Origin of the sequence: Mesorhizobium sp. B1-1-8 (genome assembly GCF_006442795.2) — a bacterium.
Taxonomy (GTDB): domain Bacteria; phylum Pseudomonadota; class Alphaproteobacteria; order Rhizobiales; family Rhizobiaceae; genus Mesorhizobium.
Window position 1 is genome coordinate 1809270 of record NZ_CP083956.1, and the last position, 56202, is coordinate 1865471.

Annotated in this window: 53 protein-coding genes and 1 tRNA gene (2 of these 54 running past the window's edge); 24 read left to right on the plus strand and 30 right to left on the minus strand. The window is 63.7% G+C overall.

The annotated features are described in order from the left end of the window. From FJ974_RS08860 to FJ974_RS08870, 3 genes are all read right to left on the minus strand, one after another. Positions 1–1756 carry the 5' portion of an EAL domain-containing protein gene (locus tag FJ974_RS08860; protein WP_181177007.1) on the minus strand. 887 nt of this gene lie to the left of the window's left edge, so only the first 1756 of its 2643 coding nucleotides appear in the window; it begins with the start codon at positions 1754–1756; its stop codon lies off the left edge, out of view. Between the two features lie 219 nt (positions 1757–1975). Next, on the minus strand, positions 1976–3196 hold the full coding sequence (locus FJ974_RS08865; protein WP_140529818.1) for a DUF459 domain-containing protein: 1221 nt from the start codon (positions 3194–3196) through the stop codon (positions 1976–1978). A 113-nt stretch (positions 3197–3309) separates the two neighbouring features. Continuing rightward, positions 3310–4533 carry a lytic murein transglycosylase gene (locus tag FJ974_RS08870; RefSeq protein WP_140529820.1) on the minus strand — a complete coding sequence of 408 codons (1224 nt, stop codon included), beginning with the start codon at positions 4531–4533 and terminating at the stop codon, positions 3310–3312. A 225-nt stretch (positions 4534–4758) separates the two neighbouring features. Here FJ974_RS08870 and galU point away from each other — a divergent pair, with 225 nt between their 5' ends. Continuing rightward, positions 4759–5664 (plus strand): UTP--glucose-1-phosphate uridylyltransferase GalU, encoded by a 906-nt coding sequence (galU, locus tag FJ974_RS08875; RefSeq protein WP_140529822.1) that lies wholly within the window; start codon positions 4759–4761, stop codon positions 5662–5664. 47 nt (positions 5665–5711) lie between these two features. Here the strand turns inward: galU and FJ974_RS08880 are convergent, their stop codons facing one another. Next, entirely contained in the window at positions 5712–7493 is a 1782-nt protein-coding gene (locus FJ974_RS08880) for an outer membrane beta-barrel protein (RefSeq protein ID WP_140529824.1), read from the minus strand. Positions 7494–7653: 160 nt separating this feature from the next. On the opposite strand from FJ974_RS08880, the gene FJ974_RS08885 reads away from it, so the two are divergent. Continuing rightward, the gene (locus FJ974_RS08885) at positions 7654–8655 is read left to right on the plus strand and encodes a KpsF/GutQ family sugar-phosphate isomerase (protein ID WP_140529826.1); all 1002 of its coding nucleotides are present in this window, start codon (positions 7654–7656) and stop codon (positions 8653–8655) included. A gap of 218 nt (positions 8656–8873) precedes the next feature. Here FJ974_RS08885 and FJ974_RS08890 read toward each other — a convergent pair whose 3' ends face one another. The 11 genes from FJ974_RS08890 to FJ974_RS08940 all read right to left on the minus strand — a co-directional run bounded on the left by FJ974_RS08890 (position 8874) and on the right by FJ974_RS08940 (position 22085). Then, positions 8874–9338, minus strand: coding sequence for an NfeD family protein (locus tag FJ974_RS08890; protein WP_140529827.1), 465 nt, complete (start codon positions 9336–9338; stop codon positions 8874–8876). Between the two features lie 20 nt (positions 9339–9358). Continuing rightward, the gene (locus FJ974_RS08895) at positions 9359–10309 is read right to left on the minus strand and encodes an SPFH domain-containing protein (RefSeq protein WP_140529829.1); all 951 of its coding nucleotides are present in this window, start codon (positions 10307–10309) and stop codon (positions 9359–9361) included. A gap of 128 nt (positions 10310–10437) precedes the next feature. Further along, on the minus strand, positions 10438–11499 hold the full coding sequence (gene hemH / locus FJ974_RS08900) for a ferrochelatase (RefSeq protein ID WP_140529831.1): 1062 nt from the start codon (positions 11497–11499) through the stop codon (positions 10438–10440). Between the two features lie 159 nt (positions 11500–11658). Beyond that, positions 11659–13770, minus strand: coding sequence for a bifunctional metallophosphatase/5'-nucleotidase (locus FJ974_RS08905; RefSeq protein WP_140529833.1), 2112 nt, complete (start codon positions 13768–13770; stop codon positions 11659–11661). Positions 13771–13962: 192 nt separating this feature from the next. Further along, positions 13963–14340: a hypothetical protein gene (locus FJ974_RS08910; protein ID WP_140529834.1), complete on the minus strand. Its 378-nt coding sequence runs from the start codon at positions 14338–14340 to the stop codon at positions 13963–13965. Between the two features lie 85 nt (positions 14341–14425). Continuing rightward, on the minus strand, positions 14426–15871 hold the full coding sequence (locus FJ974_RS08915; RefSeq protein WP_140529836.1) for a homospermidine synthase: 1446 nt from the start codon (positions 15869–15871) through the stop codon (positions 14426–14428). Between the two features lie 132 nt (positions 15872–16003). Then, positions 16004–16939: a heme-dependent oxidative N-demethylase family protein gene (locus FJ974_RS08920; protein WP_140529837.1), complete on the minus strand. Its 936-nt coding sequence runs from the start codon at positions 16937–16939 to the stop codon at positions 16004–16006. Between the two features lie 56 nt (positions 16940–16995). After that, the gene (locus tag FJ974_RS08925) at positions 16996–17658 is read right to left on the minus strand and encodes an aminotransferase class IV family protein (protein ID WP_140529839.1); all 663 of its coding nucleotides are present in this window, start codon (positions 17656–17658) and stop codon (positions 16996–16998) included. Further along, a complete protein-coding gene (locus FJ974_RS08930) occupies positions 17607–18752 on the minus strand; it encodes an aminodeoxychorismate synthase component I (RefSeq protein ID WP_140529841.1) in 1146 nt (381 codons plus the stop codon). Before FJ974_RS08930 ends, FJ974_RS08925 begins: the two co-directional genes overlap by 52 nt. Before the next feature lie 403 nt (positions 18753–19155). Further along, the gene (locus FJ974_RS08935) at positions 19156–19887 is read right to left on the minus strand and encodes a proton-conducting membrane transporter (protein WP_140529844.1); all 732 of its coding nucleotides are present in this window, start codon (positions 19885–19887) and stop codon (positions 19156–19158) included. Positions 19888–20246: 359 nt separating this feature from the next. After that, positions 20247–22085, minus strand: a complete 1839-nt coding sequence (locus FJ974_RS08940) for a M3 family oligoendopeptidase (protein WP_181177008.1) — start codon at positions 22083–22085, stop codon at positions 20247–20249. 158 nt (positions 22086–22243) lie between these two features. On the opposite strand from FJ974_RS08940, the gene FJ974_RS08945 reads away from it, so the two are divergent. From FJ974_RS08945 to FJ974_RS08955, 3 genes are all read left to right on the plus strand, one after another. Continuing rightward, entirely contained in the window at positions 22244–23788 is a 1545-nt protein-coding gene (locus tag FJ974_RS08945; RefSeq protein WP_140529846.1) for a sigma-54-dependent transcriptional regulator, read from the plus strand. A gap of 378 nt (positions 23789–24166) precedes the next feature. Then, positions 24167–26029 carry a DUF882 domain-containing protein gene (locus FJ974_RS08950; RefSeq protein WP_140529847.1) on the plus strand — a complete coding sequence of 621 codons (1863 nt, stop codon included), beginning with the start codon at positions 24167–24169 and terminating at the stop codon, positions 26027–26029. 89 nt (positions 26030–26118) lie between these two features. After that, positions 26119–26192: transfer RNA gene (locus FJ974_RS08955), tRNA-Gln, on the plus strand. 63 nt (positions 26193–26255) lie between these two features. Here FJ974_RS08955 and FJ974_RS08960 read toward each other — a convergent pair. Next, positions 26256–26894 carry a 2-dehydro-3-deoxy-phosphogluconate aldolase gene (locus FJ974_RS08960; RefSeq protein WP_140529849.1) on the minus strand — a complete coding sequence of 213 codons (639 nt, stop codon included), beginning with the start codon at positions 26892–26894 and terminating at the stop codon, positions 26256–26258. A gap of 246 nt (positions 26895–27140) precedes the next feature. Between FJ974_RS08960 and FJ974_RS08965 the strand changes: the two genes are divergently transcribed. Then, entirely contained in the window at positions 27141–28067 is a 927-nt protein-coding gene (locus FJ974_RS08965) for a rhodanese-related sulfurtransferase (RefSeq protein WP_140530154.1), read from the plus strand. Positions 28068–28092: 25 nt separating this feature from the next. Here the strand turns inward: FJ974_RS08965 and FJ974_RS08970 are convergent, their stop codons facing one another. Continuing rightward, positions 28093–28452, minus strand: a complete 360-nt coding sequence (locus tag FJ974_RS08970; RefSeq protein ID WP_140529851.1) for a YybH family protein — start codon at positions 28450–28452, stop codon at positions 28093–28095. A 200-nt stretch (positions 28453–28652) separates the two neighbouring features. On the opposite strand from FJ974_RS08970, the gene FJ974_RS08975 reads away from it, so the two are divergent. Beyond that, positions 28653–29366, plus strand: a complete 714-nt coding sequence (locus FJ974_RS08975; RefSeq protein ID WP_140529852.1) for a tellurite resistance TerB family protein — start codon at positions 28653–28655, stop codon at positions 29364–29366. Positions 29367–29615: 249 nt separating this feature from the next. Further along, complete coding sequence (locus FJ974_RS08980) at positions 29616–30377, plus strand: SDR family oxidoreductase (protein WP_140529854.1); 762 nt, start codon at positions 29616–29618, stop codon at positions 30375–30377. 332 nt (positions 30378–30709) lie between these two features. Here FJ974_RS08980 and FJ974_RS08985 read toward each other — a convergent pair whose 3' ends face one another. Continuing rightward, positions 30710–31894 carry a pyridoxal phosphate-dependent aminotransferase gene (locus FJ974_RS08985; protein ID WP_140529855.1) on the minus strand — a complete coding sequence of 395 codons (1185 nt, stop codon included), beginning with the start codon at positions 31892–31894 and terminating at the stop codon, positions 30710–30712. Positions 31895–31978: 84 nt separating this feature from the next. On the opposite strand from FJ974_RS08985, the gene FJ974_RS08990 reads away from it, so the two are divergent. From FJ974_RS08990 to denD, 4 genes are read left to right on the plus strand one after another with little or no spacing between them, the layout of a single operon-like run. Then, positions 31979–32665, plus strand: a complete 687-nt coding sequence (locus FJ974_RS08990) for a GNAT family N-acetyltransferase (protein WP_140529857.1) — start codon at positions 31979–31981, stop codon at positions 32663–32665. A 13-nt stretch (positions 32666–32678) separates the two neighbouring features. Beyond that, entirely contained in the window at positions 32679–33674 is a 996-nt protein-coding gene (locus FJ974_RS08995) for a cation diffusion facilitator family transporter (protein ID WP_140529858.1), read from the plus strand. 49 nt (positions 33675–33723) lie between these two features. Beyond that, the gene (locus FJ974_RS09000; RefSeq protein ID WP_140530156.1) at positions 33724–33930 is read left to right on the plus strand and encodes a hypothetical protein; all 207 of its coding nucleotides are present in this window, start codon (positions 33724–33726) and stop codon (positions 33928–33930) included. Between the two features lie 2 nt (positions 33931–33932). Further along, positions 33933–34907: a D-erythronate dehydrogenase gene (gene denD / locus FJ974_RS09005; RefSeq protein WP_226891533.1), complete on the plus strand. Its 975-nt coding sequence runs from the start codon at positions 33933–33935 to the stop codon at positions 34905–34907. A gap of 17 nt (positions 34908–34924) precedes the next feature. Here denD and FJ974_RS09010 read toward each other — a convergent pair whose 3' ends face one another. The 4 genes from FJ974_RS09010 to FJ974_RS09025 all read right to left on the minus strand — a co-directional run bounded on the left by FJ974_RS09010 (position 34925) and on the right by FJ974_RS09025 (position 38969). Further along, complete coding sequence (locus tag FJ974_RS09010) at positions 34925–36106, minus strand: nickel/cobalt transporter (RefSeq protein ID WP_140529862.1); 1182 nt, start codon at positions 36104–36106, stop codon at positions 34925–34927. 7 nt (positions 36107–36113) lie between these two features. Next, complete coding sequence (locus FJ974_RS09015) at positions 36114–36782, minus strand: DUF1007 family protein (RefSeq protein WP_140529863.1); 669 nt, start codon at positions 36780–36782, stop codon at positions 36114–36116. An 88-nt stretch (positions 36783–36870) separates the two neighbouring features. Then, positions 36871–37770 (minus strand): LysR family transcriptional regulator, encoded by a 900-nt coding sequence (locus FJ974_RS09020; RefSeq protein WP_140529865.1) that lies wholly within the window; start codon positions 37768–37770, stop codon positions 36871–36873. A 2-nt stretch (positions 37771–37772) separates the two neighbouring features. Beyond that, entirely contained in the window at positions 37773–38969 is a 1197-nt protein-coding gene (locus FJ974_RS09025) for an amidase (RefSeq protein ID WP_140529867.1), read from the minus strand. Positions 38970–39513: 544 nt separating this feature from the next. Between FJ974_RS09025 and odc2 the strand changes: the two genes are divergently transcribed. Together odc2 and FJ974_RS09035 are read left to right on the plus strand one after the other, a co-directional pair. Beyond that, complete coding sequence (gene odc2 / locus FJ974_RS09030; protein WP_140529868.1) at positions 39514–40647, plus strand: ornithine/lysine decarboxylase; 1134 nt, start codon at positions 39514–39516, stop codon at positions 40645–40647. Between the two features lie 215 nt (positions 40648–40862). Further along, the gene (locus FJ974_RS09035) at positions 40863–41471 is read left to right on the plus strand and encodes a GNAT family N-acetyltransferase (RefSeq protein WP_140530158.1); all 609 of its coding nucleotides are present in this window, start codon (positions 40863–40865) and stop codon (positions 41469–41471) included. 82 nt (positions 41472–41553) lie between these two features. Here the strand turns inward: FJ974_RS09035 and FJ974_RS09040 are convergent, their stop codons facing one another. The 4 genes from FJ974_RS09040 to FJ974_RS09055 all read right to left on the minus strand — a co-directional run bounded on the left by FJ974_RS09040 (position 41554) and on the right by FJ974_RS09055 (position 43584). Then, complete coding sequence (locus FJ974_RS09040; protein WP_140529870.1) at positions 41554–41838, minus strand: SCP2 sterol-binding domain-containing protein; 285 nt, start codon at positions 41836–41838, stop codon at positions 41554–41556. Positions 41839–42030: 192 nt separating this feature from the next. Then, positions 42031–42552 carry a hypothetical protein gene (locus FJ974_RS09045; RefSeq protein WP_140529871.1) on the minus strand — a complete coding sequence of 174 codons (522 nt, stop codon included), beginning with the start codon at positions 42550–42552 and terminating at the stop codon, positions 42031–42033. A gap of 31 nt (positions 42553–42583) precedes the next feature. Continuing rightward, positions 42584–43006, minus strand: coding sequence for a hypothetical protein (locus FJ974_RS09050; RefSeq protein WP_140529873.1), 423 nt, complete (start codon positions 43004–43006; stop codon positions 42584–42586). Between the two features lie 8 nt (positions 43007–43014). Next, entirely contained in the window at positions 43015–43584 is a 570-nt protein-coding gene (locus FJ974_RS09055; protein WP_226891534.1) for a rod-binding protein, read from the minus strand. A 679-nt stretch (positions 43585–44263) separates the two neighbouring features. Here FJ974_RS09055 and FJ974_RS09060 point away from each other — a divergent pair. Next, positions 44264–44935: an N-acetylmuramoyl-L-alanine amidase gene (locus FJ974_RS09060; protein ID WP_140529874.1), complete on the plus strand. Its 672-nt coding sequence runs from the start codon at positions 44264–44266 to the stop codon at positions 44933–44935. 265 nt (positions 44936–45200) lie between these two features. Here the strand turns inward: FJ974_RS09060 and FJ974_RS09065 are convergent, their stop codons facing one another. From FJ974_RS09065 to flhA, 3 genes are read right to left on the minus strand one after another with little or no spacing between them, the layout of a single operon-like run. Further along, entirely contained in the window at positions 45201–45584 is a 384-nt protein-coding gene (locus FJ974_RS09065) for a hypothetical protein (RefSeq protein ID WP_140529876.1), read from the minus strand. Between the two features lies 1 nt (position 45585). Beyond that, a complete protein-coding gene (gene fliR, locus FJ974_RS09070; protein WP_140529878.1) occupies positions 45586–46338 on the minus strand; it encodes a flagellar biosynthetic protein FliR in 753 nt (250 codons plus the stop codon). Then, positions 46335–48422 carry a flagellar biosynthesis protein FlhA gene (gene flhA / locus FJ974_RS09075; protein WP_140529880.1) on the minus strand — a complete coding sequence of 696 codons (2088 nt, stop codon included), beginning with the start codon at positions 48420–48422 and terminating at the stop codon, positions 46335–46337. The genes fliR and flhA overlap by 4 nt, the downstream gene beginning before the upstream one ends. Positions 48423–48574: 152 nt before the next feature. On the opposite strand from flhA, the gene FJ974_RS09080 reads away from it, so the two are divergent. Continuing rightward, on the plus strand, positions 48575–48874 hold the full coding sequence (locus tag FJ974_RS09080; protein ID WP_140529881.1) for a putative quinol monooxygenase: 300 nt from the start codon (positions 48575–48577) through the stop codon (positions 48872–48874). Between the two features lie 13 nt (positions 48875–48887). Here the strand turns inward: FJ974_RS09080 and FJ974_RS09085 are convergent, their stop codons facing one another. After that, positions 48888–49361: a MarR family winged helix-turn-helix transcriptional regulator gene (locus tag FJ974_RS09085; RefSeq protein WP_140529883.1), complete on the minus strand. Its 474-nt coding sequence runs from the start codon at positions 49359–49361 to the stop codon at positions 48888–48890. A gap of 62 nt (positions 49362–49423) precedes the next feature. On the opposite strand from FJ974_RS09085, the gene FJ974_RS09090 reads away from it, so the two are divergent. From FJ974_RS09090 to FJ974_RS09125, 8 genes are all read left to right on the plus strand, one after another. Beyond that, the gene (locus tag FJ974_RS09090) at positions 49424–50152 is read left to right on the plus strand and encodes an NAD-dependent epimerase/dehydratase family protein (RefSeq protein ID WP_140529884.1); all 729 of its coding nucleotides are present in this window, start codon (positions 49424–49426) and stop codon (positions 50150–50152) included. Positions 50153–50169: 17 nt separating this feature from the next. After that, positions 50170–50580, plus strand: coding sequence for a hypothetical protein (locus FJ974_RS09095; RefSeq protein WP_140529886.1), 411 nt, complete (start codon positions 50170–50172; stop codon positions 50578–50580). Positions 50581–50797: 217 nt separating this feature from the next. Next, entirely contained in the window at positions 50798–52579 is a 1782-nt protein-coding gene (locus tag FJ974_RS09100; protein ID WP_140529887.1) for a chloride channel protein, read from the plus strand. A 148-nt stretch (positions 52580–52727) separates the two neighbouring features. Then, positions 52728–53393: a helix-turn-helix domain-containing protein gene (locus FJ974_RS09105; protein ID WP_140529889.1), complete on the plus strand. Its 666-nt coding sequence runs from the start codon at positions 52728–52730 to the stop codon at positions 53391–53393. Between the two features lie 39 nt (positions 53394–53432). Continuing rightward, on the plus strand, positions 53433–54506 hold the full coding sequence (locus FJ974_RS09110; RefSeq protein ID WP_140529891.1) for an extracellular solute-binding protein: 1074 nt from the start codon (positions 53433–53435) through the stop codon (positions 54504–54506). 22 nt (positions 54507–54528) lie between these two features. Next, positions 54529–55398: an ABC transporter permease gene (locus FJ974_RS09115; protein WP_140529893.1), complete on the plus strand. Its 870-nt coding sequence runs from the start codon at positions 54529–54531 to the stop codon at positions 55396–55398. Then, positions 55398–56195 (plus strand): ABC transporter permease, encoded by a 798-nt coding sequence (locus FJ974_RS09120; protein ID WP_140529894.1) that lies wholly within the window; start codon positions 55398–55400, stop codon positions 56193–56195. Before FJ974_RS09115 ends, FJ974_RS09120 begins: the two co-directional genes overlap by 1 nt. Further along, a protein-coding gene (locus tag FJ974_RS09125; protein WP_140529896.1) for an ABC transporter ATP-binding protein crosses the window boundary here: on the plus strand, positions 56192–56202 show its 5' portion. 1105 nt of this gene lie beyond the right edge of the window; the window shows 11 of its 1116 coding nt (coding positions 1–11); it begins with the start codon at positions 56192–56194; its stop codon lies beyond the right edge, outside the window. Before FJ974_RS09120 ends, FJ974_RS09125 begins: the two co-directional genes overlap by 4 nt.

Genomic DNA, 56202 nt, shown 5'->3' on the forward strand with positions numbered 1-56202 from the left:
CTTCGCGCAGATCGAGTTCGAGAAACCGTCGCGCCTGCATGCGGGCATCCATTTCCGGCTCGAAGAACCTGTATGTTCTGCGTCCCTCCGCCTTTGCCCGGTAGAGCGCCATGTCGCCGTTCTTGAGCAGCTGGTCGGCGTTCCTGCTATCGTCCGGCGCAATCGAGATGCCGACGCTGGCGCTGATCACAACCCCATGACCATCGACGACATAAGGCGCGCTCAGCGCATCGATGACCCGTTGTGCGAGGGCGGTGGCCTCGACCGGCTGACCAGCTTCGCTTTGAATGATCACGAACTCGTCGCCGCCAAGCCTGGCCACTGTGTCGTCTTCACGGACGACCTGCCTCAGCCTGGAGGCAACCTCCTTCAGCAAGGCGTCACCAACCGGGTGCCCCAGCGTGTCGTTGACCATCTTGAAATGATCGAGATCGAGACAAAGGAAGGCGACCTTGCCATCCTTCTTTCCCATCTCGACCAAAGCTTCCTCGGCGCGTTCACGAAACAATATGCGGTTTGGCAGATCGGTAAGCCCGTCGTGGCGCGCCATGTGCGAGATGCGCGCCTCGCTGCGCCGCAAGTCGGTCACGTCGTGATGCGTGGCAAGCCAGCCGCCGCCTGGCAGCGGCTGATGGATGAGGTTGATTGTGCGCCCGTCCCTGAGCTCCACCAAACTCACGACGCGCTCGGCGCGGTCGATGATCGCCGAGAGCTCTTGCAGATACCTGTCCGGGTCGAGGCCGACATAGAGTCCCGCAGCGATCCGGAACCGCATCAAATCGGCCCACTGCGAGCCTGGACGGGTCAGGGCCTCCGGCAGGTGGTAGAGGTCAGCGTAGGTCTGGTTGCAAAAAACCAGCCGCCGGTCGGCATCGAACATGCATAGGCCCACAGGCATGTTTGCGGCGGCCGCGGCCAGATGTTGCCGTTCCAGCTCCGCCTCACGGGCCAAGGCGTCACTGCGCTCCAGGCTGGCACGGTAGCCGGCAAAGGCCGAGAACAACATTCCGATTTCGTCCCGGCGCTCCCTTTTCGGTGCAACGAGGGTTGAGCGGCGATCTCCCAACGTCAGGCGATGCATCGCCTCGCTCACCGTGAGGATCGGCTTGCTGACATTGTGTCGAATCCAGGCGACAAGCCCGCCGAGGAATGCGGCGGCAAAGAGGATCGCGGCCCAGGTCAGCCGCTGCGCGATGATGTAGGTGCGATCCGCCATAGCTGCGACCGACGCGCTGCGCTGATTGGTGAGGGCCAGCAAGCCGTCCAGCCGCTGCGCTGCCTCGGCAGCGGTTGGCAGCGATACCGTCTCGAATTCTTTAAGCGCCTTCGTTCGTCCCTCTGTTTCCAAGAGCGGGAAAATCGATGTCAGGGAGTCTTGATAGGCCGTCCACAGATAAACGAACTGATCGAACAGTTCCTGCTCGGCTCGCGACCCGGCGCTCCTGCGATAGGCACGCCGACCTCGGAGTATCTCGTCGCTCTCGCTCGCCATCTCGTCATCGATGCCCGGCAGCTGTCGGGCGTCGTCGGTGCGCATGCGCAATGTCGCATAGAGCTGGTGTTCCGCGAGGTTGCGTTTCATCTCCTCCACGACCTGGACCTGCGGCAGCCAAACGCCGGTGATCTCACGTGTGACTTCATTGAGAGATCGCAGCTGAGCCACTCCAAACAGCCCTACTGCCACGATGCACAGCAACGCCAGCCCAAAGCCCAGCGAGAGCTTGGTCCTGACGCTCACGTCCTTCAACGGCTTCATGCAAAACATTGGTGCAGTAAGACCAATCCCGCCCGCCTATCTGATTCCGCGGGAAATAAGGAAGAATTTCCTCAATTTCGCACCCGACGTATTAAGGCTGACTTAAGATTGCACTTAGCGCTATTATCCGCTCACATCCGACCCGACCCCACCGAGTACCGGGACTAAACATCTAGCAGGAGCGAGTTTCGAACGGATTTTGGAGAAGCTTGGCCGGCATCAACGGCTGATCGCCGTCGTCGTGTCGGTGGCCGCGGCTGTTGCCGGCGGCGTCTTGCGCTGGCCTGAAAAATCGTCGGCGCGGCCGGGCGAGGCATTCGGCGCCTTGCCCTCGAGGATGAGCTTTTCGCCGGGCAGGTTCGGATTGGCCTTGGCTGGCGGCGCCGCGCCAAGCAGCTCCGAGCCGCCGTCGAGCGCCGGGTCGCCGAGCAGCATCGGCGCGGTGCGGTCGACGATGACGGGGGCAGGGGCCGGCGCCGGCGCCTCGACCGGGGCGCCGGCCGGCGCCGAGACGGTGGTGATGCTTCCCGGCGCCGCCAGACCGAGGATCTTGGCCAACGGCTTTTCGGTGTAGAAGGCGAGCTTGCGCTTGCCGGCCTTGGTCACGTTGATGCCGTCGTCGGAGCGCAGGCGCACAGCCTGGCCGTTGATGTCGGGGCCGGAGGTGACGAAGGCGCCGTTCTCGTCGACGAAGCCGTCCCAGACATCGACGAATTCGCCGCCATGTTTTTGCGCGGCCGAGTGGTAGATGTCGTTGAAGGCAAGCATGTCCGAGTTCATCTTTGACACCCCGAACGCCGGCATGCCGACCCACAGGAACGGCACCTTTGCGTCCTGCATAGCCTTGCCGAACGCATCGGTGCGGCGCTCGTATTCCTTGGTCCAGTTCTCGGAGCGCGGCTGTTCGCGCACGTCGCCTACCTTCATCTGCTGGCGGTCGTTGGAGCCAAGCATGACGACCACGACAGACGGCTTCTCGGTCTCAATCAGCGACTTGATCTCGACCGGCCAGTTGTAGAAATCGTCGCGGACGAAGCCGGACGAACCATTGCTGCGCACGACGATCCTAACCGCCGGATTGTCGGCAAAGGCGGTATCGAGACCCTCGGCCAGCCCGCCCGCCAGGAAATCGCCGACCACCAGCACGACGCGCGAATCCGGCGCCTTTTCGACGATCGGCGTTTCCGGCTCTGCCGGCGGGCGCGGCTTGGGTTTCTTCTTGGGCTTCGGCCTTGCCGTCTGGACATCGGCCGGCGGTTCGATGCGCTCGCTGCGGCGCGGAAACAGGAGGTCGCGCAGCGACCAGCCGCGATGTTCCTCCTCCTGTGCGAAGGCCGGTGTATGGAAGGCGCCGGCGGCGGCGACAGCAAGCATAGCGATGGCCACAACGAGAATTGGCATGCGGCAAGCAATCATCAAGATACGCGCAACCGAGGCCAATCACCTACTCCATCCCTGGCGCACGGCCCGCAAACTCAAAAAGGCTGTGCGCAAGCCGAAGCGCTACCGCATCCCTTCTGCCTGCAACAGGATGCCCGGCGCCACGGATGGCCCTATTTCTTCCTGAGCCATTTCAGCACTTCCATGCTCGGATAGCCATCCTGGGTCAAGCCGACCTTGGCCTGGTAAGCCATGATGGCGCTTTTCGATCCGTCGCCGATCTTGCCGTCGAACTTGCCGTCATAATAGCCGTGCTCGGAAAGCCGCTTTTGCAATTCCTGCCGCTCTTCGAAGGTGAGCTTGGTGAACGGCCGCTGCCAGTCCTGCACCAGGCCGCTGCCGCCGGCGATCTCGTCGGCGAGAAGGCCGACGGCAAGCGCGTATTTGTCGGCGTTGTTGTAGGCCTTGATGACCGAAAAATTCCGGATCATCAGGAAAGCCGGTCCGCCCCTGCCGTCCGGCACCTTCAGCGTCGCCTTGTCGGTCAGGTTCCTGAACGGCTTGCCGTTGGCCCTGACGACGCCGAGCGCCTGCCATTGTGCCAGCGTCTTCGATCCGGCCGGCAGCTTGCCGGGCGGCAAGGTCACTTCATAGCCCCAGGTCTTGCCGGCCTGCCAGCCGTTCTTCTTGAGCAGATTGGCGGACGTCGCTAGCGCATCGGGGATCGAATTCCAAATGTCGCGCCGGCCGTTGCCGTCCATGTCGACAGCATAATGCTGATAGCTGGTCGGGATGAACTGGGTCTGGCCCATTGCGCCGGCCCAGGAGCCCATGAGGTGGCTTTCGTCGATGTCGCCGGTCTGCAGGATCTTGAGCGCGGCGATCAACTGGGTGCGGGCGTATTGCGACCGTCTGGAATCGCCATAGGCCAGTGTCGCCAGCGAGCGGATGACGTTGCGCATGATGTCGTCACGCTTGAGGATCTCGCCATAATTCGATTCCATCGACCAGATGGCAAGTAGGATGTTGCGGTCGACGCCGAACCTCGATTCGATCCTGTCCAGCCACGGCTGGTATTTGCGCGCCATCTGCTTGCCCGTGGCGACCGATTGGTCATGCACACGGTTGTCGAAATAATCCCAGGCCGGCGCGGTGAATTCCGGCTGGGTGCGGGCCTTTTCCAGAACCACCGGGTCAGGCTCGTCGATACCCCTGAAAGCCTGGTCATAGACAGCGCCCGAAACGCCGCCCTGCACCGCGGTGGCGCGGAAGCCGGCGATCCATTGGCGGAACCCGGCGTCGGCGAAAGCCGGTCCGGCTGGCATCAGCAAGGCGAGCGTGAGGCCGGCGGCCGTCACGAGCGCCGTCAGGCGCCTTGCGGTGTTGCGAACCGACATTTTTTCCTCCTTCGTCAAATCAGGAAGAATCATTCAACGCCGAACCAGGTTAGTATTTAGTTTACCATAGGTGCTGCCGGGAACGAAAAGAGACGTCGCGGCTTTTAGCCCTGCAACGCCCAGCCCGGCTGTCCGGTAATCCAACATTCCGGCGCGAAAATGTCCGGGGGGATTGCCGAGCGCGTCGGGGAGCGGATAATTGGCGCAAAATGGATGGGTGGCAGCATGAAGCGAGTTCGCAAGGCAGTTTTTCCGGTCGCCGGCCTCGGCACGCGGTTTCTTCCGGCCACCAAGGCCATTCCAAAGGAAATGCTGACCGTCGTCGACCGTCCGGTCATCCAATATGTGGTCGACGAGGCACGCGAAGCAGGCATCGAGCATTTCATCTTCGTGACCGGCCGCAACAAGGCGGTCATCGAGGATCATTTCGATGTGCAGTTCGAGCTCTATGACACGCTTGCCCAGCGCGGCAAGGACGACCAGCTCGCCCGCCTGCAGCGGCTGCAGCCGGCACCGGGGCAGACCAGCTTCACGCGACAGCAGGTGCCGCTCGGCCTCGGCCACGCCGTCTGGTGTGCGCGCGAACTGGTCGGCGACGAGCCGTTCGCGCTGCTCTTGCCCGACATGATCATGCAGTCGGAAAAGAGCTGCATGAAGGGCATGGTCGAGCTTTACGCCGAAACCGGCAACAACATCATTGCGGTGCAGGAATGCGACCCGGCCGAGACGCACAAATACGGCATCGTCGGCCGCGGCGAGGACACCCATCACGGTTTTCACATCACCGGCATGGTCGAGAAGCCGAAGGTCGGCACGGCGCCGTCCAACCTCTTCATCAACGGCCGCTACATCCTGCAGCCGGAGATATTCGCCATCCTTGAAGGCCAGGAACGCGGTGCCGGCAACGAGATTCAGTTGACCGACGCGATGCTGAAACTTGAGAAGCAGCAGCCCTTCTATGGCTATCATTATCGGGGACGCACCTTCGACTGCGGCGCGCCGGAAGGGTTCGTCGAGGCCAACGTCGCCTTCGCGCTGTGGCGCAGCGACATGAACCACAGCATGGCCGGCACCATCCGCACGCTGCTGGATGAAGTGCAGCCCTTAGAGAGGAGAGGCGCCGCTTCATAGGGATGTGTTCGGGTGATGCTGCCCGGCGGTGATCCGGTCGTAGGCTGCTATCGCTGCACCTTCAGGCCGAGATAGACGCTGTTGGTGACATAGTCGCGGCCGGGCAGGTTGCTGGTCAGCTTCTCGGTCCTCACCCTCGTGGTGAGGCCGGCATAGCGGTTCAGCCACCATGTCAGTCCGGCTTCGGCGCTCAAGATCAAGTCGTGGCCGTCGGAACCGGTGTAATCGCGCCAGTCGAGGCCGAGCGCCGCGTTCGTGGTCAGATTGGCGCGGACCTGCCGCTCCCCGGTCAACCGGCCCGAATAAAGGATGTCGCCACTTTCACCGGGCGCCGTCGTGGTTTCGATTCCGGTCTTGCCGGTGAGCCCGATGATGGTGCCGCGTTCGGGCGACCATTTGAGGTCGGCGTCAATGCTCGGGCCGGCGATTGCCGGGAGGCGGTCGTCGTCGATTGCCTCGCGCAGCCAGCCGGCCGAGAACTCGCCCGACAGCTTCTCGCCCATGTCGAGCTCGAGGCCGGCACGTGCGCCGAGCCTGTTCGAGGAGCGCGCAAAACCGCTGCTGTCGAGACGCAAATCATAAACCCGCTTGCCAATTTCGATCTCCGTGAAGGGCGTCAGCGCGGGAGATATCTGATAGCCGGTGCGCAAGGTCGCGGTGTAGAGCGTGGAATCGCGATCCTTCAGCGACAGCGTGGTGCCGTTCGAGAGCTTGGCGTCGCCGAAGAAGTCATGCGTGACCGCGCCCGTCAGCCTGTAGCGCATCTTGCCGGCATCCTTCTCGATGCCGAGGCTGCCGTCCACGGTCTGCCTGATCGGCTGCGAGGTGACGCCGGCGATGGCGTCCGGCGAAGAGGCCGATTCCGGCACGGCCTCGTAGCCGAGCTTGGCGATGGCACGCAGCTCGTTGTCGAGATCGACATTGAGCTGGCCCTCGATGCGGCCCTGCGCATCGTTGACCTTCTGGCCCGAGATGGTGTTGCGGAAAATCCCGTAACCGTCGATGACGGCGGAGTTCTCGCGCCAGTCGGAGGTGGCCGAGAAACGCAGGTTCGTTTCCGACAGCAGCGCCGATTTGCCGCCGCTGCTGGAATCGGCGTTGGAGGTTGCGGTAAGCCCCTGCTCGAGCGTCGGGCGGAAGACAAAGGTGCCGACCTCGATGCCGGAGGCGGCGAAGGGATCGTCCTCGGGCTTGATCTTCTGGCCTTCGATGGATCCGGTGCGCTCCGCACCGGGATCGAGCTTCTGCCTGTCGACGCTGTCGATGGTGACGGCGCGGCGGTTGGCGGTTTCCTCGTCGGCAGCCGCGGCGTCGCGTGACGTTGTGGCGTTCGTGGTGCTGGGGTCGGTGGCCGTCCCGGCTTTCTTCTTCTTTTTCTTATCGGCCGCCTTGGTGCTGCTCGTCGTGGTGGTGTCCGCAGTGCGCCGTGTGGTGGTCGAGGACCGGCGCGGCTGGGCAGGCGTCGGATTGCCGGCAACGAGGGGATCCTCGGTCGCTGTGGGCTGGTCGAAAATGCTTGCCGTTGCGCCCGCTGGCTGATCGTCGGGAACCGCCCCGGGACTCACCGGCTCGTAGGCGGTCGTCGGCGTCGTGTCTTGAGGAGCGGTGGCCGATGGGGTCTGGTTCTGCGATTGGGTCGCCCGCAACTGCCTGGCCTTGCGCTGCTGGTCCTCCAGGATCGCATCCTCGGAGACCTCGCCGCGCAGTTCGGTGTCCTGGGCAAAGACCGGCGCAGGATGGTGCAAAATGAGAACGCTCGCCGTCAGCAGCAGCGCGCTGACGGCTTTGCCCTTGCGACCTCTTTTCGTTTCATGCTGGGGCCCGGACATCGTCACCACTGCTTGCGCGGCGCAGGCGCGCCATACTTACCGAACCGTAAATGCGGATGGTTAACGGAGGGTTGAAACGGCCGCTTGCAAAGCCGATGCATGAGCCCGTCGCGGCAATTCTGTTGGACAGGCGCGCGGCAAAGCGCTAATCGCATCAGCCATGCATGCGGGGTCCCCAAAAAGAGAGCAGCCGGACGGGCGGGCCGCGATCGAATCGGCGCTCAGAACCGTGGCGACGGAACAGGCCGGTGTGACGGCTCTGGCCGCCGCGCTGGAAAACGGATTGGCCGAACCGTTCGCGCGGTCGATCGAGCTCATCGCGCGGATCGAAGGCCGCGTCATCGTCACCGGCGTCGGCAAGAGCGGCCATATCGGCTCCAAGATCGCCGCCACGCTCGCCTCGACGGGGACGCCTGCCTTTTTCGTCCATCCGGCCGAAGCCAATCACGGCGATCTCGGCATGATTGCCAGGGATGACGCCATCATCGCCATGTCGTGGTCGGGCGAGAGCAGGGAACTGATGGGCATCGTCGCCTATTCCAGGCGTTTTTCGATCCCGCTGATCGCTATCACCTCCGGCGAGAGCTCGGCGCTGGCGCGCGCGGCCGATGTCGTGCTGCTTTTGCCGTTGGTGCCGGAGGCCTGTCCGCATGGCCTCGCGCCGACGACGTCGACCTTGCTTCAGCTGGTGATGGGCGATGCACTGGCGATTGCGCTGCTCGAGGCGCGCGGTTTCACGCCGGATCATTTTCGCACTTTCCACCCGGGTGGCCAGCTTGGCGCAAACCTGACGCAGCTGCGCGAGATCATGCATGTCGGTGAAAAATTGCCGCTGGTGCCGACAGGCACAGGCATGCAAGAAGCGATCGCCGAACTGTCGCGCAAAGGCTTTGGCTGCGTGGCGATTACCGACGCCAATGGCGCGCTGATAGGCATCATCACCGATGGCGATATCCGCCGCCACATCGCCAACGACCTTCTGGCGATGAGCGTCGATCAGGTGATGACGAAGAAGCCAAAGACCGCCAGACCCGAGACGCTGGTAGCAACGGCGCTGCAGACCATCAATGAGTCAGCCATCACCAGCCTGATGGTGGTCGAAGGCCGACGCCCTGTCGGGCTGGTGCACCTGCATGACCTGCTGCGCATAGGCGCGGCCTAAGGGCTACCGATATTCAGGTGAGGCCGGCCTGCGAACGGTGGCTTTCTGCGCTTCCGGTGCTCACGTAGTTTAAGTACGCTCCGCTCCGGCCTTCGCCGGACGAAGCCCTCATAAGTGTCTCCGTCCTATGAAGGCTACGGCCGGCGTAGGCCGGTTCTCGAAAGCCATCGTTTTCGACTCGGCCTGACCTGAATCTCAGCAGCCCCCAAACCGTTGGCTCAAACAGCTTCGACCGTCAGCTCAAGATCGGTATCGGCAGCACCAACGACACGCACCTGGGTGCCGGCCGGCAGATCGGGACCGGAGACGCGCCACAGCGTGTCGCCGAGCTTGATGCGACCACGGCCGTCCCGGATCGGCTCGGCAAGCGTCGCCGTCCGGCCGATCATCTGCGCGCCGCGGAGGTTGAGCAGCGGCTGGTCGGTCGGCTCTCGGCGCCCGCCTACCAGCTCTTTGCCGGCAAGTGCCGAGACCAGCGACAGGACCAGGAAAGCCAACGTCTGGGCCTGCCAAGTCCAGAAGCTTGCGTCCCAGATCTGCATGGAGATGGCGCCGATCAACAACGCGGCAATGCCGATCCACAGCATGAACACGCCGGGCGCGATCACCTCCATGATCAGGAGGATGAAGCCGAGGACTATCCAGCTCCACGGGCCAAGTTCCGAAATGATGTGGGCGATCATGGGAGTGCGCTCCTACGATCTCAGGTCTCGCCAGGCCGAACCACCGGCGGACGTGCGACCTGCCGCTGTGGGCCGGTCGAGCCATCGCCCTTGAAAACTTCCCTGGCGATCTCACCGATGCCGCCGAGCGTGCCGATCAGCGACGACGCTTCCAGCGGCATCAGCACGACCTTGCTGTTGGTGGCCGAGCCGATCCTGGTCAGGGCTTCGGTGTATTTCTGGGCAACGAAGTAGTTGAGCGCCTGCACGTCGCCCTTGGCGATGGCTTCGGACACGACCTGCGTCGCGCGGGCTTCTGCTTCGGCCGAGCGTTCGCGTGCCTCGGCATCGCGGAAGGCAGCTTCCTTGCGGCCTTCGGCTTCGAGGATCTGCGACTGCTTGAGGCCTTCGGCGGCGAGGATCTGGGCGCGCTTGTTGCGCTCGGCCGTCATCTGCCGTCCCATCGATTCGATCAGGTTGGCCGGCGGATTGATGTCCTTGATCTCGACGCGGGTGATCTTGATGCCCCAGGGATGGGCGGCCTCGTCGACAACGCGCAGCAGGCGCTCGTTGATCGCGTCGCGGTTGGACAACAATTCGTCGAGATCCATCGAGCCCATGACGGTGCGGATGTTGGTCATCGTCAGGTTGAGGATGGCGTTCTGCAGCCCGGAGACCTGGTAGGCGGCCTGAGGGGCATTGAGAATCTGGAAGAAGGCGATACCGTCGACGCCGACAATGGCGTTGTCGCGGGTGATGATTTCCTGGCTCGGGACGTCGAGCACCTGCTCCATCATGTTCATCCTGGCGCCGATGCGATCGACGAAGGGCACGATGAGGTTGAGGCCCGGGCTCAATGTCTTGGTGTAACGGCCGAAACGCTCAACCGTGTAATTGTAGCCTTGCGGGATCGTCCGGATGCCCCTGAAAAGCACCAGTACGACCAGTGCGACAAGAACAATGATGGCAATATCGAAACCGCTGAAGCCCATTTCGTTTCTCCCTCAAAAGGCCGACGACCTCACGGAATCACTTAAGTGTATTTCCCCAGTGTTACAATCAGGTGATCGCGAATATTGGTTAGCGAAGGCTTCTGCGCACCGCCGGCCGCCTCAAGCCGTTAAACCCACCCCGACAGTTCCCGCCGTACCATCGCCTCGATCACAGCCATGCCCTCGGCGCTGTCGTTGAGGCAAGGGATATGGGCGAAATTCTCGCCGCCGGCATGGTGGAAGGTCTCGGCCGCCTCGCGGCCGATCTCGTCCAGCGTCTCGATGCAGTCGACGGAAAATCCGGGATTGACGATGGCGATGGATTTGACGCCGTCCTTGCCCAGCTTCTCTACCGTTTTGTCGGTATAGGGCTGCAGCCATTCCTGCGCGCCGAAGCGCGACTGGAAGGTGGTGATCAGCTTCTTCTCGTCCCAGCCGAGCTTTGCGCGCAGCAGCCGGGTCGTCTCCAGGCAGTGCGACCGGTAGGGATCGCCCTTGTCGGAATAGGGTTTGGGAATGCCGTGATAGGAGGTGATGACCACCTCCGGCTCGAAGTCGAGGTTGGCCAGATGCCGTTCGATCGACTGCGCCAGCGCCTCGATGTAGACCGGCTCGTCGTAATAGGGCGGCACGCTGCGGATCGCCGGCGCGCGCCTGATCTTCATCAAGGCGCGGAACAGCTGGTCATTGGCGGTCGCTGTCGTCGTCGCCGAATATTGCGGATAGAGCGGAAAGGAGAGAATGCGGTCGCAGCCCTGCTCGACCAGCCTGCGGGCGACGCTTTCGGTCGAGGGATTGCCGTAGCGCATCGCCCAGTCGACGACGACATTCGGCAGGTCGCCGAGCGCCGAAGCCAGCTTCTGACCTTGAGCGCGGGTAAAAGTGCGCAGCGGCGACTCGTTCTTCTCCCGGTTCCAGATCCTGGCGTAGTTGGCGCCGGATTTCTTCGGCCGGGTTGTCAGCACGAGCCCGTAGAGGATCGGATACCAGATCGCCTTGTTGAGCTCGATGACGCGCGGGTCGGAGAGGAATTCCCTCAGATAGCGCCACATCGGCTTGAAGTCGGTGCCGTCGGGCGTGCCGAGGTTGACCAGCATGACGCCGATCCTGCCCGTCTTGGACGACGCACCTGCCTGCAGCGGGGCGAGGGCCTTCGCGGCTTCGGGATCGGCAGGCGTGGCAAGCGTCATCAATTGTCTCCGGACACCGCAAATGCGCAGCGTCGCGAAAACTAGCGATGCCCTGCCGGTTTTAAAATGCCGCGCGTGGCCGCACCTTACCGCGTTCCCATCTGGGAACGGAACACCCGTCTGGTTCGCGGACGGGTGCCATGAATTTCCCGGGTGGGACTATTTTGCCGCCGGGGGGATGGTCAGCGTCGCGCCGAGCGGCAGCCGACGCGGTCTGTAGTCCTTGTTGGCGTCCGAAATCAGCTTCCACTTGGTGGCGTCGCCATAGGCCTTTTTGGCCAGGTCCCAATAGGTGTCGCCGGCGGCTATCACATGGTTGGTTTCCGGGGCGGTCTCGGCCGGCTTGGCCTCGGCGGGCGCCGTCTGCGCAGGTTTCGCCGGTTCGGCTGAGGGGGCGGGGGCGGGCGCCGCCGTCTCGGCGGGCTTTGCCGGTTCGGCCGCGGGCGCCGCCGGCGCAGCCTCGGCCGGTTTGGCCGGCTCTGCCGGTGCCGACGCAGCGGGGGCGGTTTCTGCCGGAACGGTCGGCGGCGTGCCCGCAATGTCGCCGGAATTGGCCGGCAGTTCGGGCATAGCAGGCTGCGAGGCCGCTGGCGCCGTCTCGGCCGGCTTTGCCGGCTCGGCGGGCTTGGCCGGCTCCGCCGCCGGTGCTGCTGCTGTCGTTGCCGCAACCTCGGTGATGCGGCCGTCGAGCTTCGGCGTATAAGGCCGATGCGCGCTGAGATAGTCGGCTAACACCTGCTCCAGGCCCGGGCCGTAGTCATAGGCGTCCGTGGCCCTGTCGGCAAAGACCTTGTAGCCGTCGCCGCCCTGGCGGACATAGTTGTTGGTGGCGACCAGATATTGCTTGTCGGGATTGATCGGCGTCCAGGCGCCGTTCTCCATCACCTCGACCGATTTGATCCGGCCGGCATTGGGCGCGACCGATTTGTCGAAGGAGTATTTCAGCCCGGCCACCTGCGGGAACCGCCCGGCGCCGTCCTCGATCTGGCTGACGCCGTTTTCGAGGCCGGCAACGATATCCTTGCCCGAGATCTTGAATGTCGCCAGCGTGTTCTGGAACGGCAGCACCGTCAGCACCTCGCCCATGGTCACGACGCCCTGGTCGATCGAGGCGCGCAGGCCGCCGCCATTCGAGATGGCGATCTCGACGCCCTGGGCCTTGGTCCGGTCAAGAATGGCGTCGGAGACGAGATTGCCCATCTCGCATTCATGGGCGCGGCAACTGTCGCGGCTGCCGTCGATCGGCTTGGTGGTCTCGGCGACCTCCTTGTTCTTCAGCGCCTCGATCGGCGCGCCGAGTTCCTTGATGCGGGCGAGCACCGCCGGATCGGGCGTAATCGACTTGTCGAGAGAGATCGGCGCGCCGCTGGCTTCCTTGACGACGCCATTGTCGTCGAACACGACCTTGAACTCGCCGAGATATTTCGAATAGGACGCCGCCTGTACGACCGGCACCTTGTAGCCATCGGGGTTGTCGACCATCGTCGGATAGGGGCCTTCGGCCTTCGGGTCGGTGTTGGACAGAAGCGTATGGCTGTGGCCGCCGACCACAACGTCGATGCCAGGGATCTTGGCGATGACATCGCGCTCGCGCCTGTAGCCGATATGGGTCACCGCGATGATCTTGTTGATCCCTTGGGACTTGAGTTTCTCGACCTCGGCCGTGATCGACTTGACGTCGTCGCCGATGGTGATGTTGGGACCGGGCGAGGAGAGTTCCGGCGTGTCGTTGGTGACGGCGCCGATGATGCCGATCTTTTGCCCGCCGACCTCGACGACGATCGAGGGCTTGACGCGGTCGCCGAGCTTGGACTGCGCGTTGGCCTTCACATTGGCGCCGAGCACCGGAAATTTGATCATGTCGAGGAATGGCGCGAGCGCCGACTCGCCGTCGTCGAACTCGTGATTGCCGAGCGCCATGGCGTCGAACTTCATCTCATTGAGGAACTCGCCTTCCACCTTGCCCTTGTAGGTCGTGTAGAAGAGCGAGCCCTGGAAATTGTCGCCGGCGCTCAGCAATAGCACGTTCTGGCCTTCGAGCTTCTTGCGCTCCTGCGCGATCGCGGTAATCAGCCGGCCGGCGCCGCCGATGCACTCGCCCTTGGTCTCCTCTTGGGCCGAGCAGGTCGACTCGTATTTGTTGTTGCCTTCGATGCGGCTGTGCCAGTCGTTGATGTGCAGGATGTTCAACGTGTAGTCGGCAAAGGATGCTTCGGCCGACAGGCCAAGCGTCGAGGCCGACAGGGCCAGAATGGCGGCAATCTTCTTCATGTTCGTCTCCCGGATGAGCTGACCTGAAGGTGCTTAATGCCCTCGCTTGACTGAAAGATAACAGCCAGCTTCGGGTCATGTTCACATCGCGTTTCAGCCGACGCAAGCGGAAATCAAGGCACGGTTTGCCGGCGCAAAAAAGGGACGGCGGCTCGAGCCGCCGTCCCTTTCAAAGTCGGTGTCTGTCTCGGTTCAGGCCCGGCGCGTCAGCACGAAATTCTGGCCGCTGGCGCTGGTGCAGTTGAGCTGGCTGGTCGAGATCATCAGGCAGTTGAAGCTGACCGGCGTCTGGCGGATCAGCGAGGTGCCGTGGATCTCGACCGATGTCGGGCCGGTCATGGTGTAGCTGCCTTCGGACAGCTTTTGGCCGGTGTCGGTCGCGACAGTAGCGAAACTGCCGGCCTTGAAGGTCGACAGGCCGGTACCCTTGGCGTCGATCCATGAGCCTTCGACCCCCTTGGGTGCAGCCGCCATTGGTGGGGCTTCAGGGCCGCCCGTCATACAGCCGGCAAGCAGGGTGGCCAAGGCAATGGCAGCGCCCACAGAAAGAACTTTGCGCGCAATGGTCATATGAAAACCCTCTCCTCAGTCCGCGCCTTTTCAATCGCCCGATTTCCGGGCGATTGCAAGGTGGTGAGGGCTGTTGATCCGGCTGCTATCGCACGAGGATGTTGCGGAATTGCCACGGGTCGTTCTTGTCCAGATCCTCGGGGAAAAGGCCGGGACGGTTATCCAGCGGCGTCCAGTCGGTGTAGTAACCCTTGACCGGTCCGAGATAGGGCAATTGCACGTCGAGGCAGCGCTTATAGTCCATCTCGTCGGCCTCGACGATGCCGGCGTCTGGGTTTTCCAGCGCCCAGACCATGCCGGCGAGCACCGCCGAGGTGACCTGCATGCCGGTGGCGTTCTGGTAGGGCGCCAGCTTGCGTGCCTCGGCCAGCGACAGCTGCGAGCCGTACCAATAGGCGTTCCTGTCATGGCCGTAGAGCAGCACGCCAAGCTCGTCGACGCCGTCGACCAGCTCGTTCTCGTCGAGCACGTGGTGCACCGGCTGCGGCTTGCCGGCGGCGCCGAACATCTCGTGCAGCGACAGGATCGCGTCGTTGCAGGGATGATAGGCGTAGTGGCAGGTCGGGCGGTACTGCACCTTGCCCTTCTTGGAGCGCACGGTGAAGAAATCGGCGATCGAGATGGACTCGTTATGAGTCACCAGCAAGCCGTATTGCGGACCGGGCGTCGGGCACCATGTGCGCACGCGTGTGTTGGCACCGGGTTGCTCCAGGAAGATCGCCGCCTTCGAGCCGTGCTTGTGCTTCATGGCGTTCTTTGGCATCCATTTCTCATGCGTGCCCCAGCCGAGCTCCGCCGGCTGCAGGCCTTCCGAGACGAAGCCATCGACCGACCAGGTGTTCCAGAATACGTCCATCGGCTTCGGCTTCTTGGTGCGCTGGGTGTCCCGCTCGGCGATGTGGATGCCTTTGACGCCGGCCTTCCTCATCAGCTTGGCCCAGCCTTCGTGGTCGTGCTGCGCAGGCTCGGAAAACTGCAGGCCGAGATCGGTGGCGAGGTTGACCAGCGCCTTCTTGACGAACCATGAGACCATGCCGGGATTGGCGCCGCAGGTCGAGACCGCCGTCGCGCCGCCTGGCTTGTCTTGCTTTTCCTTGATCATGGCTTCGCGCAGCGCATAGTTGGTGCGGCTGGCATTGTCGGCCTTGGTGTCGAAATAGAAGCCCAGCCACGGTTCGACGACCGTGTCGATGTAGAGCACGCCGAGCTTGCGGCAGAGCCGCATCAGATCGACCGAGCCAGTGTCGACCGACAAATTGACGCAAAAGCCCTGGCCAACGCCATTGGTCAAGAGCGGCGTCAGCAGCTTCTTGTAGTTCTTTTCGGTCACGGCGTCCTGGACGAAGGTGATGCCGCGTTCGTCGAGCAGCTTGCGGTCGGTGTCGCGCGGATCAACGACCGTCATGCGCGATTTGTCGAACTTGAAATGGCGCTCGATCAGCGGCAGCGTTCCCCGCCCGATCGAGCCGAAGCCGATCATCACGACGGGACCGGTGATTTCACCGTAGACCGGCCAGTTTTCATTCGCCATTTTTTCGCACACTCCTTCAAAACACCTGCAAAACCGGGCGTTTCCGCTCGACGGCCAAGCGCTACACCACAGTTTATTGTCATAAACCAGTGAAAAGCGCCAACCGCCGGCTAAGTGGCTATGGAGGCGTGGTTAAGCCGCCTTGGCCATGTCGTGGAGGAAGGCTACGAGCCGGTCGCGGTCGGCGGTCAGACCCTTGTAGTCCAATTGCGCCTGGTCCAGCGCATCGAGCTGTCCGGCGAAGGACGCGGCCAGCGTCGCCCTGTCGGGGTGTCGCGCCAGCACCGCCAGCGGGTCGAGGTGGATGCGGATGGTGAACAGGATGTCGCCCAACACAGGCAGCTTGCGTAGTGTCTGCCGCTCGACGCGGATAAAGGCGTGGGCATTGATGTCATCGCCCGGGAAGCGGCTGGGGCGGCTGATGGCGCGGTCGATGCGCTGGACGTTGGAAAGCGGATGATAGAGCGCGTCGCCGGCCTGGATCGACCAGTTGAAGCGTTCGACCGCCTGGCCCTGCAGGCCGTCGAACATGCGGTTGATGAGCTCGGCCGGACGCGTGCCGGGGCCGAAGCCCGGCACCGGCGCATGGATCTCTTGCAGCGGCTTGCCGAACTTTTCGAGCAGCGACCAGGACGAGGGAAAGCAGAGCGAGCCGGCGGCGAGCCGCCAGCCGCGCTCGTCGCGGCGCATCAGGATCAGATCGTCCTGGACAAGCAGGGACGCCCGGACAAGCGGCGCTTCGCGCAATTCCGCGGCAAGCTGGTCGATCGCACTTTCGAAGCCGATCGCCTCGATATCCGGGCCAGCGCCGCGATGCGTGCCGGGATGCTTCGCCGCGAGATGCGCGGCGAGCAGCTCGAGCACTTCGCGCTGTGCCTCGCGGGTGCCAGCCTCCTCGACGAAGACCTTTTCTGGAATCTCCGCGTAAAGCCGTTGCTTTTCGGCAAGGTGGGCCAGAAGGAATTCGTCGATCTCGATCCATTTGCCGAAGTCGAGCGGCTTCAGCCCGATGGTGAAGAGTTTTGAAGACCCGTCATAGGGCGTGTGGGTCGGCCGGCGAATAGTCATTTCTTCTTCAAAAAACAAAATCGGGTCTTCTTCAAAAACAAAATCGGGCTCCAGTGTCAGGCCAGCCGCGCCGGGATCAGCCCGCGCAAGGAATTGCCGACGAAGATCGCCTTCGCCGACTTCAGGTCTTCAAAGCTGTAGATCGCTTCGACAGCGCGGCCTTCGTCCAGAAGCTCGCCGCGCAATATTCCAGGCAGCAAGCCGCAGTCGAGCCTGGGAGTGGCAAGCATGCCGTCGCCGAAGTCGGCAAACAGATTGGTGATCGTGCCTTCGCAAAGTTCGCCGCGTTCGTTGGCGAGCAGCACCTCGTCGGCGCGGGTGGCGAGATACTCGGCGCGCGCCTGCTGGTAGGTGTCGCGGCGGCTGGTCTTGTGGCGCAGCAGCGTATTGCCGGAATCGAGCCTGACCCTTGCCAATTGCAGCCGCCAGACCTGTTCGGCGGCGAGCGGTTCGTAAGCTTGCGCCGCGGCCGCCGCTTCGCCATTGCGTGACAGGACGAGGCGCACCCGCAAAGCGACCCCGTGTGTGCCGACGGCGTTCATCAGGGTCTCGCCGATCCGCTGCGGATCGCAGGCAAAGCCGAGTTCGGCGGCCGAGGCATAGAGCCTGGCAAGATGGCGATCGAAGCGCAGGAAGCCCGAACCCGGCTCCCAGCGCATGGTCTCGATCAGCTCGAAATCGGCACGGTTCCCGTCGCGAAGCGCGCTTTCAACAGACACTCCCGGTACTCCTCCTCGGCGGTGGAATCGAAGACGACGCCGCCGCCGACATTGTAGACGGCCTCGCCATCGGCAAAGAGCGAGATGGTGCGGATCGCCACGGAAAAGCGCATCGTGCCGCCGGGCGCGATCCAGCCGATGGCGCCGCAATACACGTCGCGCGGCTTTTCCTCCAGATCGTGCAGGATTTCCATGGCGCGGATCTTCGGCGCGCCGGTGATCGAGCCGCAGGGAAACAGCGCCGCAAAAACCTGGCGGATGCCGATATCGGGCAGCAGCTTCGCCCGCACCCTACTCACCATCTGGTGCACGGTCGGATAGGTTTCGATGCGAAACAGCTCCGGCACCTCCAGCGTGCCGACCTCGCTGATCAGCGAAATGTCGTTGCGCAACAGGTCGACGATCATGCGGTTCTCGGCCTGGTTCTTCTCGTCGTTGCGCAGGAACGCCTTCAGCCGCGCATCCTCGGCTTTAGTGGCGCCGCGCGGCGCCGTGCCCTTCATCGGATGAGTCTCGATCATGCCCTCGGCGTCGACCTCGAAGAACAGTTCGGGCGAGCGCGACAGCACGATCGGGTCGCCAAGCGAAATCAGCGCGCCGTATTTCACCGGCTGGCGCGCGACCAGCGCGTCAAAGGCGGCGAGCGGATCGCCGGACCATTGCGCATTGACGGGAAAGGTCAGATTGCCCTGATAGCAGTCGCCCTTGCGGATATGGTCGTGGAGGCGGTCGAAGCGGCTTGCATAGTCCTCGGCCGACCATGCTGCCCGGGCATCGAAGATCGGGCCATTGCTGGCCACCCCGTTGCCCTTTGGCACGGCCTGTTCGAGCGGCGCGTCGAAAACGCCGAGGCAGATCAGCGGTGCGCGGCGGCCTTCAGGCAACAGCGGCACTAGCTTCGGCTCGAGCAGGTAGCCGGCTTCGTAGGAGAAATATCCGGCCAGCCATTTGCCGGCGTCCGACGCGGCCTGCGCGGCTTGCAGCGCCGGCAGGAATTCATCGGCGCTGCGCGCCGCGATGATCTCGTACGGCTGGTCGAAGACAAGCTGGCGGGCGGTCTCGTCGTTGCGGAAGATTGCAAAGGGCAGGGACATGAGCCTCGGTATGCGGTCAATGGCGCCGTGGATGGCTCTATATGGGAGCTCGGCGCGCTGCAATCGAGACAACGGCGTCGGGCGACGCAAAGGCGTCCAGTTAGAGCGGAAGCTTTTCGGTAACGGATTTTGCAGGGATTGGCGGAAACCCCCGAACTTCGTCATCCACGGGCGGAGCGGAAGCGAAGCGGACGCGTAGACCCGAGGATCCCATTCCGTGACTTCGCACGAAGGGTAAAGGCGGTGCAGAAGGAAAGCTTTTCTGCACCGCCGCAGCGTTTGTAGGTAACGGAATGGATCCTATGGTCTGCGCTGCGTCGCTTCGCTCCTCGCTGCGCCATAGGATGACGAAGTGACGGGTGTCTCTGGCCAACCTCCGTCGTTTGCGACGCCGGCGAGATGTTCAGGTGTTGCTGGCAGTTCCCGCTGTCGGGAACTGACGGGCGAATTCCTTCTCGTCGCCGGCAGCCAGCAATTTCGCCTGCTCGATCCATTTCTCGCGCGCGATGCGGCCGTCGAAATTCAGCACCTCCTCGATGCGCTTGACGTCGGCTTCGGTCCAGGCGGCGATCTGGGCGTAAGTGGTGATGCCCTGGCCCTTGAGCAGCCTTTCGTTGACCGGGCCGATGCCGATCAGCCGGCGCAGATTGTCCGCCTTACCGGCTGCTGCTTTCGGGGCCGCGGCTTTTGTCGCCGGGGCGGCTTTGCTTGGTGCGGCCTTCGGCGCTGACGATTTGGCTGCGGTCGGCTTTGGCGCCGCGGTCTTGGCCGCCGCGGGTTTCTTTGCGGCGGCCTTGGCCGGTGCCGATTTTGCTGGTGCCGATTTAGCGGGGGACGATTTGGCGGCCGCGGGCGTCGACGTCAGCGTCGCCGGCGCCGGCGCGGAGGCCTTGTCGGCGCCAGCCCTGGCGGCGGGCGCGTTACGCAGGCGGCTTTCGAGATCGGCGCGGGCGCGGGCGCATGCTTCGAGTTCGCCCTTCAGGCGATCGCCATCGGCACGCAGCCTGTCGCGTTCGCCCTTTGTACGATCGAGATCGCCGCGCAGGCTGTCGAGCTCGCCGCGCAGGCGGCCCCAAATGAACCAGCCAACCAGAACGCCCACAATGAACGCCAGGAGCATGTAGAAGAAAGTCATTTCTCTCTCCAGTCCGATCTGCCGGCGGTGGCCGTCAATGGCGAGCTTGCCGCAAGGATCGTCAATCGTTCCGCGGTCGGCGGAACAGCCGGCTTCAGTCGAGCTGTCGGCTACCGGCTTTGCGCCGATGGCCGACGGCCATCATCGCTTTCGCCGAGGCGCCACCACCGGCCCGAGATTGCCTCAGGCTTGCGCTCCGGCTGAGCTTGGGAGCGGACGCTACCATAAGGCTTGCCGAAAGCTAACCGAAAAAGTCCGCACAGAGTTGTTCAAGAACAGATATTTAGAGCAAGAACAGGGCCGTCATAAACATGCGATCCGGCTAAACTATTCTGTCCCGTTCCCCGCCATAAGCGCCATCACTTGTCGAGCGTTTCCAACTCGTCGATCAGGGCGCTGATCACGCCGAGGCCGATCTGCCAGAAGGCGGGATCGGTGGCGTCGAGGCCGAAGGGCGCCAGAAGCTCCGAGTGATGCTTGGTGCCGCCGGCGCGCAGCATCTCGAAATACTTCTCCTGAAAGCCGCGTTCGGCGTTCTGGTAGACGGCATAGAGCGAGTTCACCAGGCAATCGCCGAAGGCATAGGCATAGACGTAGAAAGGCGAATGAATGAAATGCGGGATATAGGTCCAGAAGACCTCATAGCCCTCGCGCAATTTGATCGCCGGCCCGAGGCTCCCGGCCTGAACCTCCAGCCAGAACTCGCCGAGCCTGTCCGAGGTCAGCTCGCCGTTGCGGCGCTCGGCATGCACCTTGCGCTCGAATTCGTAAAAGGCGATCTGGCGCACGACCGTGTTGATCATGTCCTCGACCTTCTGCGCGAGCATCGCCTTGCGCTCGCGTTTGTCGCTGGTCTGGTCGAGCAGCGAGCGGAAGGTCAGCATCTCGCCGAAGACGGACGCCGTCTCGGCCAGCGTCAGCGGCGTCGAGGCCATCAGCGCGCCCTGGCCGGCAGCCAGCACCTGGTGCACGCCATGGCCGAGCTCATGCGCCAAGGTCATAACGTCACGCGGCTTGCCCATGTAGTTGAGCAGCACGTAAGGGTGCACCGACGGCACCGTCGGATGCGCGAAGGCGCCTGGCGACTTGCCCGGCCTGACAGGGGCATCGATCCAGTTGCGGTCGAAGAAGGTCCGCGCGATCTCGGCCATGTCGGGCGAGAAGCGCTGGTAGGCCGACAGCACGGTATCCCTGGCGTCGCCCCAGCGGATCACCGCCTGCGGCGTTTCCGGCAAGGGCGCGTTGCGGTCCCAGTGGTTCATCACCTCCATGCCGAGCCAGCGCGCCTTCATGGCGTAATAGCGGTGCGACAGGCGCGGATACGCCTCGCGCACGGCGGCAGCCAGCGCGTCGACCACGCCGCGCTCGACGCGGTTGGCGAGATGGCGCGAATCGGCGATGTCCTCGAAACCGCGCCAGCGGTCGGAGATTTCCTTGTCCTTGGCCAGCGTATTGGTGATCAGCGTGAAGGTGCGCAGGTTCTTGCGGAAGGTCTGGGCAAGTGCCTCGGAGGCACGGCGGCGCACTTCGCCGTCGGCGTCCTGCAAGCGGTTCAGCGCCGGCTCCAGCGTCAGCTCCTCGCCGTCGACATCGAAGCGCAGGTCGGTCATGGTCTCGTCGAACAGCCGGTTCCAGGCGCCGCGTCCAGTGACCGATTTTTCGTGGAACAACTGCTCGACGCGATCCTCGAGCTGGAAGGGCTTGTCCTTCCTGAGGTCGAGCACCCAGGGCCGATAATGGCCAAAGGCGGCATCGGCGTTCAGCGCATTTTCGATGACCGCATCGTCGATCAGGTTGAGTTCCAGCGCAAAGAATAAAAGATGCGCGCTGGCGTCGGTCATCTTCTCCTGGACGTCGCCATAGAGCTTGGCGCGCTGCGGATCCGCAGTGTTACCGGCGTAGACCAAGCCAGCATAGGAGACAATGCGGCCGATCAGCTCCTCGAGCGCCTCGTAGGCCTGCAGCGCCTCGCCCAGCCTGCCGGCGCTGCCGCGTGCGGCCTCGGCGGCAAGCGTGCCCTTCCAGCGGGTTTCGAAGGCGATCGCATCGCCTGCAGCTTGCGCGATGTCGCGCTTCAGCTCCGGCGCTGCCATGCCGGTGTAGAGATCGGCGAGATTCCATTCCGGCAGATCGCCAATCTCCGCCGCGCCCTGACCGGATGCCGTCGCTGCAAGCCGCCGACCAAACATCATGCGCATCAACAATACCTTCTGTGCATCAAGGGGCCAAAATCAAAGGGAAAGGAGAAGCCGGTCAAATCCTAAGGAATTCGTTCACCGGGTTTTTTGAAACCTTATTTAGAACCCTGTGCCAAGATGATCCATGGGGTTTCTCGGGCAGGCAACTCGAAACAGTCATGACAGGTTCCATACTCATAGTCGATGACGATCCCGTGCAGCGCAGGCTGCTCGAGGCGGCGGTGACCAAGTTCGGTCACACCGCGATCGTCGCCGATGGCGGCGAGGCGGGTCTCAACGTGCTTGAGGGACCGAACGCCCGCGAAGTGTCGGTCGTCATCCTCGACCTGATGATGCCCGGCCTCGACGGCATCGGCGTCCTCAAGGCGATGCGGGAGCGCGACATCAACCTTCCGGTCATCGTGCAGACGGCGCAGGGCGGCATCGAAACCGTTGTTTCGGCAATGCGCCACGGCGCCTTCGACTTCGTCGTCAAGCCGGCCTCGCCGGACCGGCTGCAGACCGCAATCGGCAACGCGCTCAAGGTCGAGGCGGTCGAGGACGAGATGAAGCGCTCGTCGCGGCGGCGCGGCGGTCACCTGACCTTCAAGGATATGATCACCCACAGCCCGGCGATGGACCGGGTCATCCGCCTCGGGCAAAAGGCGGCGGCCTCCCACATCCCGATCCTGATCGAAGGCGAGTCCGGCGTCGGCAAGGAACTGGTGGCGCGCGCCATCCAGGGCAGCGGCGACCGCCGCTCAAAGCCCTTCGTCACCGTCAATTGCGGCGCCATCCCCGACAATCTCGTCGAATCGATCCTGTTCGGCCATGAGAAGGGCTCGTTCACCGGCGCCTCCGAAAAGCACACCGGCAAATTCGTCGAGGCGCATTCGGGCACGCTCTTCCTCGACGAGATCGGCGACCTGCCGCTCGATGTGCAGGTCAAGCTGTTGCGCGCCGTCCAGGACGGCGAGGTCGATCCGGTCGGCGGCCGCTCGACAGTCAAGGTCGACATAAGGCTGATCTCGGCGACGCACCGCAACCTGTTGCAGCAAGTCAAGGACGGCAAGTTCCGCGAGGATCTGTTCTACCGGCTCAATGTCTATCCGATCTTCGTGCCGCCGCTGCGCGACCGCCGCGACGACATTCCCCATCTGGTCCGGCATTTCATGGAGAAGGTGGCGCCGGCCGATCCGCGCCGCCGCCTCAACGGGATTTCGGCGAAGGCGCTTGCGATGCTGCAGGCCTATGACTGGCCGGGCAATATAAGGCAGCTGGAAAACGCCGTGTTCAGGGCATCGGTGCTGGCCGAAGGCGACTTTTTGACCGAAGAGGAATTCCCGCAGATCCGGGCGCAGGTGGACGGCATCGTCAATCTCGATGCGGAACCCGCATCTGCAGGCGCCGGAACGGCCGAGGGTGAGCCGCGACCGGCCGATCGCGCCGCCTCCAACGGAACCGGGCATGGTTTGCCGGAGAGCGAGGCGCCGGCATGGCCGCAGCATCGTTTCGGCACGCTCAGGGCTCTCGACGAGCGCGGCAATGTGCGGGCGCTTGCCGATGTCGAACTCGAGATGATCAGGCTCGCCATCGACCACTATAACGGCCAGATGAGCGAGGTCGCGCGCCGCCTCGGCATTGGCCGCTCGACCCTCTACCGCAAGTTGAAGGAATATGGCATTGATCCCGAAGCGGGTCGAATCGACCGGCTTGCCTCTTGAGGCGCCGGCCTCAGCCCGACTTGCCGGCTTAAAATCCAAAGTCAAATTGTCGCTTCTGTCTGGAAGGCGCGGATTTTCAGCGGCTTGCGCGCTGGTGATCACACATTAAGGCCGACGGTAACAGATCGTGTTCCGGCCGAAGCCGGATTCGTGATCTAAACCAGCGATTTACCAAGAAAGGCGGTACATTGTTTTTGACGGGATATCGCCACCGTGTTACCCCATTTTGGCTTCAATAAGCGGTGATTAACCATTAGGATCGATATTCGGATGTGAAAACCACACATCCGTTTGGGCAAATCCGGGGACAAACGGCAGCCTGCAAGGCCTTTTGATTTGAACCAAGTCGAACGACACACAGACGGGCGGCATTTTCACATGAGCGTCTGGCCGAGATGGCTGGCTGCTGTGATTTTGGCCGTTGGGTTGCTGTCGGGGGCCGTCTCCGGGGCCAAGGCCGAAGTGCGTACGCTGAAGCTCTATCACCTGCACACGCACGAAAAGGCCGAGATCGTCTACAAGCGCAATGGCCGCTACGATCCGGAAGGGCTGCGCAAGATCAACATCATCCTGCGCGACTGGCGCCGCAACGAGCCGACCAAGATGGATCCGCGGCTGCTCGACCTGGTCTGGGAAGCCTACCGTGAAAGCGGGGCGACGGATTATATCCAGGTCGTCTGCGGCTATCGCTCGCCGTCGACCAATGCGCTGCTGCGCAGCCGCAGCCGGGGTGTGGCCGAAAAAAGCCAGCACATGCTCGGCAAGGCGATGGATTTCTACATCCCCGGCGTGCCACTGAAGAAGCTGCGCAACATCGGTCTCAAAATGCAGGGTGGCGGTGTCGGCTACTATCCAACCTCCGGTTCGCCATTCGTGCACATGGACGTCGGCAATGTGCGCCATTGGCCCGGCATCAGCCGCCAGGAACTGGTGAGCCTGTTCCCGAACGGCAAGACGTTGCATGTGCCGAGCGATGGTCGGCCGCTGCCGGGCTATGAGCAGGCGGTGGCTGCCTACCAGGCGCGCAAGGGCTCCGGCACTCCCAACATCGAACTGGCCAGCGCCGGCGGCTCGACCAAGCGGTCCGGCGGCCTGTTTGCCTGGTTCCGCGGCGGCGGCGCCGACGAAGCCGACGACGAGGCCGATGAAAGCGGCCCGGCGCCGCAGCAGAAAGCCGTGAAGCAGGTCCAGGTCGCGAGCGCCGCCACGGCCCGCAGCAGCAACCTTCCGGGTATCGCCATCGTGTCGCCGAAGGACGCCAAGCGCGCCAACATCCCGCAGATGGCCGATGACAACGCGGACGATTCGCAGCCGCAGCAGGACACGCCGGAAACGATCATCGCCGCGTTGCCGCCGAAGGAAGTTCCTCTGCCCGCCTTCGCGCCGCGGCCGAAAGCCGATGTCGGCCAGCAGACGCCTGAGAACGTGCCGTTCGCCATGGCCGACGCCTCGGCCACGACCGAACAGGCGGTGGCGACGGCGCATGCGCCGGTTCCAGTCAACGTTCCGTTCGGCATGGCCAACGCCGCCGCGGCCGCGGCCGTCGATCCTGCTCAGGTGGCCGTCAACAACATCCCGCTGCCGACCTGGCGCCCCGACCGCTCCACCACGCCGGTCGACCTCGCGCCCAAGGACAAGAACGTGCTTTTGGCGCTGGCCGAGACGGCCTCGCAGGACAAGAGCGCGACCGATGCCTTCTCGGTGCTGCCGACGGCGCGGCCCGAGGCAAGCAAGCCGGACGAGATCAAGGCCGTGCTGGAACAGGCGAGCGCGACGACGGAGGCCGACACAGGCGGCGCCGGATATCAGGTCGCGTCGCTGAGCGAGCCGCAGCCGCCTCGCTCGGCGTTCAACGATCCGTCGGGCCTCGATGCGGCGTCGCCGCGTCAAGCCATCGCCGCCCGTCCGGCCGGCACCGATCCGGTCACGGCGATCGGCGCCGGCGTGAAGACGACGCGCAAGGAGGCAAGGGCCTCGGCCCGCGATCTGAAGCCCGGTCCGAAAGCGGTGGTGGTGGCCGCAGCGCCGCAAGCGGCGCGCTGGGCGCTGGGCAGCGGCGGGACCGTTGCCACCGTCTCGGACGCAACGACGGCGCCGCGCTATGCCTACAACATCGTGCATACGCCGCCGAGTGAGGTCTACACCGTCGGCTTCCAGCCTGATGGCGAGATGCCCGATCCCAACCGCTTCAGCGGCAATGCGGTAAAATTCCTTTCGGTGGCACGCTTCCAGACGAAATAACCGGGCGGCGAAGGCATTCATAAAAGCCGCGTTGGACAGCAGCGCGGCTTTTTTCTTTCATGTACGATAATGTATCGACTGCCCGGCTTTCCCGCTTCGTCTAATGGTAGGACAGCGCCCTTTGAAGGCGTGAATCGTGGTTCGAATCCATGAGCGGGAACCACTTGGCGATCACCCCATCGGGGTCGGCCCGGGTCCGTCATCTCGCCGGAATGGGATCGTTGCCTCAGCGCTTCAGCTTGCTCGCTTCGCGCGCGAGCGCTTCGATTTCGTCCCACTTGCCGGTCTTGACCAGATCGTCCGGCGCTACCCATGAGCCGCCGACGCAGATGACGTTGGGCAGGCTGAGGTAGTCGGCGGCGTTCTTGCCGGTGATGCCGCCGGTCGGGCAGAATTTCACATCGGCAAGCGGCGAGGCAAAGGCTTTCAGCGAAGCGATGCCACCGGACTGCTCGGCAGGGAAGAATTTCAGGAAGCGCAGTCCTGCTTCCCGCGCGGCCATGATTTCGCCGGGCGTGATGGCGCCGGGCAGCAGCGGCACGGGACTGTCCTTCGCCGCATCCAGAAGCTTAATGGTGATGCCGGGGCTGACGATGAATTTCGAGCCGGCGGCAGCCGCCTCGTCGAATTGCCTGGTATCGAGAATGGTGCCGGCGCCGACGATGGCCTCCTCGACCTCGGCCGCGACGCGCCGGATCGCTTCCAGCGCATCGGCGGTCCTGAGCGTGATCTCGATTGCCGGCAGGCCGCCGCGCGCCAGCGCGCGGGCGAGCGGCACGGCGTCGGCGACATTGGCGATCTTGAGCACCGGGATGACAGGCTGGCCGTTGAGGAGCGACAGGAGCTTTTCGGTCTTGGTGGGCATGGTCAGTCTCCGTTGCGGTCGATTTCAACCGATTAGCAGAAGGGGTATGCCAAGTCCACGAAAGGGCGACATGCGGTGATGTCACCCGGTCGGCGGCCGCCGTCTCTGCCTTGAAACGGCTTTCAGCACGGTCTAGAGCGGTTCACCGTTTCACGGAAATGGCCAACCACTCCATCTTTTTGGTTTACGCAATTCCGGACGGAAAACCGTTTCACACTTTTCCTGGAATTGCTCTATGGCATGGAGATGACAACAACCGCACAAATTCCGGTCCGCGTCGCCGCGCTTTACAAATTCGCGCGGCTCGACGGCTTCGAGGCGTTGCGCGCGCCGCTTGCCGCCTTCTGCCGCGGGCGCTGTATCAAGGGCACGCTGCTTCTGGCACATGAAGGCATCAACGGCACGGTCGCCGGCAGCGAGGAGGCGATCGCCGCCTTGATCGACCATCTGCAGGCGATAGAAGGACTTGCCGGCCTCGAGGTCAAACACAGCAGCGCCGCGGAAATGCCCTTCCATCGCATGAAGGTGCGGCTGAAGCGCGAGATCGTCACCATGGGTGTCGAAGATCTCGACCCGGCGGCGAGCGCCGGCACCTATGTCGCGCCGGCGGACTGGAATGCGCTGATCTCGAATGCCGACACCATCGTCATCGACACGCGCAACGCCTATGAAGTGTCGATCGGCACTTTCAGGGGCGCGGTCGATCCGGCGACCGCAAGCTTTGGCGAATTTCCGGCCTGGGTCAAGCAGCACCGCCAAGAGCTCGAAGGGCGCAAGGTAGCGATGTTCTGCACCGGCGGCATACGCTGCGAGAAGGCGACGGCCTATGTGAAGTCGCTCGGCTTCAGCCAAGTCTTCCACCTCAAGGGCGGCATCCTGAAATATCTCGAAGAGGTGCCGGCCGAAGAGAGCCTGTGGCACGGCGAGTGCTTCGTGTTCGACGAACGGGTATCGGTGTCGCATGGGTTGGCCGAAGGCGAGGCAGAACTCTGCCGCGCCTGTCGGCATCCGCTGACCGCCGAAGACCGGCTTTCGCCGCGCTACACCGCCGGCGTCGCATGTCCGCATTGTTTCGAAGCGCGCTCCGACGAGGACCGCGCCCGCTACGCCGAGCGCCACCGCCAGGTGGAACTGGCGCACGCGCGGGGCGGTCGCCGCCACATCGGCAGTTGAGGGCGCGTCGCGAGACGGAGGCGGTTCAGGTCACCGAATAGCGATCGATCGCCCAGAGCCATGTTCCGTCTGGCTGCCGGCGGGCCACCTCGGTGGTTATGCTGCCATCGGGAAGCCTGGTAGATGTCAGCGCCAGATCGCCGTTGACGATGGCAGGGCGCTGCTTGCCGCGCTGGAATTTCCGTCCGCTGGCGAAGCTCTGTTCGAACAGCGCGCGGATCGCCTGCCGGCCGCGGATGAGTTCGCCACCGCCGCTGTCGACGATTGCGTCGGGCTCGAACAGCGCCAGCATGCCCTCGATATCGCCGGCCCATTGCCGGTCGATCAGCAAGCGCTCGAGATCCTGGGGATCGCGTGCCGGTTCGCGGGCGGTCTCATCCGACATGACATGGCTCCTCAAGAAAAACTGACGGCGACCTTATCCGAAGCGCTGCCTGCTTTCGACACATCGGCTGCTGTTTCCGATGCCGGCAGGAGGCGAGGAAGGGTTCGCCCGTCATTGTAATGTCAAGGCGCGGAGCCTACGTCTTGCCGGTCCGAAACCCTGCCCGGGCGTATCCGGCCGGGCCAATTCTGGAGGCATTGATGCTCGACCCCAAGAAGCTGCTCGACGACCTTCTCGGCTCGCAAATTCCTGGCACGGGATCGACTGTCCGCGACAAGGCGGGGCAAGCGGTGCAGATGGCCAAGGACAATCCGCTCGCCGCCGGCGCGCTGGCCGCTGTCCTGCTTGGCACAGGCACCGGCCGGCAGGTGACGGGTGCCGCCATTAAGCTCGGCGGCCTAGCAGCCATCGGCGGCCTCGCCTACAAGGCCTATCAGAACTACAAGGCCGGCAATGAGCCGGCAAAGGCGCCGCCTACTGGCGAGCCGGAGCTGCTGCCGCCGCCGGCCGACACCGCCTTCCATCCCTCGCAGGCGCCGCAAGGCGAGGACGAATTCACGCTGACGCTGGTGCGGGCGATGATCTCGGCGGCCAAGGCAGACGGCCATGTCGATGACGAGGAGCGGCAAAAGATCGCCGACAGGCTCAAGCTCGCCGGCATCGGTTCGGAGGCGGAAAAGTTCCTGATGGCGGAACTGGAAAGACCGCTCGATCTCGACACGCTGGTTGCCGGCGCCAGGACCGACGCGCAGAAACTCGAACTCTACACCGCCTCGCGTCTCACCATCGATCCCGACACCCGCACCGAGCGTGGCTATCTCGACATGCTCGCCGGCCGTCTCGGCCTGCCGGACGCGCTGGTCGATCATGTCGAGGCGACGGTTTCGGCGGCGAAGGTTTCGGCTGGCGCCTAGGCCAATCCGAGCTGCAAAACAGGAGGATCAGCGCTTCGGATTACCTTTAGGATTTCGTTAACCCAGCAAGCGCATGATTCTAATCAGTCGGGCCGCCTTTCCTCCTCCCAAGCGCGGTTCAGATCGGGGCGGTCGCCAATGACCGCCCTTTTTGTTGGCACCCTCTTTTGTCGACAAGACCGGCTTGCCACGATCGCCATCATTTGCGATGCCAAATGTTCTTCCAGCAACGACCGGGGAGGAACAACGATGACAGCCATCTCTGACAAAACCGCCATCGTCACCGGCGCCGGCACCGGCATCGGCAAGAGCGTCGCCACGGCATTGCTCAAGGCAGGCTGGAACACGGTGTTCTGCGGCCGCCGCAAGAAAGTGCTCGAGGAGGCGATCGCCGATGCGGGCAAGACCCAGGCCAGGGCGCTGGCCGTCGCCTGCGACATCAGCAAAGCCGGTGAGGTCGACGACCTGTTCGAGACGGTGGTGGAGGCGTTCGGGCGCGTCGACCTGCTCTTCAACAATGCCGGCATGGGCTACAAGTCGACGCTGATCGACGAGATCCCCGTCGAGGTGTGGAACGATGTCGTCGGCGTCAACCTCACCGGTTCGTTCCTGTGCGCGCGCGCCGCCTTCGGCGCCATGCGCCGGCAAAAACCGATGGGCGGCCGCATCATCAACAACGGCTCGGTCTCAGCCTACGCGCCGCGTCCCGGCTCGGCGCCCTATACAGCGACCAAGCACGCCATCACCGGTCTCACCAAGACCCTGGCGCTCGACGGCCGACCCTTTGACATCGCCTGCGGCCAGATCGACATCGGCAATGCGCTGACCGAGATGGCGCAGCCGATGACGGTCGGCGTGCCGCAGGCGAACGGCTCCATCGCGGCGGAAGCGGTGATGGATGTCCAGCGTGTCGCCGACGCGGTGCTTCACATGGCCAGCCTGCCGCTCGACGCCAATGTGCTGTTCATGACGGTGATGGCGACAAAGATGCCGTTTGTGGGACGCGGGTGACGTCTTACTTTTGGTGACTAGACACGACTCTCGGATAGGCTGGGCGTGCAAGAAGGGGGCAGAATTGTTATGGCCGAACACAGCCATCCGCCAATGGCCAAAGGCGTTTTGATCGCAGTAGTGCTTCTTGGCAGCTTTTTCGTGGCCAGTTCCCTCTGGACGGGAAGGATCAGATTTACAGATCATTTCGTGGATCGGGTCCGGGACCCGTATCTCTATTGGGTCGAGTTGATTTTATTTTTATGCGGTCTCATAGCGTTGCCGCTCTGGCTCCTCTACCGGGGGCCGCGAAAGCGCTAACGGGGCCTACTTCGGCCCTGACCCAAACCACCTTACTTCTTCAGGAACGCCTCGATCCGCTCCAGCGCACGCAAAATGTTCTCCTCGGAATTGGCGTAGGAGAGCCTGATATAGCCCTCGCCTAGGATGCCGAAATCGGGGCCGCCGATCAACGCGACGCCGGCATCCTCGAGCAGTGCGGAGGCAAGTTTCTTGGCCTTCCAGCCGGTCTTCAAGACATTGGGGAAGGCATAGAAGGCGCCCTTGGGCGTGATGCAGGAAACGCCGGGCAGCGCATTCAGCCCTTCGACGACGATCTTCCTGCGGTTGTCGAAGGCGCGCATCATCTTGTCGACATCGTCCTGCGGGCCGTCGATTGCGGCGATGCCGGCAAACTGGCTCGGCGCGTTGACGCAGGACCAGCAATTGACCGCCAGCTTGCGCACCTTGTCGTAGAGGTAGGCGCCTTTTTCGCCGTTCGGCCAGATCGACCAGCCCATGCGCCAGCCGGTCATCGCCCAGGTTTTCGACCAGCCGTTGAGCACGATCAGCCGGTCGCGGAGCTCCGGAAAATTGAGCAGCGAACAATGCGTCTCGCCGTCATAGGTCATGACGTCGTAGATCTCGTCGGAGAGGATGGCGACTTGCGGGTGCGCCGCCAGGCCCTTGACCAGCTTTTCGATCTCGGCCCGCGGCGTGACGCCACCGGTCGGATTGGCGGGCGAGTTGAGGATCAGCAGCCTGGTCTTCGGCGTGATCAGCGCCAACGTCTCCTCGGCCGAGAAGGCAAAGCCGTTCTCCTCGCGGATCGGCACCGGCACCGGGGCGGCACCGGTGAACTCGATCATCGAGCGGTAGATGGGAAAGCCGGGATCGGGATAGAGGATCTCGGCGCCGGGCTCGCCGAACATCAGGATAGCGGCAAACATGGTCGGCTTGCCGCCTGGCAGGATCATCACGCTCTCCGGCGACACCTCGACGCCGGTGGTGGTCAGCGTGCGGCGCACAACCGCCTCGCGGGTGGCAAGCAGGCCGTTGGCGGGGGTGTAGCCGTGGTGGCCGTCGCGCAGCGCCTTGATCGCCGCCTCGACGATATGCTGCGGCGTCTTGAAGTCGGGCTGGCCGATGCCGAGATTGACGATGTCGCGGCCCTGATGGGCCAGCGCGGTCGCCCGCGCGAGCACCGCAAACGCATTTTCCTCGCCGAGACGGTCGAAGGCGGCGATGGTGTGGAGCATTTTTCCCGTCCCTGTGGTTCTTTCTGTGGGCGAGCGTTTTTGTGAGCGTCCGCCGACAAAAGTCAAACAGATTGGAGCTTTTAGGTGTCGGAAAATCTCAAAGACTGGCAGCCGCGCCCGCGTCCGGAACGCAAGGTGCTGGAGGGGCGTTACGTCAGGCTCGAACCGCTGAGCGCGGCAAAGCATGGCGACGGCCTCTACGAAGCCTCGTCGGTGCCGGATGTCGACGGGCGCTTCGCCTGGCTGCCGGACTATCCGCCCGAGAGCCGCGCCGCCTTCCAGCCATGGCTGGACAAGGCCGAGGCGAACGCCGACCCGCTGTTCTTTACCGTCATCGACATGGCAAGCGGCAAGATCGCCGGGCGCCAGACGCTGATGCGCATCGATCCCGCCTATGGCGTCATCGAGATCGGCAACATCTATTGGGGCCCTCTGATCTCGCGCAAGCCGGCTGCGACCGAGGCGCAGTTCCTGTTCATGAAGTACATCTTCGACGAGCTCGGCTATCGCCGCTACGAGTGGAAATGCAACAACCGCAACGAGCCGTCGAAGCGCGCGGCGGAGCGTTTCGGCTTCAAGTTCGAAGGCATCTTCCGCCAGCACCTTGTGGTGAAAGGTGAAAACCGCGATACGGCGTGGTATTCGATCATCGACAAGGAATGGCCGGCTTTGCGCAAAGCCTATGAGGCCTGGCTCGATCCGGCCAATTTCGATGGCGAAGGCCGCCAGAAACGGCGGCTCGAGGATTTCCGCGCCGCGTTCGGCGCGTAACAGGAGTTCGGCGATGGCGCAGGGTCATGGCTCGCATGATCACGGTTCGGCCGGGCACAGCCACGGCGCCGGCGATGTGCATGGCTCGACCGACAAAGGCAGGGTGCTGATCGCTGCCTGCCTGACCGCCGGCTTCATGGTCGCCGAGGCGCTCGGCGGCCTGCTTACCGGCTCGCTGGCGCTGCTTGCCGACGCCGGTCATATGCTTGCCGACGCGATCGCGCTCGGCCTCGCCTGGTATGCCTTCCATCTCGCCGGCCGTCCCGCCACCGGCCGTCTCACCTACGGCTTCGGCCGGGTGAAGACGCTGGTCGCCTACACCAACGGCATCGCCATCTTCATCATAGCGCTGTGGATCGTCTACGAGGCCTGGGGACGGCTGATCAGTCCGGCGCCGGTGCTGGGCGGGCCGATGCTGGTGGTGGCGGTCGCCGGCCTTTTGGTCAACATCGCCTCCTTCTTCGTGCTGCATGGCGGCGACCGTGAGAGCCTCAACATGCGCGGCGCCATGCTGCATGTGCTGGGCGACCTGCTCGGCTCCGCCGCGGCCATCGCCGCGGCGATCGTTATCCTGGCGACCGGCTGGACGCCGATCGATCCAATCCTTTCCGTGCTGGTCGCGCTGCTGATCCTGTCGACGGCATGGTCGCTGATGCGCGCGGCGGCGCATGTGCTGCTCGAAGGCGTGCCGGCCAGCCTCGATCGCGACATGATCGCCAAGGACCTGGAAGGCGCGATCAAGGGCGTGCGCGAGGTGCATCACATGCATGTCTGGTCGCTCGACGGCACCAGCAACATGGCGACATTGCATGCCTGCCTGAACGAAGGCGCCGATGCCTATGCGGCGGTCAGCGCCATCAAGAAGCGGCTCGCCGCCAAGCATGGCATCGATCACGCTACGGTCGAGCCTGAATTCGGCCAGTGCGCGGATGGTCATGACGAGCACGACCATCATCATGACCGTGATCACGCGCATGATGCTCCTCCCGACCGCCGTCACTATCATTGAATGCGTGCCGGGTGATGTCGTTGAATAGCTCTGAACCGAGGAACGCATGATGGATCGCGAAACGCGCAACACCGCGATCGCGGCGGCCTGGGTGCTTATCCTGTTCGGCCTCGCCGCCTATTATCTGCCGGCTATAATGCTGGCCGTCGGCAAAGTGTCGACCGTGCTGGCGGGTTTGATCGCCGTCATCTTCATGGTGGCGCTGTTCGTCGTTTTCTGGCTGCGTGGCCGCAGCCAGCGCAAGAAGGGTCTTTAGAGATGCGAATTCTGATCACAGGCGCGGCCGGCATGGTCGGCCGCAAGCTGATTGCACGGTTGGCCAAAGACGGCGCGTTGCGCGAGCGCAAGATCACGGCGCTCGACCTGCACGACATCGTGGCGCCGCAGGCGCCGGCGATCGACGGCGTCGATGTCGCGATCCAAACCGGAGACCTGGCGGCGCCCGGCGCCATGGCCAACCTCGTCGCCTCACGTCCGGATGTGATCTTCCATCTGGCCGGTATCGTATCGGGTGAGGCCGAGGCCAATTTCGATCTCGGCTATCGCGTCAATCTCGACGGCACGCGGGCGCTGTTCGACGCCGTGCGGCTGGCAGCGTTTGTGCCGCGCATCGTCTTCACCTCGTCGATCGCCGTCTTCGGCGCACCGTTCCCGGACGTCATCCCGGATGAGTTCCATCCGACGCCGCTGACCTCCTACGGCACGCAGAAGCAGATGAGCGAGGCTTTGCTGGCAGACTACACCAGGCGCGGCTTCTTCGACGGCATCGGCATCCGGCTGCCGACGATCTGCGTTCGCCCCGGCAAGCCGAACAAGGCGGCGTCAAGCTTCTTCTCCGGCATCATTCGCGAACCGCTGAGCGGCCAGGAAGCGATCCTGCCGGTGCCGCGCTCGGTGCTGCACACACATGCCCAGCCGCGCTCGGCGGTCAATTTCCTGATCCATGCCGCAGGCATCGACGGCGAGGCGGTGGGGCCGCGCCGCAACCTCACCATGCCGGGCGTTGCCGTCACCGTCGGCGAACAGATCGAGGCGCTGCAACGCATTGCCGGTTCCGATGTGGTGAAGCGCATCCGCGAACAGCCCGACGAAACAATCTGGGCGATCGTCAAGGGCTGGCCGACGCGGTTCGAAGCGCGCCGCGCGAGGGAGCTGGGCTTCGCCGCGGAGAGCAGCTTCGACGAAATCATCCGCGCCCATATCGAGGATGAGCTGGGCGGAAAGATTTCCTGAAAGGGCTCGGTCCGGCTTCAGACGCCGCCTGACAGGCTGGCGGACAAAAGCAGCAGACCGACCACGAAGATGAAGGCCGCGCCGCCGATCTCGACGATCGAGTGGATGCGGTTGCCGAGGCGTCCGTCGCCGGCGAAATAGACCGCCCAGTTCTTGGCGGTCACGGCAAGCGTCGCCAGCGCCGAGACGGTGATGGCGGTGCCGATCGACATGGCCAGCACCGACAGCAGGCCGCCCAGCCAAAGCCCGTTGAGCAACGCGAAGCTCAGCACGATCAAGGCGCCGGAGCAGGGGCGAATGCCGACGGCGGCTACAGCCGACCAGGCCGTGCGCCAGTCGAAACGGTCGCCCGACAGCAGCGCCGGATCCGGCGCGTGCGAATGGCCGCAGGTCTCGCAGACCTCGCCGGCGGCATGATCGTGGTGATGATGTGCGGCATGGTCGTGGTCATGATAATCATGCGCACCATGGCCATGCGCATGCGAATGGTTCGGCCCATGATCGTGGTCATGCGCGGCGTGGACATGCGCCAGGCGAGCAGGCCCGGAATGCGAATGGCCGTGTGAATGTCCCGCATGCGAATGTCCCCCATGCGAGTGCCCGGCGTGTGCCGCCGAGAGGCTGTATGCGGGGCGGGGGCCGAACAGGCGCAGGACCGCCGGACCCGCTTTGCGCCACAAAAGCCAAGCGCCGAACAGGGTAACCAGCACATAGCTTGCTATTTCCAGGAACCACGTGGCATCTGTCATCGACAAAGCGGTGCCGCGCAGCACGAAATAGGCAAGCATCATGACGACGACCGCCATCAGCCCCTGCAGCAGCGCCGAGACGAAGGACAGCATGATGCCGCGCCTCAGCGCCACTTCGTTGGCGACCATGTAGGACGAGATCACCGCCTTGCCGTGGCCGGGGCCGGCGGCGTGGAAGATGCCGTAGGCGAAGGAGAGGCCGATCAGCAGCCAGAGCTTGCTGCCGTCCTGGCGCATCGCCTTCATGGCGGTTGCCAGCGAATGATAAAATTCCTGCTGCCTGAGATTGATCCACATCAGGATGTGGGCGAACGGCCCGCTGGTGCTGGGCGCCATGCCGTCATTGGTGCCGATGCCGAGCGAGCTCTGGGCGTGGGCGATGCCAGGCAGATAGGCGATCACCAAAGCGGCGGCCAAAAGGCCGAGGGCCAAACGCAGCGACGGTTTCATCACCGGATCATCCTTCTGGCTGGCAGGTCAGTTCGAGCTTGGTGGCGAAAATCTTGCTCATGTTGGTGCCCGTCGGATCGTTGAAGAAAGCTTCCGTCAGAGTCTTCTGGTTTTCCTTGATCGCTTCATCCGGGTCCGGACGAATGACCTTGCTCGTGCATGTCGAGGGAAGTCCCGCGACCGTGATGTTGGAATCCTCGGTGAAATCGATCGCGGTGTAGAAGGTCGGATCATAGACACCGATGTCGATCTTGCCGGTGAGCTTGATCGGTGTCTTCGGCTGGGACTCGAACAGGATGATCAGCTGGTCGTTGTCGAAGTTGGCCATCAGATGCGGGGGCGGGACCATAGTTACGTCCTTGCCGTTCTGGGTGACGAGCTGGAAGTAGTTGAACTCCGCCAGCGAGGCATGGACGGTGTCTGCCACTTCCTTGAGCTCTTTGTCGTCAAGCTTCAGGTCGGAGTTCTTGTCGAACTCCATCATCACCGTACTCGAAAACAGGTCGTCGAACCGCCACAGATGGCGCAGCGCTTTCACACTTTGGTGATCCTCGCTCAGGATCACGTCGAGCCGGGCTTCGGCGAAGACATGCGGATGCACCTCGGCCGGCTCGACCGCGGCGAACGTCGCCGCCAGGGCCAAAGCCAGCATGGTTGCTTGCCGTTTCAAGTGCATTCTTGGGCCGCGATTCCATCGACTTCGGGGTGAAACCCGACAGTTATCAGAAAGGGGGCGAAATTGGGACCGCGACCATCAGAAAGACCTAGGCGGCGTCGCGCGTCCTGAACCAATGCACCAGGAAATCGACGAAGACGCGGACCTTGGCAGGGAGGTAGCGGCGGTGCGGGTAGACGGCGAAGATGCCGCTGCCCGACAGGATGCGATTGTCGAGCACCGTCACCAGCCGGCCGCTTGCAATGTCGGGCGCGGCGATGAAATCGGGCAGGATGGTGAAGCCCAAGCCCGAGACGGCGGCGGCTCTCGCCGCCATCGGGCTGTTCACCTCGATCGGACCCGACACGGTGACGCTGACCGAATCCTCGCCGTCACCCTTGAAGCGCCAATTGGCCAAAGAGCGGCCATTGGTGTCGACGATGCAGGGCATGTTGGAGAGGTCCTGCGGGCGCGTCGGCATGCCATGCTTTGCGATCAGCTCGGGCGACGCGCAAAGCTTGATCGAAAACGGGCCTAGGCGCCTGGCGATCAGCGATGAGTTTTCCAGCCGCGAGATGCGCACGGCAACATCAAAGCCTTCCTCGACCAGATCGACGAAGCGGTCGTCGAGATGGATGTCGAGCACGATGTCCGGGTGCTGCTTGGCGAAGTCGATCAGCGACTGGCCGATCGGCGCGTCGGCGAAGGTGCGCGCCGCCGAAAGCTTGATCCTGCCGCGCACGTCGCCGGACGATTCGCGCACGGCGTCGGCCAGACTGTCGACCTCGCGGACAATTTCCGAAGCGCGCTGATAGTAGGTGTGGCCGGCCTCAGTCATAGAGAACTGCCTGGTGGTGCGGTTCAAAAGCAGCGCGCCGAGCTCGTCCTCCAGCTCGCGCACATATTTCGACAGCAGCGCCTTTGAGCGGCCGATCTTGCGCGCGGCGGCCGAAAAGCCTTCGGCCTCGACCACATCGATGAAGGCGCGCATGCGGGTCAATGTGTCCATGATCAGATCTTTCGTGCCGCGTCGAGAATCCTGCGGCCGAGCCGTATCAGGGCAATGTCGCTGCCGGAAGGGCCCAGCAGCGACAGGCCGAAGGGCGCCCCGTCGACGGAGCCGAGCGGCAAGGTGATCTGCGGGAATCCCGACAGGCCGGCTAGGCAGAGCAGATGCAGGGCCCGTTCGCGATAGGCCTGGAACTGTTCCGGCATGCTCGCGGCTAGCGGCGCCGCACCCGGAACCGTGGGCAGCACGAGAAAGCCGTTGTTGCCGAGCAGCGCGCCCAGCTCGGAACGGAAGGCCTGTCGGCGTTCCCGCTCGGCGGCAACCGTGCCGGCATCGATGGTGCGGCCGAAGTCGAACCGCTCCTCGACACCCGGGCTGAGGCGTCCGCCGCCCGAGATCCACGCGCCATGCTCGCGCCAGGCCTCAAAGGCCTGCAAGCGGCGAAAGCACCAGTAAAGCTCGTCGGGGATCGAGGCGAAGGCGTATTCGGTCTCCGCAGGCTGGCCGATGACGGCGGCAGCCGTCGCCTTCATGCGCGCATATTCGGCGGCTTCCGCCGGACCGGCGACGAAGGCGTCCAGCCGGCGGATCGATAGCGGACGGTTGAGCGGTTGCTGGTGCGGGTCGCGGCCGAGCAAGAGCTTGCCGACCGCCTCATAGGTCTCGATGTCGTCGGCGAACCAGCCGAACGTGTCGAAGCTCGGCGCCAGCTTCATGGCGCCGTCGAGCGAGATGCGGCCATGCGTGGTGCGCAGCCCGATCAGCCCGCAAAAGCTCGCCGGCGCACGGATCGAGCCGCCGGTGTCGGAACCGGTGGCAATGTCGGCAAGGCCGCCGGCGACCGCCGCCGCCGAACCGGACGATGAGCCGCCGGTGACGCGGTCGGGTGCGGCCGGGTTCACCGGAAACGGGAAATGCGCGTTCTGGCCGAACAAAGAGAAGGCAAGCTCGTCGGTCTGCGTCTTGCCGACGAAGCGCGCGCCGGCATCGAGAATCACCTGCACGGCCTTGGCCGTCTGCGAGGCGGCGTGTCCCTCCTCGAATTTCTTCGGATTGCCGCAGCCGGTGCGGTAACCGGCGACATCGTAAATGTCCTTGACCGCCAGGCGCAGGCCGGCAAGCGGGCCCAATTCGGCATGTGCCACAGGCATTTGACGAACATCGAGGAAGGCGTTGAGAGGACCCTGGGTGCCTGGCATCGTTCGATTTCCGGATACGGTTCACAAAGATTGTTCGATGCCAGAAATTTTACAACCTGCGCTGACGATTTTTATTGATTGTGAAACCCTTCGCTCCTATATCGCGCTTGCCCAAAGTCGCACGTGCCTGTGGGTGTCCGCCGATCCTCGAATGGTGAGGGCAATCGGTAAGGTAACTGGAGCCAACCCCTCCAGTCGGTCTAGTGGCCAACCGCCAGACCGAGGACACCTTGAAGCAACGACGGTGCGGGCCTTTCTGGTTCTCTGCCGGTTGTCCAAAGACCGGGGTTACTAAAGAGGCACACCTTCATTGCCGGCAGTGCGGAACGGGGTTCTCCCAGTCCAAGCCAAGGCAGACAAAGCGAACCGGGGCCGGGCAAGGCCAAGGTTCATCGCCGCGAGACGGCGTTTCATGGTTCCGGGGTCTCCACCGGCTGGTCCCATGGATTTTCCGTCCCGCCTTTGTCCACCGCGTGTTCGCGAGGCCGACAGCCCGCGTCGCGCAGCCTTATTGCACGCCGCAAGGCGTGATGGAGAAACCCCGATGGCTACACAGCGCATCCTCGACTTCCTCGCCACCCGACGTCCGAACGGCCCCTGCCTCGTTGTCGATCTCGATGTCGTGCGCGACAATTTCCGCGCCTTCGAGAAGGCGCTGCCCGATTCCAAGATCTACTATGCGGTGAAAGCAAACCCGGCGCCGGAGATCCTGCGCCTGCTTGCTGCGATGGGCTCGTCCTTCGACACCGCATCCGTTGCCGAAGTCGAGATGGCGATGGACGCCGGTGCGCCGGCGGACCGCATTTCCTTCGGCAACACCATCAAGAAGGAGCGCGACATCGCACGCGCCTACCATCTCGGCATTCGCCTGTTCGCGGTCGACTGCGTCGAGGAAGTCGAGAAGATCGCCCGCGTCGCTCCCGGCGCGCGGGTGTTCTGCCGCGTTTTGACCGACGGCGAGGGTGCCGAATGGCCGCTGTCGCGCAAGTTCGGCTGCGTGCCGGCGATGGCCGTCGACGTGCTGCGCCATGCCAGGGGCCTCGGCCTCGACGCTTATGGCGTGTCGTTCCATGTCGGCTCGCAGCAGACCGATCTCTCGGCTTGGGACCGCGCGCTTGCAGATGCCAAGAAGGTGTTCGCAACGCTCGCCGACGAAGGCATCGTTCTGAAAATGGTCAATATGGGCGGCGGTTTTCCGACCCGTTACCTGAAGGACGTGCCGGCGGCGCAGGCCTATGGCCAGGCGATCTTCTCGGCGCTGCGCAAGCATTTCGGCAATGCGCTGCCCGAGACCATCATCGAGCCGGGCCGCGGCATGGTCGGCAATGCCGGTGTCATCAAGTCGGAAGTCGTGCTGATCTCGAAGAAGGCCGACAACGACAATGTGCGCTGGGTGTTCCTCGACATCGGCAAGTTCGGCGGCCTCGCCGAGACCATGGACGAGGCGATCCGCTACCCGATCGTCACGCCGCATGACGGCAGCGAGACCGCGCCCTGCGTGCTCGCCGGCCCGACCTGCGATTCGGCCGACGTGATGTACGAGAAGACGCCCTATCCGCTGCCCTTGTCGCTGACCATCGGCGACGAGGTGCTGATCGAAGGCACCGGCGCCTACACGACCACCTATTCGGCGGTCGCCTTCAACGGCTTCGAGCCTCTCCGATCCTACGTGATCTGACCGGTTCGAAAGAACCGCTCGGATCATCCCAGGTGGGTGCCTGTCATCCACCCGGGCTCGCTTGTGGAACAGATCTCCGCTCGTGAAGGATCGCGGATATGGACATTGCAAATTTCATCGTTGAGGGCGTCGCGCGGGTAGTCTCCCCCCTTGAGGGGGAGATGGCCGCGCAGCGGCCAGAGGGGGTCGGTTCGACCGGACTCGGCCTCCTGCAGATGTCGGCTGGCGCTTCACGCGCGGCGTCTGTCGCCTTTGGCGACATCTCCCCCTCGAGCGGGGAGATTGCCCGCGCTTTTGCCATCGTCGCCGAAACCTCGGCTGACGTCGCGGCGCGCGAGGCGCTGCTCGACCGCGCCATGGGGCCGAAGCGCAGAAAGAAGTCGTCCGAGAAGCTGCGGCGCGGCCGCCGTCCCTCGGAAGGCCTCGCGTTTGTCGCGCGGGATGCCTCCGGCTCGGTGCTTGGTACCGTGCGGCTCTGGGATGTGACGCTTGGCGAGAACGGTCCGGCGGCGCTGCTGCTTGGGCCGCTCGCGGTCGATCCGGCGTTGAAGAGCGGCGGCATCGGCTCGGCGCTGATGCAGCATGCGATCGCCGAGGCCGCGCGCCTCGGCCATGGCGCGATCCTGCTGGTCGGCGATGCGCCTTACTATGGACGGTTCGGCTTCTCCGCCGAGCGCACGGGCGCGCTTGCCATGCCCGGGCCTTATGAGCGGCACCGCCTGCTGGCGCTGGAGCTGAAGGCCGCCGCGCTTGACGGCGCCAAGGGCACGATCAAGGCCGCCGGCCGCAAGATCAAGGGGCTGGCGATGGGGTTCGTCGCCTAGTCTCGGAGACCGAGAAGCCGATGCGGCGCCACGCTCAAGAAATCGCGGCGCCGCATCATCAGTTTGGTGACTGTATTGCCGATCAGCCGAGCAACTGGCTGAGCGCCATTGCGACCGTCATGTCGCCCTCGACCTTGAGCTTGCCGGCCATGAAGGCCATGGTCGGGTTGAGGTCGCCGGCAATCAGCGAATCCAGATCGTCAAGCGATAGCTTGATGGTGCAGTCGGTCGGAGCATCGCTGGTCGAGACGGTCGCGCCGTCGACGACAATGACGCCGTCGCTGCCGGTGTCGAATTTCACCGAATGCTCGAATCCGGCGCTTGCCACGCGCGACCTGATCCTGTCGGCAATCTCCTGAACGCTCATGGCTGTTTTCCTCATTCGTTGGGTTTGGCGCGGATCGGCTCGGTTGGCCGGGGCCGCCTATGTTGCGATCACGGTCGCTGCGGCATATAGCTTCGGGTTGACGTTAACGTCAACGCGGTCGTCATGCGTCATCTCGCATCACCAAAGAAAAGGTGAACTCCGAGGCGAGGCGTGCCCGGCCGACCGAAACGATCAATGTGCCTGGAACGGCTTGGTCATCGCTTGCGCGGTGTCGCCGGCATTCTTGCGGCGTCGGATGGCATTATCGCGGATCTCGTCCTTGGACAGGAAGTTGACCTGGTCGACCAACACGTCATGCACCAGTTCGACACCGACGCGGGCGTTGACGGTGTCGCGGATGGCCTTGCGGAAGGCGTCGAGATCGATCGTGTCCTTCTTGGTGAAGTCGATTTGCGGATTGGAATAGAGGTAGGAGTAGACCTGATCGGTTATCAGCGCCGGCGCCGGGATCGACAGTTTCTTTATCTGGTCCGGTTCCACCGTGTAGACAAGCTTGGTGAGAAAATAGCCGTCGATCCTGGAATCGCGGATCAGAGGCACCGAGATGATGTCGGTCTTGACGTAGTCGAGCCCACCCAGCATCGGCTTCGGCGTCTCGCCGACGCCGCGCTCGCCCGCTGCCTGGAACGAGTAGAAAACCGCGCCGAGGGTCACGGCGCAGATCCACAGCCCGGCGGCGATGAATTTTATCACCCGGTCTTTCCTTGCGCCCTTGTCGGCCCAATCATGCGCGGGCCCATCCGAATTCGCCGGCCGAGTAGGTGCCGTCGGCATCGGCGCGCTGGATCGCGTTCTTCAAAAGCGTGGCGACCTCGGTGACGGCATTTAGGTGGGCAAGGATCGCCGCCTCGTTCTTCGCCAGCTTCTGGCGCAGCCGCAGCAGCCCCTCGCGATGCTGCTCGAGGAATTCGATCTCGTTGGCGCCCTTCAGGGCGCGCGTCAGTTCGTAAAGGTAGCGGCTCTTGCGCGCATTGGAGGCCTTGAGGTCGTAGCCGGTTCCGCCGCGGATACCCGCAGTCTCCTCATCGACCGCTTCCTCGATGCGGCCAATGATGGCCAGGAGATTGCCGGGCCGAGTGAGCGCGACCGGCGCTTCCGGCACGCTGGTTCGCGCCGGCAGATTGGAAAAGTCCGATTGGTCGGCCATGTAGGTCCCTAGATCTTGATATCCGTTTTTATGGTTGCGTCGTCCCCGGTCATCGACCGTGCAGCCTTGCGTTCAAGTTCCTCGACCATCGAGGTCGAGAGTCTGGTCTGCTGGTCGATCTCGGTCTTCAGCGGCCCGCCGCCAACCGGCCCGACGGGCACGGTGCGCTTGCCGTCGAGATAGTGGTCGGCCAGCATCGACCTGGCGATGCCGATGCCGCCATGCTTGGCCATGATGTCGGCGACCTGCTCGGAGAGCTGCGATTTCCACATGTCGCCGGCCAGCCCCTTGCCGTAAACGCCCTCGGTGTCCTTGGGCATCATGTTCTGGATGAAGGTTTGCAGCACCATCGCCTCGAAGCGCTGGAACTTCCTGGCCGGGTTTGTTGCTTCCGCCTTGTCCGCCGCGGCGCGCGACAGCACGGAGCCGGCATCGATCGAAGCAGCCTGGTCGGCCGAGAAAGATCCCGTCGTTCCGCCGGTGCGCCTCGCCAGCGCTGCCCGAGCGGCCTCGACATCGGCCGGCTCGGCCGCGCGGGCAACATCCATCACGATGTCGCTGGGAGGTGAGATCGCCAAGAAAGGTCCGCCTTTTTTGCCGGTTTTGTTATCCTCACAATGCCCCAACAAGCTTGTGGCAGGCTTGCGAGCGCGGAGCACCGGACCGCGGTCACCAAGCTTCGACGTTTTCGGATCCTGCGTTGCCGGAATCGATGATCGTTCACTTGACGAAGCTGAGGTGAGACCTTTGGTCCGAAGATGCGTATAGTCGAGCGATTTCAAATTACCGGACGAGGCGTTGTCGTCATACTCGACCGACCGACGTACCTTCCGGTGCTCACGACGCTGCATGCAACTATCGTGCGGCCCGATGGCTCCAAAGTGTCGACGACCGCCGATAAGGAGTATGCTCTCCGGCGGAACGGCGACAGCACCCCTAATGAGTTCGAAGCATTTGTGCTGCGACACGTCGATCTTCCTGACGTGCCAGAGGGCAGTACTGTCGATCTGACTTTAGACCCGGCGTCTTAACAAGCAAAAGAACTGGCAGGTACTAAGGCTGGGCCACGACAGTGTTAAGAAACCAGGAGACGCAGCGGATGCTATCAAAGCGCCTGACGTCCTGGGCCGAGGAGCGGTCGCTTTATTGGTGGCTTCCGGTCTCGCCTCGAACAAAGAATAATCCTTTCCAAAAGGCTGGATGATTTGTTCGTGTCGTATTATGCTTTTCTGCTGGCTAATTTCTTAGGAGGGGTTCATGAAACTGCCATTCAAACCTTGGCTTGACCAAGCTGGGAAGTTCTCGATCGCGCACATTCCTGGGATACCACACTATAACACGGCGGTATCGGCAACGTCGCCGAGAACTGGCGTTCTTCACACGACCGAAGGAGGATGGCTTAGTAGTCTTACTATCTTTAAGCAGCATTACGCTCCGCATTTCATGCTCGGATATGATGCCGCCGCGAAAGAGGTCCGTATTGCCCAATTAGTGCAAATCGGAACAATTGGAGCTGCTCTCAAAGCCCACAATAGCAAGGCCCTCGTCCAGATTGAAATGATCGGCTTTTCGAAAGAAGCGCCTTGGCTGCCCGACGACGAAACATCTGAGGCGTTGGCCTCGCTGATGGCAGTGTGTAACGTCGAATACCAAATACCCCTCTCACGTCCTTGGAAGGATGGAGATTTCGGAAAAGCGGGCAACAACCCTCATCGCTCCTCAGGGAAGTTTGGTGTTGAGCCCGGCTGGTATGGTCATGGGGACTGCCCCAACCCAGATAGTCACTGGGATCCCGGCAATCTTAAGTGGACAACCATTTTCGCTCGGGCAGGGGTAATAGCGGAATCCATGAGTCCATCTTCGTTCGAAGTTGGGCCGATTGCGATGGCTGGCGTTAGGGCGGGATTCCCATTGCAAGGACTAGGGTGAGGTCAAGATCAAATTCGGATCGGGTCGCCGATAAGGGCTCGTATGTGCGCATGCTGTGTCTGTGTGCGGCGGCCGGCCAGGAAGAGTTCTTTGCCTGGGTCGGCACGCGGTCGAAAGCCGCACTGCCGCCGCGCCGGAGCTAGGCAAGGAGGCGTTCGCCGCATTCCTCGCATGGCCGCCGCGCTGGCCCGCGAATTTCGCACCGAGTTGCCTTAGGTTCTCTCGGCAAGATCGGCGCCTTCTTCGAATGGCCGAAATGACTGACCTATCCGTCTCCACGCTTGTGCGCGATCAGGTCGAGGCGCTCGCGGTCAGCGCGTTCGCGCTCGTCGCGGCGGCGCACGTCCTTGTAGGTGCGCTCGACCATGTTGGTGCGCGCCGTCGCCGTGGCGATCAGGGCCGCCTCCTGCCGGGCGCTCTCCAGGCTGGCCTTCTGCCGCTCGAGCGCGTTGGTGATGCGACGATGGTAAAGTTCGGGGAACAGGGCGGCCAGCGAGCTGTCGGTGTCGAAATGCTCGACCAGCGCCCTTGCTTCGGCTTCCGCCGCCGCCGCGGCGGCGAGGAAGCCGGCATGGCGGGTCTCGTGCAGCGCCTTCAATTGCTCCTGCACCTTGACCAGTTTCTTCAGGCGGTCCTTGCGCGGGGTCATTTCACCTCGCGAGCGTCAGGTCGACAAAGCCGTCGACGAACAGCGACAGCAAGGTGCCGATGGCGAAATAGAAGATGATCAGGCCGCCGGCGATGACGAAGGGCAGCGAGATGAAATAGACCGGGATCTGCGGCGTCAGCTTGTTGACGAAGCCGATCGTCAGATTGACCAGTATGGCATAGGCGACGAACGGGCTGCCGAGGCGCAGGACCAGGAAGAAGGCGTCCGATACCGTGTCGGTGACGTCGACAAGCGCTGCCTGCGGGTTGAAGAAGACGTTGACGGGAGCCACCGTGTAGGAGGCAACCAGCGCCCGCACGATCTCGTGGTCGAAGTCGAAGACGAAGAGCAGAAGCAGCGCCGAGAACGAGATGATGGCGGCAAGCGCGGCCTGCGGTTCCGGCTCCTCGATTGCCGGTCCGCCGGTGCCGCCATAGCCGATCAGCATGGCGATGGCCGAGCCCATGAAACGCAGCGCTTCCATGTAGAGCCTGGTCATGGCGCCGATCAGCCCGCCGACGAGCAGCTCCGAGACGATCATCGGCGCCAGGATCTGCGGGCGCGGGTCGACAAAGGGATAGATGCGGTCCCACAGGAAGGCGAGCAGGCCGCCGGTTGCGGCGACAGCGACGAACAGACGGACCTGAAGCGGCACGCGCGCGCTCGACAGGCCGGGCATCAGCATGAAGCACGCGCCGATGCGGCAGAAGGCGAGGAAGGCGGCGATGACGACGCCTTGCGAGAGCGCGTTCACGAGATGGTTCCGAGCACCTTGATCTCGACGCCCTTGGCGATCTCGACATGGGAGAGAACGGGCAGCGTTGTGAACAGCCGCTCGATGATCATGCGCACATAGGGGCGCGCGTCGGGTGCGGTGACCAGCACGAAGCGCTCGCCGGCTTCGAGATGCTTGCGGATCGCCTTGGTCGCATCCTGGCCGAATTCCTCGAGCTGGCGCGGATCGATGTCGAACTCGCGTACCTCGCCCTTGGCATCGCGCTTGAGGCTCTGATGGAAGGCGAGGTCCCAGCGGTTGCCGAGGCGCAGCACCTTGAGCGTGCCGCCTTCCGAAAGGTCGCCGCAGATCTGCTGGGCCATGCGGATGCGGACATGCTCGACGATCTGCTCGGTGCGGCGCACATGCGGCGCGATCTCTGCGATGGCCTCGATGATCAGATGCAGGTTGCGGATCGAGACGCGTTCGGCAAGCAGCAGCTTCAGCACCGCCTGCAGACCCGGATAGGAGATGTGCGAGGTGCAGATCTCGTCGGCGAGCTTGCGGTATTCGGGATCCAGCCGCTCGAGCAGCGCCTTCATGTCCTTATAGGACAGAAGCTGCGGCAGGTTGTTGCGGATAACTTCGGAAAGGTGGGTGAGCAGCACCGACATATTGTCGGCAAAAGTGTAGTTCTCGCGCTTCAGGTCCTCGGCGAAGGTTTCGAGCACCGAATAGGCGCGCATGCCGAAGGCCGGCTCGCGGATCTCCTCGCCCGGGATGTCCGGCACGCCGCGCGTGCCGAGCAGCACCATGATCTCGCCGACACGCATCTGGTATTCGGCAACGACGGTGCCGTGCACCTTGATCTGATAGCTCTTCGGCGGAATGGCGTAATCATCGGCGACGCGCACTTCCGGCACCACGAAGCCGTATTGTTGGGCGAATTTCTTGCGCATCTTCGACATGCGGAACACCAGTTCCTGATGCGCCACCAGCAGCCTGGTCGAGAGCTGCTTGCCGATCAGCAGCTCAATCTCGGCGGTGGCGAGCGATGCCTTGACCGAGTTCTTCTCCTCCTCGGCCTTGTTCACCTTCTCCTGGGTCTTCTGCGCCTCGGCCGCTGCCAGCGCCCGGTTCTGCCGCAGCGGAATGATGTAACCGAGGCCGGCCATGGCGCCGGCAAGCGTGAAGAAGGGAAACAGCGGCAGGCCGGGCATCAGGCCCAGAACGACCAGCAGCGAGGAGGCGACATAAAGCGCGCGCGGATGGGCGCCTAGCTGGCCGAACACCGCCTGGTTGGCCGAGCCGCGAGTGCCGCCCTTCGAGACGAGCATGCCGGCGGCGAGCGAAACGATCAGCGCCGGGATCTGGGTGACGAGGCCGTCGCCGACCGACAGCTTGATGAAGACATCCGCCGCCTGGCCGAGGCCCATGCCGTGGCGCAGATAGCCGATGGCGATGCCGCCGACGATGTTGATGGCGGTGATGATGAGGCCGGCAATGGCGTCGCCGCGCACGAATTTGGAGGCGCCGTCCATCGAGCCGAAGAAGGAGGATTCTTCTTCCAGCTCACGGCGGCGCAGCTGCGCCGTCTTCTCGTCGATCATGCCGGCGGAAAGGTCGGCGTCGATCGACATCTGCTTGCCGGGGATGGCGTCGAGGGTAAAGCGGGCGCCGACCTCGGCAATGCGGGTGGCGCCCTTGGTGATGACGATGAAGTTCACCACGATGAGGATCATGAAGACGATGAGGCCGATGACGAAGTCGCTCGACATCACCAGCTTCGAGAAGCCCGAGATGACATAGCCGGCGGCGTGCGTGCCCTCATTGCCATGCGACAGGATCATGCGCGTGGTGGCGATGTTGAGCGATAGCCTCAGCATCGTGGCGATGAGCAGCACCGTCGGGAAGGAGGAGAAATCCAGCGGCCGCTGGATCCACAGCGCCACCATCAGGATCAGCACCGAGAGCGCGATGGAGAAGGCGAGGCCGATATCGATCAGGAAGGCCGGGATCGGCAGGAACAGCACTGCCAGGATGACGACGATGCCCAGCGCGAAGAAGACGTCGCGGCCGTTCTTGGCCACTGCGCCAGTCGCTATGCTTTCACTGATCGCCATGTCGTCCCCGAATCCGGAATTGCCCAGCGCAAGGCAGGCCCTCGACCGTAACCTTCCAAGCTTGCGCGAAGGTGGGAGAGTGGCTACTTCGGATGGGCGACTGTTCAGCGATGCCGGTTCGTTCCGGCACTGGGCTGCCTTGAGGGAAAAACATGCTCCTGATCATCGGGACCGTTCGTCTGCCGCCGGACCGGCTGGCGGAAGCCAAACCAGCCATGGAGCGGATGATTTCAGGCAGCCGCGCCGAGCCCGGCTGCCTCGGATATTCCTACGCGCAGGATGTGCTCGATGCCGGGCTGATCCACGTTTCAGAGATCTGGAGCGACCGCGCCGCGCTCGACGCGCATTTCAAGTCGGCGCATATCGCGGCGTGGCGGGCGAGCTGGGCAGCGCTCGGTATCGGCGATCGCAAGCTCACGCTTTTCGAGACGGACGGCGGCGCGCCGACCTGATCGTTTGAGGTATTTACGGCTGTGCCGCCTCCGCGGTCGCGACGGCGACAAGCCAGCGTCGCACGGTGCGTTCTTCCTCGGCGGAGAGGCCGGCGGTCAACTCGCCTTCGAGCTTGTAGACGCGTTCCCGGCATTTTTTCAACAAGGCACGGCCGCTGTCCGAGAGGTCGAGATGCTGGATGCGGCCGTGGACGGCATGCGGCCGACGGATAAGCGAGCCAGCCTTTTCCAGATTGCCGACAATCACGCTGACCGTCTGCGGTGTCAGCACCGCGAGCCGGGCCAGGTCGGCGTTGGACAGGCCGGGATAGGCCGAGATCATGGTGAGGGCCGCGAACTGCGCCTGGGTGACGCCGAATTCATCCAGCGCCCTTTCCACCTTCAGGCGATAGGCGCCGGCCGCCTGGCGCAGCAGATAACCCAGATAACCTTGCTCGCCGCGCTTGCCTTCACCGGCGGACGGAATGGATGGATTCCCCTTGCGCATGATATCAGAGCTCTTATATGTTATAAGTACTCTGATATTATCGCAACAGAGAGCGAAAGACGATGGGCCATCGTATTTTTCTTGCGGGCGCTGCGGGCGCGATCGGTCGCCGGCTGGTGCCACAGCTGGTGGCGGCCGGTCATCAGGTGACGGCGACGACGCGCCAGGCGGCAAAAACGGAAGACCTGCGCAGGCTTGGCGCCGATCCGGTGCTGGTCGACGTGTTCGATGCAAACGCACTGCGCGCCGCGGTCGTGGCAGCGAAATCGCAGATCGTCATCCATCAGCTCACAGACCTGCCGGCCGGGCTCGATCCCTCCAAGATGGCTGAAGCAACAATACGCAATGCCCGCATCCGCGACGAGGGAACGCGTAACCTCGTCGAGGCGGCGAAGGCGGCCAATGCCAAGCGGCTGATCGCGCAGAGCATCGCCTGGGTCTATGCGCCGGGCGCAGAGCCGCATGCCGAGACCGATCCGCTGGACAGCGGCGCCGAGGGTGGGCGAGCCCTCAGCGTCGGCGGCGTCATTGCGCTGGAGAGGCATGTGCTCGGCGCCTCGCCGATGACCGGCATCGTGCTGCGCTACGGCCACCTCTACGGACCAGGCACCGGCACGGAGTCTGCCGGGGATCCGGCGGTGCATGTCGACGCTGCCGCTTACGCGGCGCTGCTTGCCGTCGAGCGGGGCGCGCAGGGCGCCTTCAATGTCGCCGAGCCGAACCGCCAAATCACGACCGACAAGGCAGTCAACGAGTTCGGCTGGCACGCCGGCTTCAGGCTGACAGAGTGAACGAAGGAGTTGCCGTCATGACCGAAGACGTCTCTCCGCGAAGCCTGGCGCCGCTCGGAGTCACCGCCATCGCTGCCGGGCTGCTCGGCATTGCCGTAGTCCAGCACAACAGGGCAATCACCGCTTCAGGTGGAATGGACGCGCATATCCACATGATGGGGGCCGATGCCGGGCAGGGGGCGACGGCGCGTCCGACCACCACGGTGAAGCCGCTCTCCTGCGAAAAGCTGCCGAATGTGCCGGGCCACTCGATCACCACGGCGCTGGTCGAATTCCCGCCCAATGCCTACACGCCGCGACATCGTCATCCGGGCTCCGTCACCGCTTTCGTCATCAGGGAGCGCTGCGCTCGCAGGCAGTCCGGCGGTGACCTATACGCAGGGCCAGACCTGGTTCGAAGCGCCGGGCGCGATCCACGCCTTCGCTGAGAATGCCAGCGCCACGGAGCCGGCGGAGCTGCTGGCGATCTTCGTCGCGGGGGATGACTGTGGCCCACTGACCATCCCCGTAGCTGACTAAGTCTATATCTCCGTGCAACGCCAAAATGGCGCCACAAGCGGTCGGCATTGCGGTTGCCACGCAATGCCGCCGGGCGTATCAGGCACGGCAGCTTCCCATCCCTTCGCATATCGGCGAGCCGCTCCGTTGCCTGCCAGAAACGAACCGCAAGTCTATGCCCGCCGGCTTCGCGCGGTGCTGATCAATTCGATCCCGGTGCTGGAAGCGCGGGGCATCGTCATCGTCGTCATGGCTGGCGTTGTCGGCGTGATGGCGGGCGCGCTGGTCACCGGCATGAGCGGACTGGTGCAAGGCATGCACTATCTGCTGTTCGACGTGCAGCCGGGCGGCCGGCTCTCGGCGATGTTTTCGCTGACCGATCCGGTTCAAGCGGCGTATCCGGCGATGGGCGGCCTGCTGCTCGGCCTTTCGGTGATCTGGCTGCGCAAGAGCAAATTCCGTACCCCCGTCGATCCGATCGAGGCCAATGCGCTCTATGGCGGGCGAATGTCGCTCACCGATACCTTCATCATCGTCGCCCAGACCATGATCTCGAGCGGCTTCGGCGCCTCGGTCGGACTTGAAGCCGGCTACACACAGATCGGCTCGGGTGTCGCTTCGAGGCTGGCGCGGGCCTTCAGGCTGCGCCGCAACGATGTCCGCATCCTGGTCGGCTGCGGCGCCGCCGGCGCCATCGCCGCCGCCTTCGATGCGCCGCTGACCGGCGCCTTCTACGGCTTCGAGCTGGTCATCGGCATCTATTCCGTCGCCAATGTCGCGCCGGTGATGACGGCGGCGATCTCGGCCTCGCTCACGGCGGAAGTTTTCGGCGGCGCGCCGTTTCCGCTGGAGCTGTCCGGCCTGCCGACGCTGACGCCCAGCCAGTATGTGCCGTTCCTGCTGCTCGGCCTGCTGGGCGGTGCCGCCTCGATCGCCATCATGTATCTGGTGAGCATGGTCGAGCGCGGTTTTGCAACGCTCTCGATCGACGCTTCGGTCAGGCCGTTCCTCGGCGGCATCGTCGTCGGCCTGCTGGGATTGGTGACGCCGCAGGTGCTGTCCAGCGGACATGGCGCGCTGCACCGCGAGTTCGCCATGAACTACGCTCTCGGCGCGGTGGCCAGCGTCTTCGTGCTGAAGCTTGCGGCCTCGGCGATCTCGCTGGGTTCGGGCTTCCGCGGCGGCCTGTTTTTTGCGTCGCTGTTTTTAGGCGCGCTGCTCGGAAAGCTGTTTGCCGGCGTCATGGCGCTGGCGTCGCCGGCGACCGGCATCGATCCGGCGGTCGCCGCCGTCGTCGGCATGACCTCGCTCGCGGTCGGCGTCGTCGGCGGGCCGCTGACCATGACCTTCCTGGCGCTGGAATCGACGCGCGACCTGACGCTCACCGGCGTGGTGCTGGCGGCGTCGATCATGTCGGCGATCCTGGTGCGCGAGACCTTCGGCTATTCGTTCTCGACCTGGCGCTTCCATCTGCGCGGCGAGACGATCCGCAGCGCCCATGACGTCGGCTGGATGCGCAGCCTGACCGCGGGGTCGATGATGCGCAAGGATGTCCGCACCATCGATGCCGCAACGACGCTTGCCGATTTCCGCCAGGAAGTTCCGCTCGGCTCGGCGCAGCGCGTCATCGCCGTCGAGCAGGGGCAGCATTATGTCGGCGTGCTGCTTGTGCCCGAACTGCACAGCGACCTCTCCGACGGCGGGACGCCCGTAAGCGCACTAGCCCGGTTCAAGGACGCGGTGCTGGTGCCGTCGATGAACGTCCAAACCGCCGCCGAGACGTTTCAACGCGCCGGCGCCGAGGAACTGGCCGTGGTCGAGGATTTCGACGACCGCATCGTGCTCGGCCTGCTCACCGAAAGCCATCTGATGCGGCGCTATGCCGAAGAACTCGACAAGGCGCGCCGCGATCTTTCTGGCGAGGGGTAGCGAGACCTCCCGCGCAGTCGATCCGCCGCCGCGTCTTCCCACAGATATACCCTCCAACTCGCAAGCCTGGCCCAAACGCTGACGCAGGCCTGGCGCCGTGCCAGTTGTACAGTGGTACTGTACAAATCGTTAAGTGGAGGAAGACGCGGTGCCCAAGGCTTCGGATGATGGCCAGGCTACGGCAGCAAACGGCGCCGGCTCGGCCGCGATACATGCGCAACAGGTGCTGGGCATGCGGCTCAAGAGCCTTCGTCTTGCCCGAAGGCTATCATTGCGTGAGCTCGCCGAGGCGACAGGGACCAGCGCCAGCTTCATTAGCCAGCTCGAACGTGGCCTGACCGGCGCCAGCACCGCATCGCTCAACCAGATGGCCTCCGCGCTCGGGGTCAGCGTTGCAATGCTGTTCGAGGAAAGCGCCACGCAAAGTCATGGCGTGCTCAGGCGCAGCGAGCGGCCAAGCCTGCCGCCCAGCGACGGCTGCCGCAAGATGCTGCTTTCGCGGCCTCCGTTGAGCGACATGGAAGTTTATGTCGGGGAGTTGGAAATCGGCGGCTCGACCGGCTCCGGCCAATACACGCATGGCGATGCGCATGAAATGCTGGTCGTGCTGCGCGGCATCGTCGAGGTCTCGCTCGGCGAGGCTCGCCATGTCCTCGAAGAGGGCGACAGCGTCGAATACACGACCTCGACACCACATCGTACTGAAAACATCGGCAGCGGCCGGGCCGAGGTGATGTGGATCATCGCGCCGCCGACTTCGGCGCGTGCCGAACTCGATCAATACACGGCCTGGAAACCGCTCGCGGCCAGGTAGTCCGATCAAACGCGAGCATGAATGGGAGGAGTTACGATTATGCTGAAATCGAGATATGGCATCGGCGCCGTTCTGGCGCTCGGCATTTTGACAGGCGCGGCCTTCGCGCAGGACAAGCCAGTGGCGGGTGAGGTCAAGGAAGGATCGCTGAAGGGCAAAACCCTGACGCTCGTCTCCTATGGCGGCATCTACCAGGACGGCCAGGCGGCGGCGCTGAAGGAGTTCGTCGACAAGTCCGGCGCCAAGCTGCTCAACGACGGTCCGACCGAAATCGCCAAGCTGCAGGCACAGGTCGAATCCGGCAATGTCACCTGGGATGTCGTCGATACCGCCGACCTGCCGCCTTATGTCTATTGCGGCAAGCTGTTCCAGAAGCTCGACCTGACCAAGCTCGACGTTTCGAAGGTGCCCGCGGGCCAGGTCGGCGAATGTTCGGTGCCGGCGATGAACTATGGCGTCGTGCTGATGTACAACAAGGAGAAGTACAAGGATAACCCGCCCAAGAGCTGGGCCGACTTCTTCGACACCGAAAAATTCCCGGGTGTGCGCGGGCTCGACGGTTCCGGCGATCCGACCGGCGGCCTGCTCGAACAGGCCTTCAAGGCAGCGGGCGGCGATCCGAAGGCGATGACGGTAGCCGATATCGACAAGGCCATCGACGTGATCCGCAAGCTCGGCCCCGACACGATCTACTGGAAGACGGGTGCTGAGTCGCAACAACTCGCCGAATCCGGCGAGGCCGACATGTTGATGATGTGGACCGGCCGCGCCATGACCGCGGTCAAGAACGGCGCCAAATATGCGCCCGCCTGGCAGGACTGGCTGGTGGTGATGGACCAGATGACGATCCCGGTCGGCGTCAAGGACACGGACGCCTCCTACGCGCTGCTCAATGCCTATCTCGGCAAGAATGCCCAGGAGGTATTGACCGAGAAGACCTCCTACACGCCGATCAACAGCGATGCGCAGCCGAAGGTCGATGCCTCCGTCGCCGCCTTCCTGACCAACACGCCCGAGCGCCAGAAGCAGGGCTACAAGCAGAACGTCAAGTTCTGGGTCGAGAACTTCCCGGTGGCGCAGGAAAAGTGGTCGGCGCTAATGGCCGGCAACTGATCGGCCGACGGAGAAACGAACCGTGAGCGCGATCGAGCTGACGACGCCTGCCGCCGGGAGACGGGCAGAGTGGGCATGGCGGCCGTTCGCGCTCACCTTGCCGGCACTCATCCTGCTGGCCGCCGTGATCGGCTATCCGCTGGTCACCATCGTGCTGCGCAGCCTGTCGGAACCGCAATGGGGCGTGCAGAACTACACCTGGTTCTTCGGCGCGCCCGTCAACCTCGCAGTGCTCCAGCGCACCTTCGCCATCTCGGCGTGGGTGACGCTGGTCTGCGTGGCCTGCGCCTACCCCTATGCCTATCTGATGACCGCGGTCGGGCCGCGCGTCCGGCTCGTGCTGGTGCTCTGCGTGCTCATCCCGTTCTGGGTGAGCGGCGTGGTGCGGACCTTGTCCTGGGTGATCCTGCTGCAGGATTCGGGCGTCATCAATTCGCTGCTCCGCTCGGCCGGCTTGTCGGGCATCCGACTGATCCGCACCCAGACCGGCGTGGTGATCGGCATGGCGCAGGTGCTTTTGCCTTTCATGATCCTGCCGCTCTATTCGGTGATGAAGGGGATCGACCTCAGGCTGATGCGGGCGGCGCAGAGCCTGGGTGCGAGACCGTCCCGTGCGTTCTTCACGGTCTATTTGCCGCTGTCGCTGCCGGGCGTCTATGCCGGCGCGATCATCGTCTTCATCCTGGCGCTCGGGTTCTACATCACGCCGGCGCTGCTCGGCGGACCGCGCTCGACCATGCTGTCGACGCTGGTGCAGACCCAGGTGCTGAGCCTTCTGCAATGGGGACGCGGCGGCGCCATGGGCGTGGTGCTTCTGGTCACCACCTTCGTGCTCTTGGCGCTGGCGGCACCGGTGATGCGGTCACGGCACAGGGAAGCGGGGCGGCGCTGATGGAGATGAAGCCGCTCACCCGCGTCATTCTCGGCCTCGTCTGCCTGCTGGTGGCGATATGGCTGGTGGCGCCGACGCTGGTCGTGGTGCCGATGTCCTTCAATGAGAACAAGTCGCTGGCATTTCCGCCGCAAGGCTTCTCATGGCAGTGGTACCAGAATTTCGTCACCAATCCGGAATGGTTCAACAGCTTCCTGAATTCGCTGAAAGTCGCCTCGCTGGTGGCGGTGCTGGCGACGGCGCTAGGCACGCTCGCCGCCTTCGGCATCGACCGCATGAAGGCGCGGCCGGCCAATTTGTTGCGCATGCTGATGCTGACGCCGATGGTGGTGCCGGGCGTGGTGCTTGCGATCGGCATCTACGCCGTCTATCTCGACGCCCATCTCGTCGGAACGCTGCCGGGCTTCGTGCTTGCCCACACCATCCTGGCGCTGCCCTTCGTGCTGATCGCCGTCTCGGCCAATCTCGAAGTGTTCGACAGACGGCTCGAGACGGCGGCGGCAAGCCTCGGCGCCGGCGCGCTCACCACCTTCCGCACGGTGACGCTGCCGCTGATCCTGCCAGGCATCCTGTCGGGCCTGCTGTTTGCCTTTGCGACGTCGTTCGACGAGATCGTCGTGTCGCTGTTCATCACGAACCCCTATCTCAAGACCTTGCCCGTGCAGATTTTCTCCTCGATCACGCGTGACGCCGACCCGACGGTCGCGGCCGTCGGCACCATCCTGCTTTGCGCCACGACACTGCTGATCGGCGGCGGCATGTTGCTTCTTGGCCACGACCGGAAGGGAGCCTTATGAACCCGAA

What these genes read in the sequence shown, in the direction of transcription:
- flhA (WP_140529880.1), bottom strand. Translation starts at nt 48,422, where the DNA reads ATGGCGATCAGTGAAAGCATAGCGACTGGCGCAGTGGCCAAGAACGGC.
- FJ974_RS09020 (WP_140529865.1), bottom strand. Translation starts at nt 37,770, where the DNA reads ATGGACACATTGACCCGCATGCGCGCCTTCATCGATGTGGTCGAGGCC.
- FJ974_RS08940 (WP_181177008.1), bottom strand. Translation starts at nt 22,085, where the DNA reads ATGCGCATGATGTTTGGTCGGCGGCTTGCAGCGACGGCATCCGGTCAG.
- FJ974_RS08995 (WP_140529858.1), top strand. Translation starts at nt 32,679, where the DNA reads ATGGCGCAGGGTCATGGCTCGCATGATCACGGTTCGGCCGGGCACAGC.
- FJ974_RS09080 (WP_140529881.1), top strand. Translation starts at nt 48,575, where the DNA reads ATGCTCCTGATCATCGGGACCGTTCGTCTGCCGCCGGACCGGCTGGCG.
- FJ974_RS08905 (WP_140529833.1), bottom strand. Translation starts at nt 13,770, where the DNA reads ATGAAGAAGATTGCCGCCATTCTGGCCCTGTCGGCCTCGACGCTTGGC.
- FJ974_RS09040 (WP_140529870.1), bottom strand. Translation starts at nt 41,838, where the DNA reads ATGAGCGTTCAGGAGATTGCCGACAGGATCAGGTCGCGCGTGGCAAGC.
- FJ974_RS08895 (WP_140529829.1), bottom strand. Translation starts at nt 10,309, where the DNA reads ATGGGCTTCAGCGGTTTCGATATTGCCATCATTGTTCTTGTCGCACTG.
- FJ974_RS08965 (WP_140530154.1), top strand. Translation starts at nt 27,141, where the DNA reads ATGACAACAACCGCACAAATTCCGGTCCGCGTCGCCGCGCTTTACAAA.
- odc2 (WP_140529868.1), top strand. Translation starts at nt 39,514, where the DNA reads ATGGCTACACAGCGCATCCTCGACTTCCTCGCCACCCGACGTCCGAAC.
- FJ974_RS09095 (WP_140529886.1), top strand. Translation starts at nt 50,170, where the DNA reads ATGACCGAAGACGTCTCTCCGCGAAGCCTGGCGCCGCTCGGAGTCACC.
- FJ974_RS09000 (WP_140530156.1), top strand. Translation starts at nt 33,724, where the DNA reads ATGGATCGCGAAACGCGCAACACCGCGATCGCGGCGGCCTGGGTGCTT.
- FJ974_RS08885 (WP_140529826.1), top strand. Translation starts at nt 7,654, where the DNA reads ATGCATGCGGGGTCCCCAAAAAGAGAGCAGCCGGACGGGCGGGCCGCG.
- FJ974_RS09025 (WP_140529867.1), bottom strand. Translation starts at nt 38,969, where the DNA reads ATGCCAGGCACCCAGGGTCCTCTCAACGCCTTCCTCGATGTTCGTCAA.
- FJ974_RS09120 (WP_140529894.1), top strand. Translation starts at nt 55,398, where the DNA reads ATGGAGATGAAGCCGCTCACCCGCGTCATTCTCGGCCTCGTCTGCCTG.
- FJ974_RS09090 (WP_140529884.1), top strand. Translation starts at nt 49,424, where the DNA reads ATGGGCCATCGTATTTTTCTTGCGGGCGCTGCGGGCGCGATCGGTCGC.
- FJ974_RS09065 (WP_140529876.1), bottom strand. Translation starts at nt 45,584, where the DNA reads ATGACCCCGCGCAAGGACCGCCTGAAGAAACTGGTCAAGGTGCAGGAG.
- FJ974_RS08950 (WP_140529847.1), top strand. Translation starts at nt 24,167, where the DNA reads ATGAGCGTCTGGCCGAGATGGCTGGCTGCTGTGATTTTGGCCGTTGGG.
- FJ974_RS08970 (WP_140529851.1), bottom strand. Translation starts at nt 28,452, where the DNA reads ATGTCGGATGAGACCGCCCGCGAACCGGCACGCGATCCCCAGGATCTC.
- FJ974_RS08930 (WP_140529841.1), bottom strand. Translation starts at nt 18,752, where the DNA reads ATGTCCCTGCCCTTTGCAATCTTCCGCAACGACGAGACCGCCCGCCAG.
- FJ974_RS08980 (WP_140529854.1), top strand. Translation starts at nt 29,616, where the DNA reads ATGACAGCCATCTCTGACAAAACCGCCATCGTCACCGGCGCCGGCACC.
- FJ974_RS09050 (WP_140529873.1), bottom strand. Translation starts at nt 43,006, where the DNA reads ATGGCCGACCAATCGGACTTTTCCAATCTGCCGGCGCGAACCAGCGTG.
- FJ974_RS08960 (WP_140529849.1), bottom strand. Translation starts at nt 26,894, where the DNA reads ATGCCCACCAAGACCGAAAAGCTCCTGTCGCTCCTCAACGGCCAGCCT.
- FJ974_RS08890 (WP_140529827.1), bottom strand. Translation starts at nt 9,338, where the DNA reads ATGATCGCCCACATCATTTCGGAACTTGGCCCGTGGAGCTGGATAGTC.
- FJ974_RS08915 (WP_140529836.1), bottom strand. Translation starts at nt 15,871, where the DNA reads ATGGCGAATGAAAACTGGCCGGTCTACGGTGAAATCACCGGTCCCGTC.
- FJ974_RS09060 (WP_140529874.1), top strand. Translation starts at nt 44,264, where the DNA reads ATGAAACTGCCATTCAAACCTTGGCTTGACCAAGCTGGGAAGTTCTCG.
- denD (WP_226891533.1), top strand. Translation starts at nt 33,933, where the DNA reads ATGCGAATTCTGATCACAGGCGCGGCCGGCATGGTCGGCCGCAAGCTG.
- FJ974_RS08985 (WP_140529855.1), bottom strand. Translation starts at nt 31,894, where the DNA reads ATGCTCCACACCATCGCCGCCTTCGACCGTCTCGGCGAGGAAAATGCG.
- FJ974_RS08945 (WP_140529846.1), top strand. Translation starts at nt 22,244, where the DNA reads ATGACAGGTTCCATACTCATAGTCGATGACGATCCCGTGCAGCGCAGG.
- FJ974_RS09035 (WP_140530158.1), top strand. Translation starts at nt 40,863, where the DNA reads ATGTCGGCTGGCGCTTCACGCGCGGCGTCTGTCGCCTTTGGCGACATC.
- FJ974_RS08870 (WP_140529820.1), bottom strand. Translation starts at nt 4,533, where the DNA reads ATGTCGGTTCGCAACACCGCAAGGCGCCTGACGGCGCTCGTGACGGCC.
- FJ974_RS09085 (WP_140529883.1), bottom strand. Translation starts at nt 49,361, where the DNA reads ATGCGCAAGGGGAATCCATCCATTCCGTCCGCCGGTGAAGGCAAGCGC.
- FJ974_RS09015 (WP_140529863.1), bottom strand. Translation starts at nt 36,782, where the DNA reads ATGCACTTGAAACGGCAAGCAACCATGCTGGCTTTGGCCCTGGCGGCG.
- FJ974_RS09010 (WP_140529862.1), bottom strand. Translation starts at nt 36,106, where the DNA reads ATGAAACCGTCGCTGCGTTTGGCCCTCGGCCTTTTGGCCGCCGCTTTG.
- hemH (WP_140529831.1), bottom strand. Translation starts at nt 11,499, where the DNA reads ATGACGCTTGCCACGCCTGCCGATCCCGAAGCCGCGAAGGCCCTCGCC.
- FJ974_RS08920 (WP_140529837.1), bottom strand. Translation starts at nt 16,939, where the DNA reads ATGACTATTCGCCGGCCGACCCACACGCCCTATGACGGGTCTTCAAAA.
- FJ974_RS08975 (WP_140529852.1), top strand. Translation starts at nt 28,653, where the DNA reads ATGCTCGACCCCAAGAAGCTGCTCGACGACCTTCTCGGCTCGCAAATT.
- FJ974_RS09110 (WP_140529891.1), top strand. Translation starts at nt 53,433, where the DNA reads ATGCTGAAATCGAGATATGGCATCGGCGCCGTTCTGGCGCTCGGCATT.
- galU (WP_140529822.1), top strand. Translation starts at nt 4,759, where the DNA reads ATGAAGCGAGTTCGCAAGGCAGTTTTTCCGGTCGCCGGCCTCGGCACG.
- FJ974_RS08910 (WP_140529834.1), bottom strand. Translation starts at nt 14,340, where the DNA reads ATGACCATTGCGCGCAAAGTTCTTTCTGTGGGCGCTGCCATTGCCTTG.
- FJ974_RS08935 (WP_140529844.1), bottom strand. Translation starts at nt 19,887, where the DNA reads ATGACTTTCTTCTACATGCTCCTGGCGTTCATTGTGGGCGTTCTGGTT.
- FJ974_RS08880 (WP_140529824.1), bottom strand. Translation starts at nt 7,493, where the DNA reads ATGTCCGGGCCCCAGCATGAAACGAAAAGAGGTCGCAAGGGCAAAGCC.